Annotated in this window: 45 protein-coding genes and 1 pseudogene (1 of these 46 running past the window's edge); 31 read left to right on the top strand and 15 right to left on the bottom strand. The window is 37.7% G+C overall.

Features of this window, described 5'->3' with window-relative positions:
- Positions 1 to 359: 359 nt before the first annotated feature.
- Both tagU and GPDM_RS02840 read right to left on the bottom strand, forming a co-directional pair.
- Positions 360 to 1,283 (bottom strand): polyisoprenyl-teichoic acid--peptidoglycan teichoic acid transferase TagU, encoded by a 924-nt coding sequence (gene tagU, locus GPDM_RS02835; protein WP_008428770.1) that lies wholly within the window; start codon positions 1,281 to 1,283, stop codon positions 360 to 362.
- 15 nt (positions 1,284 to 1,298) lie between these two features.
- Positions 1,299 to 2,084: an SGNH/GDSL hydrolase family protein gene (locus tag GPDM_RS02840; RefSeq protein ID WP_008428773.1), complete on the bottom strand. Its 786-nt coding sequence runs from the start codon at positions 2,082 to 2,084 to the stop codon at positions 1,299 to 1,301.
- 182 nt (positions 2,085 to 2,266) lie between these two features.
- On the opposite strand from GPDM_RS02840, the gene GPDM_RS02845 reads away from it, so the two are divergent.
- The 18 genes from GPDM_RS02845 to galU all read left to right on the top strand — a co-directional run bounded on the left by GPDM_RS02845 (position 2,267) and on the right by galU (position 21,751).
- Positions 2,267 to 2,989 (top strand): YveK family protein, encoded by a 723-nt coding sequence (locus tag GPDM_RS02845; protein ID WP_008428775.1) that lies wholly within the window; start codon positions 2,267 to 2,269, stop codon positions 2,987 to 2,989.
- A gap of 4 nt (positions 2,990 to 2,993) precedes the next feature.
- A complete protein-coding gene (locus GPDM_RS02850) occupies positions 2,994 to 3,695 on the top strand; it encodes a CpsD/CapB family tyrosine-protein kinase (RefSeq protein WP_008428778.1) in 702 nt (233 codons plus the stop codon).
- Between the two features lie 51 nt (positions 3,696 to 3,746).
- On the top strand, positions 3,747 to 4,514 hold the full coding sequence (locus tag GPDM_RS02855) for a tyrosine-protein phosphatase (protein WP_008428780.1): 768 nt from the start codon (positions 3,747 to 3,749) through the stop codon (positions 4,512 to 4,514).
- Positions 4,515 to 4,640: 126 nt separating this feature from the next.
- Complete coding sequence (locus GPDM_RS02860; RefSeq protein ID WP_008428782.1) at positions 4,641 to 6,476, top strand: polysaccharide biosynthesis protein; 1,836 nt, start codon at positions 4,641 to 4,643, stop codon at positions 6,474 to 6,476.
- Positions 6,477 to 6,534: 58 nt separating this feature from the next.
- Entirely contained in the window at positions 6,535 to 7,746 is a 1,212-nt protein-coding gene (locus GPDM_RS02865; protein ID WP_008428784.1) for a DegT/DnrJ/EryC1/StrS family aminotransferase, read from the top strand.
- Between the two features lie 27 nt (positions 7,747 to 7,773).
- A complete protein-coding gene (locus GPDM_RS02870; RefSeq protein ID WP_008428786.1) occupies positions 7,774 to 8,472 on the top strand; it encodes a formyltransferase family protein in 699 nt (232 codons plus the stop codon).
- Positions 8,473 to 8,483: 11 nt separating this feature from the next.
- Positions 8,484 to 9,674 (top strand): ATP-grasp domain-containing protein, encoded by a 1,191-nt coding sequence (locus tag GPDM_RS02875; protein WP_008428787.1) that lies wholly within the window; start codon positions 8,484 to 8,486, stop codon positions 9,672 to 9,674.
- 28 nt (positions 9,675 to 9,702) lie between these two features.
- A complete protein-coding gene (locus GPDM_RS02880; protein WP_008428788.1) occupies positions 9,703 to 10,308 on the top strand; it encodes a sugar transferase in 606 nt (201 codons plus the stop codon).
- A complete protein-coding gene (locus GPDM_RS02885) occupies positions 10,308 to 11,429 on the top strand; it encodes a glycosyltransferase family 4 protein (protein WP_008428791.1) in 1,122 nt (373 codons plus the stop codon). Before GPDM_RS02880 ends, GPDM_RS02885 begins: the two co-directional genes overlap by 1 nt.
- Positions 11,430 to 11,471: 42 nt before the next feature.
- Positions 11,472 to 12,533 (top strand): glycosyltransferase, encoded by a 1,062-nt coding sequence (locus GPDM_RS02890; RefSeq protein ID WP_008428793.1) that lies wholly within the window; start codon positions 11,472 to 11,474, stop codon positions 12,531 to 12,533.
- Positions 12,534 to 13,907 (top strand): O-antigen ligase family protein, encoded by a 1,374-nt coding sequence (locus GPDM_RS02895; protein ID WP_008428794.1) that lies wholly within the window; start codon positions 12,534 to 12,536, stop codon positions 13,905 to 13,907.
- Positions 13,861 to 14,322 (top strand): serine O-acetyltransferase, encoded by a 462-nt coding sequence (locus tag GPDM_RS16925; protein WP_008428796.1) that lies wholly within the window; start codon positions 13,861 to 13,863, stop codon positions 14,320 to 14,322. Before GPDM_RS02895 ends, GPDM_RS16925 begins: the two co-directional genes overlap by 47 nt.
- A gap of 22 nt (positions 14,323 to 14,344) precedes the next feature.
- On the top strand, positions 14,345 to 15,529 hold the full coding sequence (locus GPDM_RS02905) for a glycosyltransferase (RefSeq protein ID WP_008428798.1): 1,185 nt from the start codon (positions 14,345 to 14,347) through the stop codon (positions 15,527 to 15,529).
- A 28-nt stretch (positions 15,530 to 15,557) separates the two neighbouring features.
- Positions 15,558 to 17,066, top strand: coding sequence for a lipopolysaccharide biosynthesis protein (locus GPDM_RS02910; protein WP_008428800.1), 1,509 nt, complete (start codon positions 15,558 to 15,560; stop codon positions 17,064 to 17,066).
- A gap of 39 nt (positions 17,067 to 17,105) precedes the next feature.
- On the top strand, positions 17,106 to 18,482 hold the full coding sequence (locus GPDM_RS02915) for a UDP-glucose dehydrogenase family protein (protein WP_008428801.1): 1,377 nt from the start codon (positions 17,106 to 17,108) through the stop codon (positions 18,480 to 18,482).
- Positions 18,457 to 19,491, top strand: a complete 1,035-nt coding sequence (locus tag GPDM_RS02920; RefSeq protein WP_008428802.1) for a GDP-mannose 4,6-dehydratase — start codon at positions 18,457 to 18,459, stop codon at positions 19,489 to 19,491. Before GPDM_RS02915 ends, GPDM_RS02920 begins: the two co-directional genes overlap by 26 nt.
- Before the next feature lie 246 nt (positions 19,492 to 19,737).
- On the top strand, positions 19,738 to 20,769 hold the full coding sequence (locus tag GPDM_RS02925; protein WP_008428803.1) for an acyltransferase family protein: 1,032 nt from the start codon (positions 19,738 to 19,740) through the stop codon (positions 20,767 to 20,769).
- Between the two features lie 106 nt (positions 20,770 to 20,875).
- Complete coding sequence (gene galU / locus GPDM_RS02930; RefSeq protein ID WP_008428804.1) at positions 20,876 to 21,751, top strand: UTP--glucose-1-phosphate uridylyltransferase GalU; 876 nt, start codon at positions 20,876 to 20,878, stop codon at positions 21,749 to 21,751.
- Positions 21,752 to 21,837: 86 nt separating this feature from the next.
- On the opposite strand, the gene GPDM_RS02935 is transcribed toward galU, so the two are convergent.
- The 8 genes from GPDM_RS02935 to GPDM_RS02970 all read right to left on the bottom strand — a co-directional run bounded on the left by GPDM_RS02935 (position 21,838) and on the right by GPDM_RS02970 (position 30,624).
- Positions 21,838 to 23,013, bottom strand: coding sequence for an O-antigen ligase family protein (locus GPDM_RS02935; protein WP_008428805.1), 1,176 nt, complete (start codon positions 23,011 to 23,013; stop codon positions 21,838 to 21,840).
- 228 nt (positions 23,014 to 23,241) lie between these two features.
- The gene (locus tag GPDM_RS02940) at positions 23,242 to 23,901 is read right to left on the bottom strand and encodes an L-fuculose-phosphate aldolase (protein WP_008428806.1); all 660 of its coding nucleotides are present in this window, start codon (positions 23,899 to 23,901) and stop codon (positions 23,242 to 23,244) included.
- A gap of 10 nt (positions 23,902 to 23,911) precedes the next feature.
- Entirely contained in the window at positions 23,912 to 24,694 is a 783-nt protein-coding gene (locus tag GPDM_RS02945) for a DeoR/GlpR family DNA-binding transcription regulator (protein WP_008428807.1), read from the bottom strand.
- 16 nt (positions 24,695 to 24,710) lie between these two features.
- Entirely contained in the window at positions 24,711 to 25,751 is a 1,041-nt protein-coding gene (mtnA, locus tag GPDM_RS02950) for an S-methyl-5-thioribose-1-phosphate isomerase (protein ID WP_008428808.1), read from the bottom strand.
- A complete protein-coding gene (mtnK, locus tag GPDM_RS02955) occupies positions 25,748 to 26,959 on the bottom strand; it encodes an S-methyl-5-thioribose kinase (protein ID WP_008428809.1) in 1,212 nt (403 codons plus the stop codon). Before mtnK ends, mtnA begins: the two co-directional genes overlap by 4 nt.
- A 15-nt stretch (positions 26,960 to 26,974) precedes the next feature.
- Positions 26,975 to 27,988, bottom strand: a complete 1,014-nt coding sequence (locus tag GPDM_RS02960; RefSeq protein WP_008428810.1) for an ABC transporter permease — start codon at positions 27,986 to 27,988, stop codon at positions 26,975 to 26,977.
- Positions 27,989 to 27,990: 2 nt separating this feature from the next.
- Positions 27,991 to 29,496, bottom strand: a complete 1,506-nt coding sequence (locus tag GPDM_RS02965; protein WP_008428811.1) for a sugar ABC transporter ATP-binding protein — start codon at positions 29,494 to 29,496, stop codon at positions 27,991 to 27,993.
- A 48-nt stretch (positions 29,497 to 29,544) separates the two neighbouring features.
- Positions 29,545 to 30,624, bottom strand: a complete 1,080-nt coding sequence (locus tag GPDM_RS02970; protein WP_008428812.1) for a sugar ABC transporter substrate-binding protein — start codon at positions 30,622 to 30,624, stop codon at positions 29,545 to 29,547.
- 910 nt (positions 30,625 to 31,534) lie between these two features.
- On the opposite strand from GPDM_RS02970, the gene GPDM_RS02975 reads away from it, so the two are divergent.
- The 3 genes from GPDM_RS02975 (at position 31,535) to GPDM_RS02985 (ending at position 34,529) form a co-directional block, all read left to right on the top strand.
- Complete coding sequence (locus tag GPDM_RS02975) at positions 31,535 to 31,942, top strand: hypothetical protein (protein WP_008428815.1); 408 nt, start codon at positions 31,535 to 31,537, stop codon at positions 31,940 to 31,942.
- Positions 31,943 to 32,050: 108 nt separating this feature from the next.
- A complete protein-coding gene (locus GPDM_RS02980) occupies positions 32,051 to 33,280 on the top strand; it encodes a hypothetical protein (protein ID WP_008428817.1) in 1,230 nt (409 codons plus the stop codon).
- A gap of 385 nt (positions 33,281 to 33,665) precedes the next feature.
- On the top strand, positions 33,666 to 34,529 hold the full coding sequence (locus tag GPDM_RS02985; protein WP_237704127.1) for a glycerophosphodiester phosphodiesterase: 864 nt from the start codon (positions 33,666 to 33,668) through the stop codon (positions 34,527 to 34,529).
- A gap of 201 nt (positions 34,530 to 34,730) precedes the next feature.
- Here the strand turns inward: GPDM_RS02985 and GPDM_RS16290 are convergent, their stop codons facing one another.
- The 4 genes from GPDM_RS16290 to GPDM_RS03005 form a co-directional block, all read right to left on the bottom strand.
- Positions 34,731 to 35,696: a hypothetical protein gene (locus GPDM_RS16290; RefSeq protein WP_008428821.1), complete on the bottom strand. Its 966-nt coding sequence runs from the start codon at positions 35,694 to 35,696 to the stop codon at positions 34,731 to 34,733.
- 719 nt (positions 35,697 to 36,415) lie between these two features.
- Positions 36,416 to 37,117, bottom strand: coding sequence for a transposase (locus GPDM_RS02995; RefSeq protein WP_008428824.1), 702 nt, complete (start codon positions 37,115 to 37,117; stop codon positions 36,416 to 36,418).
- Positions 37,118 to 37,381: 264 nt separating this feature from the next.
- Entirely contained in the window at positions 37,382 to 38,527 is a 1,146-nt protein-coding gene (locus GPDM_RS03000) for a response regulator (RefSeq protein ID WP_008428825.1), read from the bottom strand.
- A complete protein-coding gene (locus GPDM_RS03005; RefSeq protein WP_158004626.1) occupies positions 38,520 to 40,175 on the bottom strand; it encodes a cache domain-containing sensor histidine kinase in 1,656 nt (551 codons plus the stop codon). The genes GPDM_RS03000 and GPDM_RS03005 overlap by 8 nt, the downstream gene beginning before the upstream one ends.
- A 254-nt stretch (positions 40,176 to 40,429) precedes the next feature.
- Here GPDM_RS03005 and GPDM_RS03010 point away from each other — a divergent pair, with 254 nt between their 5' ends.
- The 8 genes and pseudogenes from GPDM_RS03010 to GPDM_RS03045 all read left to right on the top strand — a co-directional run bounded on the left by GPDM_RS03010 (position 40,430) and on the right by GPDM_RS03045 (position 54,374).
- Complete coding sequence (locus GPDM_RS03010; protein ID WP_008428829.1) at positions 40,430 to 41,449, top strand: ABC transporter substrate-binding protein; 1,020 nt, start codon at positions 40,430 to 40,432, stop codon at positions 41,447 to 41,449.
- 65 nt (positions 41,450 to 41,514) lie between these two features.
- Positions 41,515 to 42,645, top strand: coding sequence for an ABC transporter ATP-binding protein (locus GPDM_RS03015; RefSeq protein ID WP_008428830.1), 1,131 nt, complete (start codon positions 41,515 to 41,517; stop codon positions 42,643 to 42,645).
- On the top strand, positions 42,602 to 44,278 hold the full coding sequence (locus GPDM_RS03020; RefSeq protein WP_008428832.1) for an ABC transporter permease: 1,677 nt from the start codon (positions 42,602 to 42,604) through the stop codon (positions 44,276 to 44,278). Before GPDM_RS03015 ends, GPDM_RS03020 begins: the two co-directional genes overlap by 44 nt.
- A gap of 27 nt (positions 44,279 to 44,305) precedes the next feature.
- Positions 44,306 to 45,430 (top strand): extracellular solute-binding protein, encoded by a 1,125-nt coding sequence (locus tag GPDM_RS03025; protein ID WP_008428834.1) that lies wholly within the window; start codon positions 44,306 to 44,308, stop codon positions 45,428 to 45,430.
- Between the two features lie 12 nt (positions 45,431 to 45,442).
- The gene (locus GPDM_RS03030) at positions 45,443 to 46,270 is read left to right on the top strand and encodes a hypothetical protein (protein ID WP_008428836.1); all 828 of its coding nucleotides are present in this window, start codon (positions 45,443 to 45,445) and stop codon (positions 46,268 to 46,270) included.
- A gap of 628 nt (positions 46,271 to 46,898) precedes the next feature.
- Entirely contained in the window at positions 46,899 to 51,320 is a 4,422-nt protein-coding gene (locus GPDM_RS16295; protein WP_008428838.1) for an Ig-like domain-containing protein, read from the top strand.
- A gap of 158 nt (positions 51,321 to 51,478) precedes the next feature.
- Positions 51,479 to 52,621: an SH3 domain-containing protein gene (locus GPDM_RS03040; RefSeq protein ID WP_008428840.1), complete on the top strand. Its 1,143-nt coding sequence runs from the start codon at positions 51,479 to 51,481 to the stop codon at positions 52,619 to 52,621.
- Positions 52,622 to 52,976: 355 nt separating this feature from the next.
- Positions 52,977 to 54,374 (top strand): annotated as a pseudogene (locus GPDM_RS03045) (alanine/glycine:cation symporter family protein).
- A 285-nt stretch (positions 54,375 to 54,659) separates the two neighbouring features.
- Here the strand turns inward: GPDM_RS03045 and GPDM_RS03050 are convergent.
- Positions 54,660 to 55,610 (bottom strand): ATP-grasp domain-containing protein, encoded by a 951-nt coding sequence (locus GPDM_RS03050; RefSeq protein WP_008428841.1) that lies wholly within the window; start codon positions 55,608 to 55,610, stop codon positions 54,660 to 54,662.
- A gap of 690 nt (positions 55,611 to 56,300) precedes the next feature.
- On the opposite strand from GPDM_RS03050, the gene proB reads away from it, so the two are divergent.
- Together proB and GPDM_RS03065 are read left to right on the top strand one after the other, a co-directional pair.
- Entirely contained in the window at positions 56,301 to 57,086 is a 786-nt protein-coding gene (gene proB / locus GPDM_RS03060) for a glutamate 5-kinase (protein ID WP_008428844.1), read from the top strand.
- 18 nt (positions 57,087 to 57,104) lie between these two features.
- Positions 57,105 to 57,671, top strand: the start of a protein-coding gene (locus GPDM_RS03065; protein ID WP_008428847.1) for a glutamate-5-semialdehyde dehydrogenase. 711 nt of this gene lie beyond the right edge of the window; only the first 567 of its 1,278 coding nucleotides appear in the window; the start codon lies at positions 57,105 to 57,107; its stop codon lies beyond the right edge, outside the window.

Raw genomic sequence — 57,671 nt, forward strand, 5'->3', positions numbered from 1 at the left:
GTTGAACTATCCACTCGAAATTTTAAGCACTCTACATATCCAAACCCCAAGCTGAGGAGCGCCAAGGGCTAGGCGAAGCAATGAGACGAGTGCTTTTCTCGGCTCAGTGCGAAAGCCACGCCCAAAGCGAGCGAAGCGCCTCCAGAATCCCGCAATTACTACTCACAAAAAGAATAAGCTTGCTAACTATCTAGCCCCCTAAAAAAGCTGAGGAGCGCCAAGGGCTAGGCGAAGCAATGAGACGAGTGTTCTTCTCGGCTCAGTGCGAAAGCCACGCCCAAAGCGAGCGAAGCGACTCTAGAACCCACAAATCCTAAACAAACAAAAAAGCACAACCCTCACAGGCTGTGCTCTCCATCTTACATATTCAAATGCGTCTTCAACGTCGACTGGATCTCCGCTAACTCCGCATCATTCATCATATAATACCAAATCCCGTTAATCGTCTCTCCGGTACCATCTTCAACCATCAACTGATCAACCGTACCAATCGCATCACGGTAATTCGACTGCACATCCATCATTTCATCAAACGTCATATTCGTCCGCACATTATCACCAAGTGCGTTGAAAATATCTTTATAATTCAACAAACTATTAACCGATGCACCTTTTTTCATAATCCCTTGAATCACTTGCTTCTGACGATTTTGACGACCAAAGTCACCTTCAGGATCTTGCTTACGCATACGTACATACGCTAACGCTTCTTCGCCGTCTAACTCGATCTTACCTTCTTTAAACTCATCAAATGCTAACGAGTTGTTCACTTCAACACCACCAACAGCATCAACAATATCTTGGAAGCCTTCCATGTTCACTTGCAACACATAGTCAATCGGAATATCTAACAAGTTCTCAACCGTTGCCATCGACATTTCAATGCCGCCAAATGCATATGCATGGTTAATCTTATCAGTCGTACCGCGTCCAACAATCTCCGTATACGTATCACGAGGAATCGATACCATCTTAGTCGACTCATCAGCCGGATTAACCGTCATCACAACCATTGTATCTGAACGTCCTCGATCGTCTTCACGCTCATCCACACCAAGCAACAATACTGAAAACGGATCTTTTTCATTTAACACAACTTCTTGATCAATCGTCCGTTTCTCTGATACTTCACGTTCAATCGGTTCGTGAATTTCGTCTAATGTATTCGTAAAGCTATTATAAATCGTAAATAGATAAATCCCGAGACCGACAACGATGACTCCGAGTATTCCAAGAATCCAAGGCCATTTCTTCTTTTTAAATTTCTTGTCTTTTCTGCCCATTAGAGGATTCTCCTTTTAGTTAGCGATAAAATACGCTTCTAGTTCTTCTGCCCATAATTCTGCGCCTTTGCTGTTTGGAAGACCATCTTCCGTTAAGTGATCTTTTAAGACCTCATTGTCTGTATCTGGCCAAGAGCTCCAGTGATTAATATAAGCATAATCATACAGTTGTGCAAATTCTTTTAAAGCAGCAATTTGAGCTAAATAATAACCAGCACCAAATATCGGTTGAGAAGGGTGAAGAACCACTAGGGCATCTTCTACTTCCTCAGTCAATCTAGCTTCAAACTCGTTAATATGCTCCCGTTCTACTTCAATAGTAACACGATCATTATTCATCAAAGTCATTGGCTCAAGAAGGACTAAGTCATAACCTGAAGAAAGATCCACATCAAGCAAAGATTCAGAAGTACCTTCTATAGGAAGAATGTCTACTTCGATAAAGTCCGCATACGCTTCTTCTAATGAAGCTTCTAAACGTTCTGCGTACCCAGGATCACCTGATTCTAACGCTGCAGAACCTGCAATTAGCATTTTTAAACTCTTACCATTTTCATTTCGCTCGATGAACAAGTCTTGGACTTTCGGATCCATATTCGAGATAAGATTATCGATGTTCACACTTTTGTCACTTTTTACCTCTTTTGGTTTATCCTTTTTCTGATCCTCACTCTTAGCGCTTACAGCTTCCGGTGGAGCTAACACATTTTCGAGCTTGTCTTGCCACGTTAAATAGCTAAAAACTAGGGCAATAACACAAATAATAACAGCAACGACAGCTCCAATTTTATACAAATTCATCAACTTACCCCTTTCAAAAATCACCTATACTTACAAATAAAGATAGCATAAATCATTCTAATAGCCTACTAAACTTTTCAAATTTGGAAGTTCTTTTGACTCTCTCCTATGCTATACTAATTTAAGTTGTTTATGGATCAAAAAATGATAAGAATATGAAATAAAAGGAGATAATTATTAAAATGGAAGAAACCATCAGTTTACAAGACCTTTTTAAGACCCTGAAAAAACGGGCTGGATTAATCGCACTTATGACGATTTTAGCTATTACCATTGCAGGCGTAGTATCATTCTTAGTTCTAACGCCAATGTATCAGACTTCCACACAAATCTTGGTAAACCAAGAACAATCGGAAGCTGCCCAATTAACAAACCAAAACATTCAAACCGATCTTCAATTGATCAATACATATTCAGTTATTATTAAAAGCCCAGCGATATTAGATGAAGTAGCTAGCCAACTGGACCTTGATATGTCTGTAGAACAACTGAACAGCAAAATTACCGTTGCGACTGCTCAAAATTCTCAAGTAGTGGATATTACGGTACAAGATGAAAACCCAGCACAAGCAGTAGACATTGCTAACACAACTGCGAAAGTATTTGAAGGCGAGATTCAAAACTTGATGAATGTCGATAACGTATCGATTTTGTCTCCGGCTGTATTAAAAGATAATCCATCACCGTTTGCACCAAATCCCAAGTTGAATATGGCTATAGCGGCTGTAATTGGGATGATGCTTGGAGTCGGAATCGCATTCCTACTTGAATACTTAGATACAACGATTAAAGACCAACAAGATATTGAAGAAATTTTAGACATTCCGTTACTCGGTGTTATTTCTCCGATTAAAGAAGAAGCAAAATTAGAACAAACTACATCATCGAAGAGAAGGGCGGGATAACGCAATGGCTAGAAAGAAAAAAGTCTTGCAGGAAACTGCACGTAAACTCATTGCATTTACAACACCTCGTTCAGTAGTAACTGAGCAATTTCGCACATTGCGCACGAATATCAATTTTTCATCACCAGATTCTGAAATCCGTACAATGGTTGTTACGTCAGCTGCACCTTCAGAAGGGAAGTCAACAACGGCAGCAAACTTAGCTGTTGTATTTGCACAAGAAGGTAAGAAGGTATTATTAATTGATGGTGATATGCGTAAACCGACTACGCATTATACATTCCGTATGGGGAACACGATTGGTTTATCAAGTGTTTTGACGCGCCAAAGTTCAATTCAAGAAGTTATTCGTGCAACAGCGGTAGAACGTTTAGACTTAATGACGTGTGGTCCAATTCCACCAAATCCGGCAGAATTACTGGCTTCTAAATCGATGGACACATTGATTGCTCAGCTTAAAAATACGTATGACCTAATCATTTTTGACGCCCCGCCTGTTTTATCTGTAACGGATGGACAGATTTTGGCGAACAAATGCGAAGGGACGATTCTTGTTGTCAGCTCTGGAAATACGGAAAAAGACAAAGCTTTAAAAGCAAAAGAAGCAATCGAATCTTCCAATAGTCGCTTAATCGGTGCGGTATTGAATAATTTTGAGTTGCCAAAAGATAGCTACTACTATCAATATTACGGAAACGCAGAGTAAAAAGGGCACGCCCTTTTTACTTTTTTTCAAGCACCAAAGGAGGACGAAACGATGATCGACACACATGCTCATATTTTGCCTGGACTTGACGATGGTGCAGAAACAATGGAGCAAACAAAACGCCTATTAGAAAAAGCAATAGAGGAACAATTAACGGGAATTATTGCCACTCCACATGCTTTTCATCCAAACTTTCAAACGAATCTTGCGGCATTAAATAGACAGTTAGAACTTGTAAATAGCTATATCGCAGAAGAGCAGCTTCCGCTTACGATCTACAGCGGACAAGAATGCCGTCTAAGTGAGAAATTGCCAGGAAAACTAGCTGCACAAGAAGCCTTAACATTAGCGGGTTCGCGCTATGTGCTTTTAGAATTGCCTTCATCAGGTATTCCCGCGTATACCGTACCAATTATTCAGCAATTAATTACGAAAAACTATGTACCAATCATTGCCCACGCAGAACGCAACCAAGGCATTATCGAAAAACCAGAACGCTTGAAAAAACTTTTGCTTCACGGCGCGATGGCACAAGTCACTGCAGGGTCAATTTCAGGTCACTTTGGCAAATCGATTCAGCGTACGGCCATGAACTTAATTGATGCAAACTTAATTCATGTTTATGGTTCAGATGTCCATAGTATAGACAAACGTCCATTCCTGTTTAACAAAGGACTCGATTACTTAGAGAAAAAGAACCGACACGACATGGTCGACATCTTCCTTGAAAACAACGAGCGCATTATACTGGATGAACATTTCCACGTATTAGAGCCAGAAGACATCCCCAAGGGAAAATGGTGGAATATTTTTACTTGATTAATAATAAAAAAGTATTATTTTGTTTAAAAAATCCTTTCATTTCCAGTTAGTAGTATGTTAGAATGAGGGAAGATTTTTGCCCAGTTAAGTCAAAAGTACTGGATAACGAAAGGACTGACCCTCTTGTCATTAAAAAACCGCGTTTCATTATTACTAGCTGTCGATTCACTCATCGTATTCTTCTCTATTTTTGTCGGCTATTATGTGCTCTACCCGTATAACGATGTGATGCAGAACCAGTTTCTCCTAGCAAGTGCGCTAACTATTTTTATCGCACACCATGCGCTAGCAATGTACTACGGCTTGTACCGTAAAGTTTGGGAGTATGCCTCAATCGGTGAATTAACGTCGATTTTTAAAGCAGTTACTTGGTCGATCGTTGTCATTGGTATCGTGCAATACGCTTATAGAGGCGATGTATTGTTCCGCGCATTAATCATTACGTGGATGCTTCACCTTCTATTAATCGGTGGCTCGCGTCTGTCATGGCGCATGTTACGAGATAAAAGAAATAGCCACAAGGATTCTGAACTAAAACGCACGCTCATCATTGGTGCAGGTAAAGCCGGCAGCCTCGTAGCGCGTCAATTGTTATCAAATCCTGAAAATGGCTTATTACCAGTATTATATGTAGACGATGACAAAAACAAACAAGGCCTCGATATTTACGGCGTTCGAGTTGTCCATGGCAGCACACAAGATGTGGCTACTATCGCTAAAGACAATCGGATCGACACAATCATCATTGCCATCCCCTCACTCGGCAAGCAAGAAACGGCTGAGCTCATCAAAACTTGTATGGACTCTGGCATCCGGACGCAGACCATTCCACTTATCGAAGACATTATGACCGGTAAAGTATCGGTAACAGACATTCAAGATGTCAAAATTGAAGATTTGTTAGGTCGCGACGAAGTCAAACTCGATATGAATAAGATTGCCAATCAGTTGACGAGTAAAACAATTCTCGTAACAGGAGCTGGTGGATCAATCGGTTCAGAAATCGCACGTCAAATCGCACGCTTTGGTCCAAAAAAACTCTTACTTTTAGGACATGGTGAAAACTCGATTTACTTGATCGATATGGAGCTACGTCAAAAAATCGCACCAGACACTGAAATCATTCCAATTATCGCCGATGTACAAGACCGTGAGCGAATGATGGATATTATGAATACATATAAACCCGATGTTGTTTACCATGCAGCGGCGCATAAACATGTACCCCTTATGGAAAGCAATCCAATGGAAGCTGTTAAAAACAATGTATATGGAACGAAAAACGTTGCAGAAGCAGCACATATGAACGGTGTAGGCAACTTTGTTATGGTATCTACTGATAAAGCAGTAAACCCGCCGAACGTAATGGGGGCAACAAAACGATTTGCTGAAATGATTGTTCAAAACTTAGCAAAACGAAGTGACACTAAATTCGCTGCAGTACGCTTTGGGAATGTACTAGGATCACGTGGTTCGGTAATCCCTCTATTTAAAAAACAAATCGCTGCAGGTGGTCCGATTACAGTAACAGACCCGCGCATGACTCGTTATTTCATGACCATTCCAGAAGCTTCGCGTTTAGTTATTCAAGCTGGAACATTAGCTGAAGGTGGGGAAGTGTTTGTCTTGGATATGGGTGAACCTGTTAAAATTGTTGATTTGGCACAGAACTTGATTCGACTTTCTGGGTACGCTGAAGGGGAAATTGGTATTAACTTCTCTGGTATTCGTCCAGGTGAAAAGTTGTTTGAAGAATTGCTTAATGATAACGAAATTCAGACAGATCAAGTATTCCCTAAGATTTATATTGGAAAGGCGAATCCAGTTAGTGAGGGTGAGTTAACTTATCTTTTAAAGAAGTTGCCTGAAATGCCGAATGAAGAAGTCAAAGAAGTTTTGATCAGGTTGGCTAATCGGAAGAATGTAGATGTAGAAAATATGCGAGTAGAGAGTATTTGAGCTGAAAGGTTATAGAAGCGTTTAATGAAAATCGAATATATAAAGTGAGGTTATTTCAATGAAAACAGATCAAATAAGAAATATTCCATTCTCTCCTCCTGATATTACAGATGAAGAAATTGCAGAAGTTGTAGATACATTAAAATCAGGATGGATTACTACTGGACCAAAAACTAAAGAATTTGAAAGAAGATTGGCAAACTATATTGGTACTACAAAAGTGGCTTGTTTAAACTCTGCAACAGCAGCTATGGAAATGACTTTACGTATGTTAGGGGTTGGAGAAGGTGATGAGGTAATCACAACTGCATATACTTACACCGCTACGGCTTCTGTTATTCATCATGTCGGCGCTAAAATAATATTAGTAGATGTAGCACCTGATTCGTACGAAATGGATTATATTAAAATGGGAAAAGTTATTACTGAGAGAACTAAGGCTATTATTGCTGTGGATATTGCTGGGGTTATGTGTGATTATAATATGATTTATAAAGTCATAGATAATAAAAAAGAGATTTTTAAAGCTAATAACCCAGTTCAAGAATTAATTGGACGGCCAGTTGTAATTGCTGACTCTGCACACGGGTTTGGAGCATCAAGGAATGGACGAAATAGTGGTCAAGCGGCGGACTTCACTTGTTTTTCCTTCCATGCAGTGAAAAACTTAACTACTGCTGAGGGAGGTGCTGTTACATGGAGAAGCGATCTTGGCTTAGATACTGAATATGTTTATAAGCAATATATGCTACTTTCACTCCATGGACAATCGAAAGATGCTTTGGCTAAAACTCAGAAGGGTTCATGGGAATATGATGTGCTTTTACCTGCTTTCAAATGTAATATGACTGATATTATGGCTAGTATTGGTCTTAAGCAACTAAACAGGTATGAAGAGCTGAAAATCAAAAGACGTGAGCTTATCGAAATGTATGAACATGGACTTAAAAACACAGGGCTAGAAACTCTTTCGCATTTCTGTTCAGAATACATCTCTTCCGGTCATTTATATTTAGTAAGAATTCCGGGTATTAATGCGATGAAAAGAAATGAAATTATGACTGAAATGGCTGAAATGGGTATCTCTTGTAATGTACATTACAAACCATTACCGATGTTGACGGCGTACAAAAATCTTGGATTTGATATTAAAGATTTTCCGAATTCTTTAAGTATGTACGAAAATGAAATCACACTACCGTTGCATACTTTATTAAATGAGAAGGATATAAACTATATAATTGATTGTTTTAAAAAAGCCATATTGTAAATAAAACAGAATAAATGAGGTGAAATAGTGAAAAAGATAGCAATACTTGGCTCTGCCAACGCTTTAAAACCTAAAATAATTCTTGAAACATTGCTTAATATGAATATTTTTCAAAAGACTCAATTAGTTTTATTTACTGAAAAAGATGAAGGAGTATGTTATGAATACTCTAAAAATATGGGAATTGAAATAGTTATATTTACTAATAAAAAATTAAATGATGAAGATAGTTTAACTATTGCTCAAAATCATAAAGTTGATTTACTAATTAGTTGTGGCTGGCCACATAAAATTCCTTTAGAATTTCTCAATCTATTTAAATATCCTTCAATTAATTGTCATGGTTCTATTCTGCCGGATTATAGAGGAAGCAGAGCATATATGCATTATTGGGCTAATTGTGAGAGCTTTTATGGTGCTACCATTCATTTTATGAATGAGAAGTTTGATGATGGTAATATCATTGTTCAAGGTAGACACCAACTATTTTTAGAAGAAACACCCTCTGTGATACATAGAAGAACTGCAGAATTATGTGCTCATTTGATACCTACAGCTATATTTCTAATTGAAAATGGATATCAAGGTAAACAAATAAATGGTCTTAAGAGATATTTTAAGAAATTATCTCCTGAAGAATTCAGAAATTATAGAAGAATAAATGAAAAAGCTCATTCTTCAGATTATCTGATCACACCGCATAAAGTAATTAGCGATGGAAAGTAGGGTTTAGTTTAATGAAAAAAATTTTAGTATTAGGATCAGGATTTTTACAATCTTTTTTAATAAAAAAAGCGAAAGAGTTGGGATACTATGTTCTTACAATAGATAGGAATCCCAATGCAGTGGGGTTCAAATATGCAGATTATTATGATGTTATAGATATTGTAGATCAAGAAGCATGTTTAAAATTCGCACTAGAGCATGATGTAGATGGGGTAGTTACTGCAGCTACTGATTACGGTGTGCTTTCTGCTGCTTATATTGCACAAGAAATGAATCTCCCAGGAATTAATTACGAAGTAGCAAAATTAATAAAAAATAAATACGAGGTTAGACGGGTTCTCAATAAATATAAAATCGATGATGTAAAACAGTTTTTCGAAATCTCTAATACTACTGATTTATACAAAATAAGTGCTGAAATAAGGTTTCCAGTTATGGTTAAGCCTTGTGATGGGTCGGGTAGTAAAGCGGCAAAAAGAGTAGATACGATATTGGATCTAAAAAAAGCATGTACAGATGCAATAAGTTCATCATTAATTGGCAAGGCATTAATAGAAGATTTTATTAGCGGTAAAGAGTATGGTATAGAAACTTTTATATATAATAAGGAAGTATATATATTGGGAATTTTAGATAAATATATGACTGAACCTCCAATTTATGCAGAATTAGGTCATTCTATGCCTAGCCAACTTAATAGTAAGCAAAAAGTTGAAGATGTTGTAAAAAAAGCAATTGAGGTTTTAGGGATAGATTGTGGAGCAGTAAATATGGATGTATTAATAACTGAAGATAATCATGTTTGTATAGTTGATATAGGAGTTCGTATGGGTGGTAATTTAATTGGCTCTCATATTATTCCAAAAGCTAGAGAGTTTGACTATATAGGGAACTTAATTCACTCATCCGTAGGTAATCCGGTGGATATGAAAATGAAGGCAACAAAAGTAGTTGTTACAAGATTGCTAGCATTGAAACCAGGTCTAGTTTTAAGTTTACCAAGTTTTAATAAAATAGAAGAAAGGGAGAAAGTTAAAATATACCATAATTTAGAAGAAGGAAGCGTTATAAAAGAGTATAGAAATAATTTAGACGGACACGGTTACATAGTAGCAGAAGGTGATGACCTAGAAGAAGTTAAAAATCGTTGTGATAGTGTTAAGAGAATTATTGATTTGAATATCGAGAGGGTTATTTCTTAATAAAATACTAGTTTGTGAGGAGAAATTAATGTATCAGATATTTACAAAAAGATTTATTGATGTTGCTTTCAGTATATTAGTACTGCCACTTTTTTTGTTTTTATATATTATTTTTGGGTTATTAATAAAACTAGATGATAAAGGTCGTATTCTATACCAAGCTGATCGGATAGGGAAAAATAAAAAGCTATTCAAGATGTATAAATTTCGTTCAATGAAAGAAAATGCTCCTGTCTTATTTAATGACGATGGAAGTACATATAATGATAGAAACGATAATAGAGTTACTAAAGTAGGGAAATTCATGAGAGAAACAAGTATTGATGAAATACCTCAAATATTAAATGTATTAAAAGGGGATATGAGCCTCATTGGCCCTAGAGCTAGCTTATCAGAAGTTATCGAGACCTTTAAGCATGACGAATTAGATAAAATGAAAGTAAAGCCAGGAATTACAGGTTTTACACAGGCTTATTACAGAAATGGACTTTCAAACAGAGAAAAAAGATTAAAAGATGCATGGTATGCAAATAATATGAATTTCTGGTTAGATATTAAGATATTTTTTAAAACAATTAGAACTGTTTTGCTCAAGGATGGTTTATATACAAATTCAAGTACGAGGTCTAAATAATGAAAAAAATTTTATTTGTAAGTAATATTAGTAACAAAATTACCAATTTTTCTATTCCTTCAATTGAAGCTGCTAAAGCACAGGGGTATGATTTCCATATGGCAGCAAATTATTCAGGATATCAAGAGTCGAGTTCATCATATCAAGTAACTTTGCATCATATAGATATGATTAGAAATCCACTGAATTTAAAGAATATAAAAGCTTTTAAGCAAATGAATGACTTAATTAAAACTGAAAAATTTGATGTAATACACTGCAATACACCCTTAGGTGGCATTTTGGGTCGAATATGTGGAAGAAAAGCGAATGTGTCAAAAATAATATATACTGCTCACGGATTTCATTTTTATAAAGGCGCGCCTTTAATCAATCGTATATTGTATAGGAATATTGAAAAATGGCTAGCCCATCATACTGATTCAATAATTACTATTAATGAAGAAGATTACTTTGCAGCAAAAAAATTTAAACTGAAAAATGAAGGAAGTGTTTATTCTATACCAGGTGTAGGAATAAATACAAATGAATATCAAGATATTACAATTGATAAAGATAAATTAAGAAAGTCACTCGGACTCGAGAAAGACAATGTTATTTTAATATCGATGGGAGACTTGATAAAGAGAAAAAACTATACTTTATCAATTGAAGCTCTTGCTATGACCAAAAATTCTAATGTGTATTATTTAATCTGCGGTCAAGGACCGGAATTAGAAAATTTAAAAAAACTGGCTAAAGAAAAAGGCGTGGAACAACAAGTTCGATTTCTTGGACACAGATCAGATATTAAAGAATTACTTACTATTTCGGATATCTTCTTATTTACTACGTTACAAGAAGGGTTGCCTAGATCTATGATGGAAGCAATGGCATCAGGCTTACCTTGTATAGCATCGAAAATAAGAGGTAATACTGATTTAATAGAAAGTGGTAATGGAGGATTTTTAGTTAACTTAAATGATACTCATGGTTTTACAAATGCTATAGAAGTTCTTTCAAAAGATAGATTGAAACGCGAAATTATGGGAAAGAAAAATTTGGAGAAAATTAGGGAATATGATGTGGAAAATATCAAAGCTCTGATGCTAGATATATATATAAAAGAACTACCCCAATAAAGTAACTGAGTTATTTAAAAGTTGAGTGAACGGAGAGAAAAAATGGCTAAAATTAGAGTCTTACATGTATTGCAAAGTAGTCAGTTCTCTGGGGCTGAAAATGTTGCATGTAAGATTATCGAAATGTTTAAAGAAAATAAAAATATTGAAATGGCTTATTGTAGTAGAGAAGGGTCTATATCGAACATTTTGAACAAAAAAAACATATTATATTTCCCCATGAAAAAATTAACTTTTATAGAGCTAAATAAAGTAATACGCAATTTTAAACCTGACATTATTCACGCTCATGATGCGAATGCTAGTGTAATAAGTACTTTCGCAACTCGGAAGGTTCCTATTGTAAGTCATTTGCACAGTAATCCACCATGGATGAAAAGAATTAATATAAAATCGTTAATGTATGCTACAAGTACATTCTTTTTTAGTAATATATTAACTGTATCTTCAGCAATATCTAATGAATTTTTCTTTAAGGATATAATTGATAAGAAATCTAAAGTTATCAATAATCCTGTTGATTTAAAACACATTATTTCAAGTGCGAATTCGACAGAAAAACAAAATGGAATTTATGATATAGCATATTTAGGTAGGTTAGCACAACCTAAAAATCCTTTGAAATTTATTAAATTAATCCGAGACATAAAATTAGTTGTTCCCGAAATTTCGGTCGTAATGATTGGGGATGGGGTTTTAAGAGAAGAGTGTGAAGATCTCATAAAAGAATTTTCTTTAACTACTAATATAAAACTTGAAGGATTTATAGAGAATCCTTATAAAATATTGAGTAATTCGAAAATTTTATGTATGACATCCAAATGGGAAGGCTACGGTTTAGCAGCAATTGAAGCATTAGCTTTAGGTCTTCCAGTACTGTGTCCAAATGTAGGGGGATTGCCTAATATTGTAAATGAAAGTTGTGGTAAAATATGTAATAACGATATTGATTATATTAAAGAAATAGAAAAATTGCTGGTTAATAATGATTATCTTCTAGAAAAGTCTAATGGGGCTTTAATAAGGTCTAGGTTTCTAGATAATTATGATTATTATAAAGAGAGTATGCTCCGGATGTATTGTGAAATGGTTGGAGAGGGTTAAATGACGATAAATGGAATTAGGCATAGGTATGAAAAGAGAAAAATTGATAAAATCGAACTTTTTATGATTTTTATTTTGAATTTTATCTTTTTGTTTCATGAAATGATGAATAATCTAATAATATTTTCATTTGGAATAACATGGTTTTTTTGGTTTTTGATAAGAAATAAAAGAAAATACACGTATATACAAATTTTTTCTTTTCTACTATGTATATACGTGCCGTCTTCTTTTGTGTCGATTCTCGGTACAAGCTACTCGAGTCTGCCAATAACTTGGTTTAACTTAATTCTATTTTGTATTGTTATTATTATTTTAACCAAAGGATTCAAACCAAACTTTTATTTTTATTCTATTATAATATTTTTCCTTTTTGGATTTTCTACTTTATTTCAAAGTATAGATGTTACTGATACTTTGAAACAGCTTTTTACTATTATATTATTTTTAACTTCTTTTTTTATCGGAGACAACTTAATACGTTTTTCAGATGATCACTTCCTTTTAAAACTGAAAAGATACTATATAATAAGTGTTGTTTCTTTCTCTACAGTGGTATTTATACAAAGAGGCGTTTATGAAGTTTTTTCTTTGTCTTTAGGTAATCTAGAGGTTATCGGCCAAAGTAGAATAGTAAGTGCGGGAACAATGGGGGATTATAGTTTTGCGACTTTATATATAGCCACAGGCTTAATGATAATTCTATTAGACTATTTTAATGGTAAGAAAGTCGGTTTTCTATCATTTATCTTTTTAGAAGTCTATTTAATTTTATCTATATTAGCAGTAAATTCAAGAACTGGATTATTTGCTTTTCTTTTAGTAAGTGCAATATATTTACTCCTAAAGTTATTAAAAGGTAATTTAAAGGCCATTTTTATATTAGCAAGTGCACTTTTAGTAATCCCTTCCATCTTCCAGTATATTATTGCGAGTAGAGGAGGACAACCAATATTTGAGGGATCGGGGCGCTTTGACTTAATAATAATATCTTACAAAATATTTGCTGAAAATCCTTTTTTTGGAGTTGGATTAGGCATTGCAAATTGGACTAATATAACAGGCATGGTCCTACCTCATAATATGATTGCGCAGTATCTAGTACAGTTAGGTATATTTGGTTCAATCTTATTCTACTCAAATTTCTTATATCTATTAAAAAGGTATCTTAAGTACAAGAGTGAACTCTTTTGGGTTCTTATAGTGATTTTGATTGGAGCAATGGTAATACCTGATATAGTAAGTTCAAGATTTTTAACAGTGATAGTAATAATTACTATTTTGTCTTCAGATAGTAATAGACAATTAATTAATAGGAGGCAAGACAATGAGGAAAGCCGAAAAAATATTACAGTTAAGCATAAAGTCGTATAATGATAAGAAAATAAAAAAAGCTAAATTTTATAATATGATTCTTAGAACAGTATTTGGTTGTGATATATTATATTCTTCTAAAATAAATGAAACGGTAGAACTCGTTCATAACGGTTTAGGGTGTGTTTTTCATCCTGATGTAAAAATAGAGGAAAATTGCAAAATATATCAAAATGTCACTTTGGGCGGAAACGGTAAAAAGGTAGGAGGTAAAACTATTAATCGTGGAGGACCTATATTGAGAAAAAATGTAGTAGTATTCGCAGGCGCTTGCGTACTAGGACCAATTACTATTGGAGAAAATTCTATAATTGGAGCAAATGCTGTTGTAACTAAAGATGTTCCTCCCAATAGCTTAGCTGTTGGCGTACCAGCTGTCATAAAAACAAAGAACTCTGAATATAATTCCGATTAGTAATTAAAAGAAGGATGATCTTATGAAAAAAAAGTTAGTGCTATTAAATACAGGTTTAAATTATGGTGGTATGGAAAGGGTAGTTTTTATTGCTCAAAAATTATTAGAAAAGAATTTTGAGGTAATATTGGTGACTTTATATGCTAATAACCCTGATTATAAATTGTCCTCGGAATATATCGATTTAAAATGCCCTCCTTTAAAAGGGAAAATTCCGAAAATATTGAACGTTTTTAAACGAACTATAGCTGTAAAAAAAATGAAGAAAATGATTAAACCTGATATAGTAATGTCTTTTGGAACTGCAGCAAATTTCTCTAACGTGGCATCAAAAAATAAAGAAAAAGTTATAGTAGGAATAAGGTCATATGATTGGTTAACTAATTTCTTTGCAAATTATTCAATTGATAAATGGACATATAATAAAGCAGATAAAGTGGTATCTGTAAGTAAGTTGATTAAAAAAGATGCGGACAAAATATTCTGTTTGAAAAACCAAAAAAGTGAATATCTATATAATCCTTACGATATTAATCTTATAATAAAAAAAGCAGATGAACCAATTAAGGATTTTGAAATGAAAAAAAACGGAAAAAATATTATTTCAGTTGGCAGACTAGCTAATCAAAAAGGCTTTAATCATCTTATCAAATCTTTCTCACTTATATTGAAAGATTTTCCAAACTCTAATTTAGTCATAATTGGTAAAGGTGAAAAAGAAGATTTACTGAAAAAATTAATCCGTGAACTTGGAATAGAGTCACATGTGACATTATTAGGTGGTAAAGATAATCCTTATAAATACATGAAAGAAGCAGATTTATACGTTTTATCCTCTGTTTCAGAAGGATTCCCAAATGCGATGGTTGAAGCTATGGCAGTTGGGTTACCAATATTAGCTGTGGATTGTAAGTCAGGCCCAAGAGAAATTTTATCGATTTCTGGTTTACATGAAAATAACCCCAAAAATGAAAATAGTATCGAAAAATGTGATTATGGTTTAATTGCTCCAGAAGTTAGTGGGAATTTGAATTATAGTGCTGACGTAATCGGAGATTCAGAGAGAATATTAGCTGAAGGTATGAAATTATTCTTGGGAAATGCCAGTTTAAGAGAATATTATTCCAGTAAGTCAATAGAAAGAGCCAAAGAATTCACATATGAAAAATTCGAAAATAAACTCACTGAAATTCTAAATAATAATTAAATAAATCGATTTAAATATAGGTGATGTAATGAAAAATAATAATTTAACAACAAATACTGGGCAAGCAGTAAAGTGGTCTACTATAACAGAATTCGGAGCAAAAATAATAATTCCAATAACTAATATGATTTTAGCTCGTTTACTAGCTCCTGAAGCTTTCGGGGTTTTAGCAACTGTAATTTTAGTAACGAGTTTTGCAGATATGTTATCGGATTCAGGTTTCCAAAAATATTTAATACAGAAAGAATTTAGGAATATAGAAGAAAGAATTCAGAGCACAAACGTTGCTTTTTGGACTAATTTCATAATTTCTATATTTCTGTGGTTAGGAATAGTATTCTTTAAAGATCAAATTGCAATAATGGTAGGAAATAGTGAATTGGGTTGGGTTATAGCAATAGCAAGCATTTCGATTCCATTAACTTCTTTGTCCAGTATTCAAATGGCGGTTTACAGAAGAGATTTAAATTATAAGCCGTTATTTTATGTCCGGATAATAGGGGTGCTAATTCCATTTTTTGTAACTATACCGCTTGCGTTATTAGAGTTTAGTTATTGGTCGCTTATTGTTGGCATGATTATTGGGAACTTGTTTAATGCTATTTTACTAACTTATAAATCTGATTGGAAACCTCAAATTTATTATAGTTTTGGTTTGTTAAAGAATATGTTCTCCTTTAGTATGTGGTCATTATTGGAATCCTTTTCTATTTGGTTAACCACGTATATTGGAGTTTTTATAGTAGCTAATACATTAAACAGTTATTATTTAGGATTATATCAGACTACTATAACAACTATTAGTGGTATTTTGGCTATTATAACTACTGCCACTACTTCAGTGTTATTTTCATCACTATCACGGTTACAAAATGATGACAAAGAGTTCTATGAAGTTTTTATGAAATTTATGCGTCTTATATCGATGGTCATGTTACCTATGGGGGTAGGTATATATGTGTATAGAAATTTAATCACTGAATTGTTACTTGGTAGTCAGTGGGTAGAAGCAAGTCTCTTTGTGGGACTGTGGGGGTTAACAAGTGCAATCACCATAGTTTTTGGACAGTTCTTTAGTGAGATTTATCGAGCCAAAGGTAAACCGAAATTGTCGGTGCTTGTACAATTATTACATTTAGTATTTTTAATACCTACTTTAATGATAACTGTTAACTATAGTTTTGAAGCTTTAGTTTATGGAAGATCTATAATAAAATTACAATTAATTGCTGCTAATTTAATTATAATGCATGTAGTTTTTAAATTTTCTTCACTAATTTTTATCAAAAATACCCTTCCAGCAATTTATTCCTCTTTTATAATGTTTGGAATAGCTAAATTATTAATGATGGTGAATAGCAGTTACTGGTGGGAAATTAGTTCAATAATTCTTTGCATAGGTACATATATAGCACTTATTATACAATACGATCAACCTCGGAAAGAAATTATAGCCATATTTAAAGTTGTCAACAATAAATACTTAAACAAAGTTGTACATATTTTAGAAGGTAAGAAACTTTTCAAATTACTATAAAACTATAGATAGAAGAATACAACAAAAGGTGGGGTTAGGGTGTTTAAAATAGCAGTGGCAGGAACAGGATACGTGGGTCTAGTAGCAGGGGTATGTTTTGCTGAAAGAGGACATCAAGTAGTCTGTGTTGATATAGATGAAGCAAAAGTGAACTTGATGAGATCAGGCACATCACCGATATATGAGGCTGGACTAGAAGAACTTATGATGAAAAATTATGAGGCAGGTAGAATAGAGTACACAACTGATTATAAATCAGCTTATAAAGATGCAGATGCAGTATTTATCGGTGTAGGTACTCCGGAAAATGAAGATGGCTCTGCAAATCTCTCATATATAGCAACGGTCGCTCGTCAAATTGCTGAGACTATTGAAAAAGATTGTTTAGTTACAGTAAAATCTACTGTGCCAGTCGGAACGAATGATAAAGTAGAGCAATTTATTCACGATTTCTTGATTAATGATGTAAGAGTAGAAGTAGCTTCAAACCCTGAATTTTTAGCACAAGGATCTGCTGTGCATGATACGTTGAATGCAAAACGAATTATTATAGGTACAGAAAGTGAATGGGCAGAGAATCTTTTGCAAAAAATTTATGAGCCATTTAACTTACCAGTTGTCTCAGTAAATAGAAAGTCGGCAGAAATGATTAAATATGCTTCTAATGATTTTCTAGCATTGAAAATTTCTTACATGAATGATATTGCGAACCTTTGTGAATTGGTTGGGGCAGATGTTGAAGATGTTGCTAAAGGTATGAGTTTTGATAATCGTATTGGCGGTGAATTTTTAAATGCTGGCATTGGTTATGGTGGATCTTGTTTCCCTAAAGATACTAAGGCACTTGAGTATTTAGCTACACAAAATGGTTATGATTTGAAGACTGTAAAAGCTGCCATTGATGTTAATAAAGCACAAAAAACATTAATGTATAAAAAAGCAAGTAAACGACTAATTACATTTAATGGACTAAAAGTAGCTGTACTTGGGTTGACTTTTAAGCCAGGAACCGATGATTTAAGAGAAGCCCCCTCATTAGAAAATGTACCTTTATTATTAAAACAAGGTGCGGATATATTTGCATATGATCCAATAGGGACTCAGAATTTTGCTAAAGTCTTTCCAGAAGGCAAAATTGGCAATGGAAGTATAAAGTATGTTTCAAACCCAGAAGAAGCTTTAGAGGGTGCGAATGTATGTTTCATTTTTACTGAATGGAACGAAATCAAAGCGATAGCGGTACAATCATACAAAAAAATAATGAGAACACCTCTGGTTTATGATGGTCGTAATCTTAATGATGTCGAAGAGATGCAACAAGCTGGTGTAGAGTATTATTCAGTCGGCAGAGCCTCTGCAAATAAAGATGCGCTTAAGGAGTTGAAAAAGCTTGAATTACAAGCCGTTAAACTCTAAGAAAAGTTACTTGATAACCGGTGCCGCTGGCTTTATTGGTTATTATCTTTCCAAACAGTTATTAGACTCTGGTTGTAAAGTAATGGGAATCGATAATCTTAACGACTACTACGATGTCAAATTAAAATATGATCGTTTAAGTCAATTAGAGTCTTATGAAAAATTCACTTTTATTAAAGGGGATATTGCTGAAAAAGAATTAATAATGAGACTTTTTGAAGAATATAAACCGAATATTGTTGTAAATTTAGCAGCTCAGGCTGGTGTAAGATATTCGATTGAAAACCCAGATGTCTATATTCAAAGCAATATTATTGGTTTCTATAATGTTATAGAAGCTTGCCGTCATTACCCGGTAGATCATTTGTTGTACGCTTCATCTAGTTCAGTATATGGAGCAAACAAGAAAGTTCCTTTTGAAGAAACAGATTTTGTAGATCACCCAGTATCATTGTACGCCTCTACAAAAAAATCGAATGAATTAATGGCTCAAACATATAGCCATCTATATAATATTCCTGCAACGGGACTTCGATTCTTTACCGTTTATGGGCCACTGGGACGACCTGATATGGCTTATTTTGGATTTACAGACAAACTATTTGCAGATGAAGAGATAAAGATTTTTAATAATGGGGATTTTGAAAACGATTTGTACCGCGACTTTACTTATGTAGATGACATTGTGGAAGGTATTCAGCGTCTTTTAATTAATCCGCCGAGTAGTAAAGCTGGTGAAGTTCCGCATAAAATTTTTAATATAGGTAATAGTAGCCCAGAAAAGCTAATGGTATTTATTAAAACACTTGAAAAGTGTTTAAGCAATAGTTTAGACAGAAAAATTGAGTTTAAAAAGAAATTTGAACCAATTAAGCCTGGGGATGTTTCTGCTACTTATGCTTCCACTAAATTATTGGAAGAAGCTATTGGATTTAAGCCGAAAACATCTATAGAAGAAGGACTGCAGAGGTTCACAAACTGGTATTGTGAATATTATGGGAAAATATAAAAAAATCACAAAAATCTTATTTTATACTACTTTAATTATCCAATTAGTTTTAAATATGAATTATTAATTATTAATGAAATTAATTGAAGTGTTTCATATTAAAAAGTCAATTCAGTTTCTTTGAATTATTTCGGAATAAAGAAATTTTATATCATCACTGTACATATGTAACACACCTTATAAGGGGGATGGGGTTTTAAAAAATGGTATTAGAAAAAATTTATTTACAAAAAAGGCTGTGAATTGATGAAATCTAAAGGACGATTAGAAGAACTAGATGCTCTAAGAGGATTAGCAGCCTTGGCAGTAGTATTTTTTCATTATACTACTAGATATGAAGAACTTTTTGGACATGAAAAAAGCTCTTATATTAGTTTTAAATATGGAAGCTTAGGTGTAGATTTGTTTTTTATGATTAGTGGTTTTGTAATCTTTATGACGATGCTACGAACTAAAAGTATTAAAGAATTTGCACAAAAAAGAGCCTTAAGACTGTATCCTGCCTATTTAATAGCAGTTATATTAACGTTTATACTCGTTAAGTTATATGGATTAGAAGGTAGAGAGGTTTCTGTATTCGAGGGCATTTTTAATCTTACAATGTTACAAGGCTTCATTCCAGGAATAAAACATGTCGATGGTGCATATTGGAGCCTGACAATTGAAATTACTTTTTATATATTAATAGGTTGCATAATATTTTTTGGTCTTAAGAAGAAAATATTCGCAGTTTTATCAACCTGGTTAATAGTATCATTTCTAATTCAAGAATTTTATATATTAACAAATGGACAAATTATATTTAAATTCTTATTAATATATTTAATATCATCATACAGTCACCTTTTTATTGCTGGAGTCATGTTTTATTTAATTAGAGAAAAAGCAGAAATTAAATATTACTTAATTTTGATAGGGTGTTTAATAAATCAATATGCATTTAATGACCTTATACCTAGCCTTGTAACTACATCTTTCTTTTTCATCTTTTTCTTAATGATAAATGATAAATTGAATATACTAAAAATCAAACCTCTAGGATTTCTAGGTGCTATCTCATATAGTTTATATTTAATTCATCAAAATTTGGGTTACATAGCAATTAATATAATGGAGAGAAATGGTTTGGTCAGTGAAATTTATTTATTAATTCCAGTGGGTATATCTATTATTATTGCGACATTCTTAACATTCTATATTGAGAGACCTATTATTAAATACTATAGTATAAAAATGAAGAGAAATGTGAAAATAAAAGAAGTGATTTCTAATATTTAGATTTTTCGTTTTATAATAATTTATAAATTAGGTTGTTTTATCAGTGAAGAATCAAAAAGTGTTCCAAAATAAAAGAGAAACATAGAAAACTTAAGTAGGTGCAAAAATGAGAGTAAAAAAAGCAATTATCCCTGCAGCTGGTCTAGGAACACGATTCCTTCCTGCAACTAAAGCTATGCCTAAAGAAATGTTACCAATCGTTGATAAACCAACAATTCAATACATAATTGAAGAAGCCATTGCTTCTGGTATTGAGGATATCATTATCGTTACAGGTAAAGGCAAGCGTGCAATTGAAGATCATTTTGATCATGCATTCGAACTTGAAGACACATTGATGAAAAAAGGTAAGATGGATATGTTGGATTCTGTATTAGAAACGTCTAAAGTAGAAATTCACTTTATTCGTCAAAAACAGCCTCTTGGTTTAGGTCATGCGATTTGGTCAGCTCGTAAGTTTATTGGTGACGAACCATTTGCTGTTTTGCTAGGTGATGATATTGTTGAAAATGATGAGCCATGTTTAGCTCAATTGATGAATCAACATGAAGTAACAGGCAAGAGTGTGATTGGTGTTCAACAAGTGGCTGAAAAAGACACTGACCGTTATGGTATTATTGATCCTGTTTCAATAGACGGCAAATTGATTCAAGTTAACAAGTTTGTTGAGAAACCAACAGCCGGAACAGCCCCATCAAATTATGCAATCATGGGTCGCTATATATTAACCCCGGAAATCTTTGAATACTTAGGTCAACACCAACTAGGAGCAGGTGGAGAAATCCAGTTGACGGATGCAATTCAGAAGTTAAACGAAGTTCAGTCAGTTTATGCTTATGACTTTGATGGGCAACGTTTTGATGTCGGAGAGAAGTTCGGTTTTATCGAGACGACGATTGAGTTTGCTCTAAAACGTCCAGAATTGCGTGAGCAGTTATTGGAGTTGTTTGAGAAAAAGCTTCAAGAGTCTACAGTTAAGTAAATAATATGAAAAATGCCTTTCCAACTTTTTGTCGGAAAGGCATTTTCTTTTGTAATAAACATCATGTTTTTTTAAGACTATTATGTTTATTTACACTGCCTGCTGCTACACTGAAGGGGAGATTTTCTGAGTAGGAAAGCTAGGATGATCCACATTAACAACGAAATGATTTCGAATTTATAAATCAGGTGTCCTTCGAACACTTGCAAAAATAGGATAGCGGTAAAATAGCCTATCAGGATTCTGTACTCAGTATCCATAATATTCGCTTTTCCGGTGGCCCATGCTATTGAAAGAAGCAATGCTGCTACTAAAATGAGTCCAATAAAACCAGCCTGATAAAAAACTTGTACATACAGATTGTGCAAATAGCCACCAAGATCTTGGAATTCATTATTGATGCCTAAACCTGTCCAAAATGCGTTATTCTGTAAAACAGCTTCTACTGCTTCATTCCAGATTCGATCTCGCCCTGAAAAGAAGTTTTTCCCCGTCACCTGAATGCTGAGGTCATTTAAATTTTCACCAATAGATGTATGTTTCAAATAGACATAAATACCAGTGACAACCGGACTTAAGAAGATTAACGCGGCCATTAGTTGGAACGTAAAACGAGATATATATTTGATTGTAAAGAAAACAATGATGACGATAATAAATGCCATCATGGCAGTTCGAGATGTAGCTGTGAACAATGTGACGACCAACAAAACGGTCGTATATAAATTCATCACTTTCAGGATGATATTCTTTTCATGGAGATTGATCAAGTAGAAGAACAATAGCAAAAAAGCGATGATACCGTTTGAATTTGCGGCAATCAATTTATTGATAGACAACAGGGTTGGTAAAAAGAAAATATTGGCGTAGATAAAAGTAAAGACAATCCACATCCGTTTATCTACGATTCTGTTTTTGAAAGATATTATAGCTATAAAAAGTGCAACAATTAAAAGGAAATAGGCTATGTATTCAAGTTTTAATGGTTCGCCACGGTTGATATTTAAGACATAATAAGTGGTGAAAAGGAGCAGTGGGACAATTACAATCCAGTTGATCTTGTAGCTAATTAGCTTTCGGTCTATCAGCATATGGTAAAGCAAGACAATGGATAAAATAATGATTGGGAAGATCAATGATTGCTTACTCATGAAATGGTGTACTGCAAATTGCATTCCCATAAAAAGTAATACAGTAAATATACTAGCCGTTGCAATAACTTGTGCAGCAGTCTTAATTTTTGTCGATTCCAATTTTTTCATCTCAACCTCAATTTTGCAATCAGCAATCCGTTTTCGATTTGAAAGCGGGAATCCTGAATCACATATCTGCTAGTATGTAATAATCTCTCTTATAGCAGAAAGGCCAGATGAAAGTTCTTATATCAGGGGATCCTCATATCATCTATGTACTAGTTTTTTCTTTATATTACAAAAATGCCGCTCCGATTATTATCGGAGCGGCATTTTTGTTTAGAGAATTTTATTGTATCAACTCTCAGCCTTAATTTCCTGCTGCCCATAAGACTTAAACTTCTGAGCCATAAACTCCATTTCTACTTTATCTAATATGACCGGTGTGCCAAGTGACTTCGCTCGGTAATATATCTCGCAGCAATGCTCAATTTCTTCAGCTACGGTAAAAGCATTGACCAGTGAATCTGATCCCGCAAGCAAGCCGTGATTCGCAAGCAATACTGCTCTTCGGTCTTTCATAGCTTTAAATGCATTTTCAGCCAACTCTTTTGTGCCAAAACTCGCATAGTCGGCGCAACGAACGTTTTCACCTGCGTGGGCAACGAGGTAGGAAACGGCGGGCAAATCCCAACGCAGCGATGCTAAAGTTTTCGCGAACGAGCTATGTGTATGGACGACAGCGTTAATGTCTTCACGTTTTTGATAAAAGATGGCGTGCATTGACCATTCGCTTGAAGGTTTGCATGTGCCGTCAATGATGTTGCCGTTGAGGTCAGTGATAACGATGTCTTCTGGGTTTAGTTGGTTATATGGGATGCCGCTCGGGCTAATAGCCATATAGCCGGTTTTTCTGTCAAAGACACTGATGTTGCCACCGGTGCCTTTAGTTAAGCCGCTTGATAGTAGTTTGTTTAAATAGACGATGATGTCGTTTCGTTCTTTTTCGAGTAACATCGGTTCACCCCTAATCTGCTAAATATATGGTTGTGCCGCTTTCTTGAAATCTCTCGATGCAAGTAGTTTCGGCACTTGTCGGGTTTTCGGGTTTGTCGGTAATAATGGTTTGGATAGAGTTTGACGGGCATACTTGGAAAAAGGCGACGGTGTCGAGTTTTGTATGGTCTGCTAAGACGATGACTTGATTTGATTTTCGGATCATCGCTTGTTTGGCTTCGCCTTCATCGATCGTGGCATCGGTCAGCCCTTCTTCAAAGCTAATGGCTTTACTGGAGATAAAGCATTTGTCGATATTAATCGACTGCAAGTATTGCGATAGCGACCCACCAATTGTCGATAGCGATTTGCCTCGAACGTAACCGCCAAGCAAAATCACGGTAATGCCTTTTTCGCTGGCGAGTTCGACCGCAATAGAGATATTATTCGTGACGACTGTAAGTGATTCAAAACCTTTGAGTCGTTTGCTGACTTCAAGGGCAGACGTGCTAGCGTCAAATGCAATGACGTCACCGTTTTCAATGAGTGACACGGCGACAGATGCGATTTGTCGCTTTTCGGTTAAATTGGTGGATAACCGCTCGTCCACTGTCCCTTCGTATACTTTCTTGGTACTCAGTTTCGCACCACCAAGTACGCGTATCAGTTCGCCTTCTTTTTCAAGCTTTTCTAAATCACGGCGAATGGTCATTTCAGATACGTTGAATTTTTGACTAAGATACGACACTTCTGCGTAATCTTTTTTTTCAAGAACGGTTAGGATATTTTTTTGGCGTTCTAGTGGGACTGACATAGGCGAAACCTCTCTTTTAGGCGAACAGTTTTTTGAAATTCTCTTCAAAAGGAGCGTGGACAATTCCTTTTTCAGTGACGATGGCAGTGATTAAGTTAGCAGGTGTCACGTCAAACGCCGGGTTATAGGCTTGAACGTCTTTCGGCGCTGTCCATTTTCCTAAACTATTAATAATTTCTTCGATATGGCGTTCTTCAATGGGAATCGCCGAACCGTCTGGCGTGTCCATATCAATAGTTGGTGTTGGTGCTGCGATATAAAACGGCACGTTATAATGTTTCGCGAGTATCGCGACACCAAGTGTGCCGATTTTATTGGCGGTGTCGCCATTCGCTGCGACTCGGTCACAGCCGACAATGGCCGCTTGAATCTTGCCTTGCGACATGACCATCGCAGCCATACTATCGGTAATAACCGTGACATCAATGCCCGCTCGGTGCAATTCAAGTGCCGTAAGAGTCGATCCTTGCAAGCGAGGGCGCGTTTCATCTGCGAATACTTTTAAGTCCCAGCCTTTTTCTTTTGCTAAGTAAAACGGGGAAGTGGCAGTACCGTATTTTGATGTCGCAAGTGCGCCTGCGTTGCAATGGGTTAATACGCCATTGCCATCTTCTAATAGCGTAAGTAAATGTTCGCCGATTTGACGGTTAATTTCTTCGTCTTCTCGGTGAATTTTTTTTGCTTCTTCGAGTAAGATTTCTTTAATCGTTTCGATGTTATCGCTATCTAGACTTAGAGCGCACGTCATCATGCGGTCAATGGCCCAAAACAAGTTAACGGCTGTCGGTCTAGACGTTGCTAAATAGTCACGGCTTTTTTGAAGCTGTTGTTTGAGTTCTTCAGGCGTGCCTTCAAAATCACGAATGCTGAGATATATGCCATATGCAGCTGTAACCCCAATTGCCGGTGCGCCTCGAACTTTCATTGTGACAATGGCATCCCACACGCTTTCAATTGTGGTGTAGCGATCATAGGCTATTTCATTTGGTAAAATGGTTTGGTCTAACAAGACCAGTTCATCATCTTTCCATTCGATTGAGACTAACGCTTCAGTCATGAAAAATCCTCCTTTAAGTCGTGCAACACTCGGACAAAATCTTCACCCGTTTGCAAGGTGTCGCGTTCTAGTATGAAACGGTTGGCGATCTGAATGCATAGTTTTTCAGCTTGTACGTGTTTTGTGTGTTCAAGTTCTGTAATGTCTTTTACTTGAGCGAGTCCAACAATGCGACGGTTCATTTCTAAACCGGCCATACCTGCGGAATCACTCAAGATATCTTGTAAGTAAAAGTCCATAAAGGCATCAGATTTCACAGCGAACAATTCGAGTGCTTCGCGTTTCCAAACCTCTTTGAATTTCGCTCCGAACAAGTCGATCGTGTCGCGAATGGTGTCTTCGATCCACCGGGTAAATTCATCTTGTTGTTGCGCTTGGCCGTTGACCCACGAAAAGCTTAAGTTGGCGATTACGTTGCCAACGTCGTATCCAATCGGACCGTAAAAAGCGAACTCAGGGTCGATGACTTTTGTTTCGTTTTCGGTAATGAAAATCGATCCGGTATGCAAGTCGCCGTGAAGTAAACTTTGTGCTTTTGTTAGGAATAAATATTTTAATTTGGCCACTTCGAGGTGGAGTGGTTTATTGTCATAAAGCTGCTCTTGGACAAATTGGGCGTTTTCGCTTTGTACGATATTGCGGTTATTTTGATTAAAATAAGGTTCTGTAAAAACGAGGTCTTCCGAGATTTCGCATAGTTCGGGATTGATAAAGTTTTTGACAGTAGCTTTTTTCACTTTATGTTCCATGACGACGTCTGTTGAAGGCAGTAAGTTTTCCGCCATATAGGTTGAGATGTGTTCAGCGAAGTGGGGGAAAATGCGATGCTCCATTAGCGCGGCACGCATAATGGTAAAGTCGCCTAAATCTTCCATCGCGCAACAACTCATGACTTCGTCAAACAAGTAAATTTCCGGTACAAGTTCAGGTGTTCTCTCAGCTGCAAGTTGCAAGGCTCTCGTTTCAATTCGAATGCGATCGGTAGACAGTTTAAAGTCTTCTGAAATACGCGCTGTGTGACCAGCCTGTTTAATAATAACAGATTTACCGCTATCCATATCTTTCACGCGAAAGACGTAGTTTAAATTGCCATCGCCAATTTCTGTAGCTTCTAACTGGGTGGCATCTCGCATAAAGGAAATGTTTTCTTTAACGTACGATTTGATTTCTTCTGTATCCATTAAAAAGTAAGTTGAAAACAATGTCATCTGATTCCCCTCCGATTAATTTTTACGGCGTGTGTAGTAAGTGGAAGCAAGTGCGAGTGCCAGTACCGCGCCTTTAATGATGTTAAGCGAGTAATAAGGCACTGACATCATCACCAGGCCGTTTTCCAATACTCCGATTAACGTAGCTCCAACGAGTGTGCCAATAGCATTGGGTTTGCCTTGACCGGCAAAAGAAGAACCGATAAATGCGGCCGCAACTGCAGGCATTAAGTAACCACCACCAGCATTAATCTGCGCGGAACCAATTTGAGAAGCGAGTACGACACCGCCAAGTGCTGCTAACAACGCGGAAATGATGTAAGCGAGTGTCCGGTAGCGGTTGACGGGAATTCCGGACAAGCGAGAAGCTTCAATATTGCCGCCTATCATATACAAATAACGGCCATGTTTTGTGTGTTTTAAGAAAAAGTAAACAGAAGCAACAACGATCAACATCAAAATAATGATGTAAGGCGTTTGACTAAGAAGCGAAAACACTGCAGGAATCGTTCCCGTCGTAGGTGTTCCGTCTAGTCTCGGCATCCCAACACTGATCGAGCCACCACCCGTATACGTCATTGCGACGCCTTCAATAATAAACATCGTGGCGAGTGTGGCGAAAAGATCCGGAATTTTAATTTTCACGATTAAAAAGGCATTAAATAAGGCAACACCAAGGGCTAACAGTAAAGCGAGCGCAATCGAGACACCGGTCGGCAAGCTATACCAAACGAAAAAAGAAACGACTAGTGAGTTTGCTAGTGTGGCAGTGGATCCAATCGATAAGTCAAAGCCGTTAACGGTTAGGGATACTGTCAAGCCAATGGCGATGATGGTCACGATGGAAATGCTTCGCATAATGTTAATGATGTTCGAGCTGGTCATAAACTGGGGGACAGCGAGTGCAAAAAACACAATAAGGGCAATAATTGCGATCACAGTTCCCCAATTGTTGATAAACGTTAATGGCTTTTGCCAAGGCGATTCTTTTTTTAAGGGACTGTCCATTTTCATCGCGCGTTCTTCCATGGTTATCGACCTCCTGTTGAGTAAAACAAGATTTCTTCTTCATTTGTATTTTGGGTTTTGAGTTCTTTGACGATTTTGCCGTCGTACATAACGTATATGCGGTCAGTAATGTTTAAGATTTCGTTTAGTTCGCTGCTGGCGTAAATGATGCCTTTGCCTTCTTCTGCAAGAGAGGTGATTAAGTCGAAAATATCGCCTTTTGCCCCCACATCGACGCCTTTTGTTGGTTCGTCGAAAATCAAAATTTCCGCATCGGTAAGCAGCCATTTGCCAACAGCGACTTTTTGCTGATTGCCCCCACTTAACAACGCAACTTTCTGGTTTTCAGAAGGGGTTTTAATGCCAAGAGAAGCGATAATCTTGCGTGCGCGCTCGCGTTCTCGTTCTGGTTTTAAGACAGAAAAGGGCAGTGTGAACTTTCTCAAGCTCGCCGCTGTTAAGTTGGCGTAAACCGGTTCATCTACAAGCACGCCTTCTTTTCTCCGTTCTTCGGGCACTAAAGCAAAGCCGTTTTTCACGGCATGCGTGGGTGACTGGTTACGAACCTGTTTATCTTTTAAATAAATAGTTCCGCTTTGGAGAGGATTCTCACCGAAAATTGCTTTGCACAATTCGGTTTTCCCTGCTCCGACAAGTCCTGCAATGCCAACAATGTCATGTTCGCGTACTTCTAAGGAAACATTTTTTAAAAACTGAGCTTCGTCAGTTAAGTTATCGATTTTAAGATACGTATTACCAATAGGTACTTGGTGCTTTTGGTGTTCTTCGTTAAAGCTTTTGCCAAGCATCAGTTCAATGACTTTTTTCTGCGTTAAGTCTGAAACTGTTTCGGTAGTGATCATTTTTCCATCTTTCATAATAGAGATGGTCTCGCAAATTTCAAATAGCTCGGGCAAGCGGTGAGAGATAAAGATAATGCCTAATCCTTGATTGACACTCAACTCGCGAACGATTCGGAACAACTCAGCGGTTTCACGGTTGCTGAGAGGAGCGGTTGGTTCGTCGAGAATAAGAAACTTGCGTTCGTGAACAATGGCTCTAGCAATCAACACCAATTGTTTTTCAGCAAGTGACAGTTGGTTGACTCGTTTTCTCGTGTCGATATTAACGTTGAGTCGTGCGAGTGTTTCACCTGCTTTTTTATGGAGGTTTTTCCAGGACACTAACGCTTTTCCTGACATTTCATTGACCATTTCATCAAGCATGATGTTTTCTGCCACATCTAAATAAGGAATCAACGCCGTATCGACTTCTTGGTAGACAATGTCGATGCCGTATTTTTTAGCGTCTCGTGGTGACTGAATGTCGAGTAGTTGGCCGTCTAGAAAAACTTGACCGGTGTAATGCGTATATGCACCGGATAACACTTTCATCAATGTCGATTTGCCAGCGCCATTGGCTCCGATTAATGCGCGGATTTCGCCAGACTTCATCGAAAAATCAACATGTTGCAGCGCTTTAACGCCAGGAAATTCAATTGAGATGTCTTGCATATCTAAAGTCGTCATCATATCCCTCCAATCAAAAAGAGAGGGGGAGAGCCCTCTCTTTATGGATTACTTTTTAAACTCAGTTCGCAATTCATCCATCCAAGGCTCGTTGTGCTCATCTGAAACGCCCCAGCCTTCAACGATTTCATCTAAGTTGAACATCGTTGTATCGTCTTGTAGATCAGATTGTTTGATCAAGCGCGCTTCGAGGTTATAGCTTTCAGGTGTTTCGTCACCCGCTAGTTTTTTCGCAAGCAAACGCATATTCATTTGACCGATTAAGAATGGATCCACAGCAGCTGTTGCGATCCAGTTGCTGTTTTCTTCACGCATTAAGTTAATGTCTTGGTTTGACACGTCAATTGAAATCAGTTTGATGTCGTCTCGATTATTGTCTTTCATCGCTTTGTAAGCGCCTTTCGCCATTTCATCCCATGATCCCCAAACCGCATCTACTGTTCCTTCTGGGTACTTCGCTAAAATCGCGTTCATTTTACTCGAGATATCGCCTTGAACGTCTTGCATGTTTGTCGGTCCAACTGTTTCAAGTGTTTCAATTTTTCCTGCGTCTTCATATTGTTTGTAAATTTCTTGGCGGCGGTCTAACGGGGGAACCCCAGGACCGAACCACAATTTGATGACGCGTTGTTTGTCACCAAGTGCTGCAATTTCCCCAAGAGATAACTCAGCTAATTTGTGGTCGTCTTGAAAAGTTGATGTGACGCCTTCTAGTGTTTTCCCATCTTTTTCAGCAACGGTATCAAACGTTACGACTTTCATGCCTTTATCTAAAGCGGGTTGGATCATGTCATACGAATAATCAGCTTTCCCGTGAGAAATGATCAAGCCATCGTAATCTTGTTGAATCGCTTGAGCCACTAACTCTTGGAATTTTGCATCGTTGTTTTCAGAAATCATGGTATCGACTTCAAAACCAAAGCTTTCACCTTCTTGGCGGGCCCCATCTAAAAATTGTTTGGTGTGATCGTCCGAAGGCAAGTTTCGAATAATAGCAATTTTGATACCGCCTTGAACTCCTTCAGGAACATTCTCTAACTTTGTAGCCGTAGCTGTATTCGTATCTTCAGAGTTACAAGCACTTAACACCAACACCAGTGACAAAAGCAAAAAGATCAGTTTCTTCACGTAAATCCCCCTCTTTTTGTAATTTTTGAACACTTAATGTTCAAAATAAACATCTTATGTTTGATTATAAACATTATGAAAGCGTTGTCAATAAGTTATCTGAATATTTATTTTTTTATTAAATTAGAGAATACTTAGCTGTAACAGAGCAAAAAAAGAAGGATTGAAGTATGCATTAGTGACTGGTTTAAAGCATCTTCCAATAAGCGAAACGATTTATTTGATCTTAAGTCGCGTACCTGGAAAGGAACAATTTTACATACTCACTACAGTTCCATGGCAAAGAAACGCCATTCTTGTGAACAAAAGGTACCAAGGCATGGAGTTTTGCTGTTTATGCAAGAAGTGGAGTAGTTATAAATGGTGTGGTCCCCTAAAAGTAGGGGATATTTTATATCTAGATGGTTGCTTCAACAATTTAAAAGTTAAAGAAATGATAAAATATAAATATCTGAATTTTCTGTATTTTTTAAAACTGTCATGATAAAATTTATTAAAGGTTGCTGATATTGAAGAAGAAAACTTAAAAAATCTGCACATAACTAAGAAAGAAAGTTTTGACGGATGATTAGCTCGTGAAGATGCACTTAGCGAATTATAAAGTCACTAAATTTAGTGAAAGGTAAGAGGAAATATCATTATATTCTTTCGCTGTACCTTGAAGAAAAATACTTGCAAATTTTAAAGGTAAAATTTTTGTTTACAGTCTAAGTGATAAGGAGGCGTAAAAGGATAGCTATAGGGTACCGCATATGCACTTGAAAAAGAATAACGGGACCGTTCGTATCGAAAATCGTGGATTAACCGTTTCAGCGAGTAATTTGCAGAGAGCCATTTCTTACATGTCACCCGAACGTTGAAACAATGAAAGTTCGCTTGCAGAATATTCTAATGGAAAAGAGGGAGCAGCATGGACAACTGGTTTACCGATTTATACGGTAAGGATGCTTTTAAGAAAATGTTGGAAGAGTTCACAGAAAAGGAACTGTGGGATATTAATATTGATGGAAAAGAGTTAAGAGTACGGATTAGTCAGCAAGAAGGAACACTGAGATGCGACATTTACGACCAAGTTACAGGGGAAGTAAGCGACCGTATCATACCCGTCGGCGGGTTCTCGCTAGAACAGCGAGAAAAAATTTGTCAGCAAGCTATGGAAGCGGCAGAAGCTGGTTTACCCATAATGTGGAAAGAAATCATCTCGCCGATGATTCAGGGATACTGGGATGATGAGGGATGGGACGTCATTAAGGTACATGACATAGACCGTAGCAAGATCGACCCGAACTATCGCAACTATCTTAAGGAAGAGAATTAAAAATTTGCCACCCTGGGAAAGAAGATATTCTATAGAATTCTGAAATTCTTTAGAGGTTGGCTGAAAATATGACATTGAGTAATTTCGTCCAAAGGAGTGATACTTTAAATGATTCTTAATGAATATGTTATTGAAAAACAACTCGTAAATAAGTTTATTGAACATACTTTTGATTATCCTCTTCTTATAAATGGAAAGGCTAGAAAGATTTTTATTTGGGGTCACGAAATCTTATTGCCAGATGGGAAGGGAAGCTCCAAGTCCGGAATTCTCGACTTGATCGGAACAGATGAGTTGGGAGAGGTTTGGTTGATAGAAGCCAAATTGAGCAGCAATACCGAATGGCATTCGAATATTTGGCAAAACCAACTCGGTTTGTACGCGATCTCTTTAAAGAAGAGATCGGAACAAGAAATTGTACTAGGTTCTAGGAGATATATTAAAAAGAGAAGTACCGGAACTGTTTTTCCGCCTTATATTATAAGTGAAACGAGTAGTTTATCAGATGCCTTTTGTCAGTGGGCCTCACATTTAAATTATGAGGGTAAGAAAGGGCTTGAACTTTATGACATAACAATGGATAAAATAAGAAATGGAAGTTTTATTCAGTGTGTATTGTCAAATGAGCCAGGTCATGAAATATGGAAGAATCGACCGAAAGATATTACCAATGCAATGTCTTATATTACTTTTAACAAAGATGAAACAGATGTCTTGTTAGAGCAGAACAGAGTAGCAATAGCCTCTACAGGAACTGGGCATTGGAGCCATGAGACATGGGAAACGTTTATGAAAAAAAAGAATGAAATAAAACCAACTACTGATAAAATTCCGTTGCTCCTTGCTGACAGTGTGGTTCCGATATATGAGAAAATCATAGATTTTTTTACAGAGCTTGGTTGGTCTGGTGAATTTCATACAAACAAAAAAGCTTTTCGTTTTGATTTGCAAACAATTTATAATATTCCTCTGCGAATCCATATTGGATGGATTGATGCAGACGGACAGCAAGACATAAAATATAGAACACCTTACCAATTTGGATTAAAGTTTAATATCGATTTCCGCCATTTTAAAAAGGATACAGATATAGAAGTATGGGAAGTGGGTTATGTGCTCGCAAAAGAACTTGCAGAGAAAGCACGTTACAATATTAGAGGAGGGGAATTTTCGATTACAGATAATTATTGGACTGCGGAAAAAGTAAAAGATTTTAAATGGGATGGTGAAATGTACAGGTTTATTACAAAAAGTAATAAGGATTACATTGGTTTGGAAGAAGAATATATGGATTTGAAAGAAGTATTTCAGTTTTTAAATAGAGTCATTAAAACTTAAACAAAGCTGAACTCATCTCTAGAATTATGAGGAAAATCGCGCCATTGTGTCAAAGACAATTCCGTCTATACACAACAATTACATACCAAAAAAGCCGCATCGAGGAACCCCAACGGTTTCGAGTTGCGGCTTTGGCATGTTTATGGGAAGTGCTAAATATTCATAACTGTTTCACACACATGGACTATTTGGGAACTGTTAGGAAATCTGGTCTTCTGAACAACACCCCGCTTTTTACATTACGGGTGGCTCCATATACTCGACATGCGAGTCTTCTTTCGCATTCTGTGCATACGTCAGGCTATGTGTCACTTTGAGATTCATCTCTTATTGCTTTTCAAGTTTCAATTCTGTAATGTGAAGGATGGTGATAATATTGAAAAAAATGTTAATTGTTCTAGTGGTAGTGATAATCTGTGCCGCTGTTTATATGTTAAAGGATACTAGTAAAAATGATCAGCATTCTGCTTTACTGGATGAAGATTCCTTTGTTTTGATTGCTCATCGGGGGGCAAGCGCAATTGCGCCTGAGCATACTTTGGCATCTTATCAAATGGCGATGGATATGGATGCAGATTTTATTGAAATTGATTTACAGATGACAAAAGATGGTGTTCTAGTTGCGTTCCATGATGATACTGTTGACCGGACGACCGATGGCAGTGGAAAAGTAGCGGAAATGGACTTAGCGGATATTAAAAAACTGGATGCGGGTTCTTGGTTTAATAACGGAAAACCGGACAGAGCAAAAGAGGAGTACGTGGGCATTCAAGTGCCGACCCTTGAGGAAATCTTTACAGCTTTCGGTGACACAACCAATTATTACATTGAAACCAAGCAGCCGGATAAAAGTGAAGGAATGGAAGAGGCCTTGCTGGAATTGCTCGATCAATATGGATTGTTGGAAGCGTCTCTCCCGAAAGGTCATGTAATTGTACAGTCTTTTAGCACAGACAGTTTAAAAAAGATTCACGAATTGGACGACGATATACCACTCATACAATTGATAGACAACTTGGAGCAGGAAATCCCTTCCTCTGAGACTTTCAAGTTATATAAGGAATATGCCGTCGGTATTGGAGTCAGTTATAAGAATGCGGACGACGCATATATTGCTGCTGCAAGAAGAGCAGGCTTATTGGTCCACCTTTTTGCTGTCGACAAACTGGCAGAAGGAGAAGAGCTGAAATCCTGGGGAGCAAATGGGATCTTCACGAACGATATTGAAGCTGTTAGCAGTTTAAAATGATGAGTTCTGTGATAGAATATCGCTCCTCTGTGAGCGAAACGATTCTTTCTATACAAAGAATGTGGATAAAAAAATGCCATCTTCCATGAAATCAACCGATTTCGAAGATGGCATTTCATGTTTAGTGAGGGGGAATAAATAGTCATAACTGAGCCGTACACAGGAGCCATCTGACGATATATGCAAAAGTGGTTTGTTGCTTCATTGTAACAAATCTTTTACTTGAGTTTCATATTGTTCTTTTGAAATAGCGCCATCTTGTAAAAGATTAAATAAACTTCTAATTTCTTTTGCTATACCGATCTGGTTCACATTAGTTGTATTTGGATCAGTGTCTTGTTCAGTATTTTCCGTCTCTGAAGATTCTGCTTCAGTTGAAGGAGTATCAACATTAATTGGTGAAGTTGTAAGATAGCCAAGATTAGTTATTCCCAAAGCTAAACTAATTAGCCCATCCTCTCTCTTGTTAGTATTTTTAACTTTTGAAACCAAATAATTTGTTAGATAAAAATGGTGTGTGTTGACGAATCTGTTATGAAATTCATTTGCAGACTTAACAATATCAGCATGCATTTTGATATAAACAGTAGCAATGAAGTCAGTTAAGATTACACTCAATGCTCCAATCGATGCAATTATAAGATTCACAGATGCAGGTCTGTCTATGTTTAGATAAAGCATATAAAATGTTAAAATTATAAAAACAAAGCTTGCTAGAATACTAACTACACCCAATTTAAATATTTTATTACTTTGCATAAGGTTTCCATCATAATACCTTGATAACTCTTTATGATGGTGATCAAATAATTCTTCAGCTTTTTCTTCCGGATTCCAGTCCGTTGTGTCACTTAACTCTAAATCATGACAAACAGAATTAAGTTCTGTTAAGTATGAAGATGGACTATACCTTATTGAAAAAAAAAGTAATAGTATCCCAAATAAAATAATAATCACTCTTGTTAAGCGAGGCTCAGCAAAAATACCGGAAACCAAATCGGTATTATGGATAAAAGCAGCATAAAAAAGAATAAGCAACCCAGCAAATATAAATTTGTTTTGTGTTATTTTATAATCTTCTACTTTTCTTTCTAATTCCTCTTTCTTCTCTTCCAACTCCTTTCTCTTAGTGAGAATTTTGTCTTCTCGACTTACTTTGCTAGCCATAAAAATCCCTCCATATATTTTTTGGAAATATAATTGTAGGAAGTATGCAAAGTAACATATATATTTGAAGTCAATTAACTTTTTCTTCCATTATACTACTAATTTCCTGTTCTTGCTAATGTTTTTTTGACTTTTTTTAGGTTTTTGTATCACAAATCGCGCTTCTACTATTTTAAATAGATAGATAGCAAATAATAAAAACGCGCCCTTGTGAGCGAAACAATTCAATTTATACAAACAGATTGAATAGAGAAAATACCATCTCAAGTGAAATCAATAGATTTCGAAGGTGGTATTTGTATATTTGGTGAGATTAATAAATAGTCATAATTGATCCGTACACAGTGGTTAACCCCTTCAAAAAATCGCGCCCCTGTGAGCGGAACAATTCAACCTATACAAAGAATTTGCATAAAGAAAAGGTCATCTTTAATGAAATCAATAGATTTAGAAGATAGCATTTGCATATTTATTGAGGTTGGTAAATAGTCATAATTGAACCGTACACAGGGGCCATCTGGGAACTGCTAGAAAATTCTTTCATATTGCTCCGTTCTGTTTTAAAAAGGATAAGCTCGAGAACCACCCATGCCATGAAACAGAACCAAAACAAAAACGCGCCTCTGTGAGCGAAACAATTCCACCTATACAAAGAATTTGGATAAAGAAAAGGCCATCTTCCATGAAATCAATGGATTTCTAAGATGGCCATTGTGTATTTATGGAGAGGGATAAATAGTTATAACTGAGCCATACACAGGGAACAACTGGATAATGTTTCCCAGTAAAGCCATCAGAAGAGCAAATGATAAACGTTGCATCACCGGCGGTTCCATATCTTCCACATGCGAATCTTCTTCTGCGTTCTGCGCATAAGTCAGGCAATACATACAATAGGCTATGTTGTTCTCCTCAAACGGCTCTGGCAGCAAGTCCCGAAGCAACTCCCTATCCAGAAAAGCCAGAGCGGGGAGAGTATCGTCCCAGTAGAGTGGAAACGAACTATACGGATACAGCTCCAATCGCTCCACCATCGGCTTTTGGGTTTGAATCGGATTGCGGTGGATATAACTACTGGCAGTGAGCAGACCAAGACGCGAATCGACTTCTTTCGCGAAATAACGCTTTTGGTAGATTCGTTCAATGTGGCGATAACGCTTGGCATAAGACATGGAATACCGGCGATTGACCAGACCCATGATTTTATGAAGGGGATCACGCTCGGCGTTGATCAAAGTGTGATAATGGTTGGTCATAAAACAATAAGCCAAAATTTTAAACGGGTAATCTACATAAATATGTTGAAAGGCCCGCTTGAGCTCAAACATATCTTCTTTTGTTTTAAAAATCGGTTGCCGATGATTGCCGCGCATGATGACATGATAATAAGAATGATGGTGAAACGCTTGTTTTCGTGTCATTCTGCTCTACCTCATTAGCAAACGATACGTTTGAGACGCACTGATTTTCCAACATACGAAACTAGAGGCTCAAGATCAGTCTAGTGCTTAAAAGAGAATTGCTGACTTGTAAGTTTAGGGGGCACTATTTTTGCTCGTTTACGCAATGAACCATCAAGAGTAGGGAGGGATTCTTAATAAAAGATTCGTATCAAAAACCTTGAATTTTCTAGAGGGAACTCAAGACTTTCTTCGATATCAAGATTATTTTATAAAAGCTGAGAATCAAACATCTTCACTAGCTGACTTAGAGTATGTCTCCTCCCTGAATCCTCCTGGAGAACAGCCGACTCTTTTCTTGAACACTTGATGGAAATACCTAACTTCCGGATAGCCTATCTGCTGGGCAATTTCGGTGGTTTTTAAATTGGTGTAAGTAAGCAACTCCTTGGCTTTGGCGATTCGCTTTTCAGTGATGAAGTCGACAAAGTTCATGCCGGTGTATTGTTTGAAGACTTTGCTGAAATTGCTGTTGCTCATATGCAATTCTTTCGCGAATTCGGTTTGGTTTAAGGGCATTTCCAAGTTATCAGAAACAAATTGAATAATGTTCAGAATAGAAGGATCTCTTTTGTTCTCATTGTATAGGTATACTTCCAGACACTGGTCTTGATAAAGAGGAAGGGAAGCAGCGGTGGCCTGCAGATACAGACTATAGAGCTGCTCAATCTCTTCAGAGAATGAGCCGGTTTTTATGATTCCTTTAAAACCACTTTGTTGTAGAAAATTTGTTTGATCGGAAATCAACTGTTTCCAGTGTTCTTCATTTTCGAGCTGATAAAAGAAAAGAATAGTTGCTGATTCTTTGGTTTTAATAGATAAGAAATTCTCAAATTCAATTTTGGGTAAGTTGCCTTCTTTATGGTAGATAATCATCGTGCCGTATCCACTTTTAAATTCAGGTTGTTGTTTCAGCTGTTCAAATTTATCGGTGCTTGGACTGGCGATCAGCGATTCGAGAAGAAGAGGAAGACCGCTATCAAATGTTTCTTTGGCCATCATCAATTCCTGCGAAGCTGTTAGCATCACTCGTTTCAACTCATGGAAGTCAGTCGGTTTCAACAAGTAATCGGAAACGCCCAACCGCAAAGCTTTTTGGGCGTAGCTGAATTCATCGTGTCCGCTCAGAAGGACAATTCTCATGGATGGATACTGCTGTTTGCAGACTTCAATCAGTTCTAACCCATTCATTTTTGGCATCCGGATGTCCGTCAGAAGAATATCAACTGTAAGCTTCTTCAAGATTTCCAATGCTTCATAGCCGTTTTTAGCGGTACCCACAACTTCAATGTTCCATTCATTCCACGGAACCGTCTTCTCCAATCCTTCGCGAATCATCCATTCATCGTCCACAATCAATAGTTTATGCATAGCTATTCCCTTCCTTAACATGATCAGGTATGAATATTTCGATACGTGTTCCTTTACCCGGTTCGGTACTGAGTGACCAAGTAAAATGCTCGCCGTAGCTTAAGTATAGACGTCGCCGTACATTTTCAATGCCGATTCCCAATGTTTCAAAGGAAGTTGCTTCAACCATATCAGCAGAGATCAATGCAAACGTTTCCGGGTCGACGCCAACGCCGTCGTCCTCAATCAAAATCTGCATGCCTGAAGCTTCGGCGCGAAGTCGGATGTGGATTGTTCCTTCTTCTGTTTTCGATTCCATGCCATGGACGATGGCATTTTCCACCAGTGGCTGAATAATCAACGCGGGAATCAGCCGTTCCATGACCTCTTCATCAATATCGACTTGGCTGGTGAATTTGTCTCGATAGCGAAATTCCTGGATGGTCAAATAATTTTGTAGCTGCTTTAAGTCTTCTTTGACAGTGACCATATTGTTTCCTTTCCGAATGGAATAGCGCAGGATATCGCCGAGAGAAACGACAATTTTGCTGATGTCGGAAGAGCCATTCAAACGGGCTAGCCAATTGACTGTTTCGAGCGTATTGTAAAGGAAATGAGGGTTAATTTGGGCACGTAAAGCTTTTATTTCGGATTCTTGCAGACGCAATTGTTTTTCGTAGCTGTCTTGAAGCAGACTTTTTAGCCGACTTAACATGCGGTTGAAGCGTAGTCCGAAAATGCCGATGTCATCATTGTATTTAGAAGAGAACCGGATATTAAGATTTCCTTTTTCGACTTCATTCATTAAAAACATCAATTTGTACAACGGCCGTGTAACGGTCTTTGACAAGTAATAGGCGAGCCAGGCAGAAATGATGATGCCAATCAAGGCGAAATTCCATGTCAGGTTAAAGATTAAGTTGTCTTGTTGCTCGACTGTCTTTAATGGGATGATGCTTAAAAGCTTGAACTCGGCGTCATCCGATGTGTAATAGCTGAGGATAGAAGGCTTGTCTTTCCAAGTGATATCCATAAATCCACTGTCTCCAGACAAAGTTCTATCGAGCGCGGCAAGGTCCACTGCATCAGCTGATTCGTTGACAGAAGGGACGCTTGTGACTAAATAGCCCTGCTTATCCAGTAGGTAGAATTGTTCCTTCGCGTTGACCTCACTCGGTTTATAAAGAGAAGCGAAAGACATATCTTTTACGTCAATCATGACATATCCGAGCTTTTCATTGGTTTTCGGATCAATGATGCTGCGTCCGGCCGTTAAGACGACGTCCTTTTTTTCAAATGAACTGACGGAGTAGTTCGTGTCCCATGCTAAAGAGCCTTTGGCTTGCTGCGCCTTTCTGAAAATTCCCCAATTTTCTCGTATGTCATTATAAGCAGAAGGTAAGTACTCGTCGGAAAAATAGCGGTCTCCGTTTAGGCCAATCAAATAGATGTTAACGTCCCACTTCTTCACACTCAGGACTATATCGAATAGGTCGTTGACGGTTTCATAGTCTGCGTTCTTTTTTAAGGGCGTCTTATCATCAATCGAAAGGATCTCTCTAACTTGGTCGTCCTTCGTAAAGAACAGGGACATTTGTTCAATGTCCTGTAAAAAATACATCAATTGATTATTTACAGAAGACAGCCGTTCCTGCTCTTTTTGGCTCAACTCTTCCTGAAGTATTCCAGATATATATTGATACGAAAAAAACCCCAATAATAATAAAGGGATTAGGGAAGTGAGCAAAATGACAATAATCAGTTTTGAACGGAGGTTTACACTTAAGATTTTTTTGTAAATCGAAGCCACCCACTATTGGAAAAAATTTATACAGCATTGGAAAAAATACGTATTGTATCCGTTTACACTGCTTGCTATTGTCATAAGTGTATCATATTTAATTAATCCAAAGGGGGATTCACATGAAGAAAGTTCTTACTATTCTGTTATTTTTTTCATTGTTATTTACAATTGCAGCGTGCGGTTCCGATGAAAACGAAAGTGAAGCGACAGATTCGAAAACACTGTCTGTCTATTCTCCGCATCAAAGTGAAATCATTAATCCAATCGTAAAGGAATTTCAGGATAGAACCGGTATTAAAGTAGAATTGGTGCAAGGAGGGACCGGCGAATTATTAAGTCGTGTTTCTGCTGAAGCCAAAAATCCAGGAGCGGATATTTTCTGGGGTGGAGGGGCCGAGTCGTTGGAAGCATTCGGTGAAAATTTCGAACCCTATATTACAAAAGAAGACGAGATGATCCCGGATGTATTCAAAAGTGAAACGGGTGTCTGGACCGGGTTCTCTGCTTTGCCAATGGTCATCATGTACAACGAGGATATGGTTGAGGAATCAGATGTGCCGGCAAGTTGGGAAGCCTTGATAGACGAAAAATGGAAAGGCAAAATTGCTTTTACTGATCCAAACAAATCCGGTTCATCTTATACACAGTTGGTTACAATGCTGACAGCTTATGAAGATGATGGAGATAATGGCTGGAACTTTGTCAATGACTTTGTCGCAAACCTGGACGGGACCATCCTTTCGGGCTCCAGTATGGTGCCGAAGGGCGTAGCAGATGGGGAATTTCCAGTGGGCATCACACTTGAAGAAGCCGCTTACCGTTATATTGCGGGAGGCGCACCGGTGAATGTTACGTACCCGGAAGAAGGGACTTCTGCAGTACCTGATGGTGTGGCTTTAGTGAAGGAAGCGAAAAACACAGAAAACGCTCAAGAATTCATCGACTTTTTAGTCAGTAAAGAAGTTCAAGAAATGATCGTAGAGGACTTCAGCAGACGCGCAATCCGCGATGACGTAGATCCACCGGAAGGTTTGAGGGCTTTTGATGAAATTCCGTTAGTGGAATATGATTTCCAGTGGTCTGCAGACAACAAAGAAAAAGTGATGGATAAATTTCATCAAATCATGATTTCTCAATAAGTAAAAAATTAACAAGGAATTAAGATGAATTGATCTTAATTCCTTTCCTGTAAGGAGGGACTTCTATGCAACATATCAAAATACAGAATGTAAGCAAATTGTTCGGCGAAGCAAGAGCAATCGATCATGTGGACATTGTCATTGAGCAAGGGGAATTCTTTACATTGCTGGGTCCAAGCGGATGCGGCAAAACAACCTTGCTCCGGACTTTAGCCGGGTTTTACCAGCAGGATGAAGGCGATCTATACTTCGACAAAGTCAATATCAACCGGACACCCGCCCACAAACGGAATATCGGTATGGTGTTTCAGAATTATGCCATCTTTCCCCATATGACTGTATTTGAGAATGTAGCTTATGGACTAAAAGCCAGGAAAGTGAAAAAAGATCAGATCGACATTCGGGTGACCGAAGCTCTGGACATGGTGGAATTGACCCATTTGAAAGACCGCTCACCTTCACAATTGAGTGGTGGGCAACAACAACGGGTTGCGTTGGCAAGAGCCATTGTCATTCATCCAGGCTTGTTGCTGATGGATGAGCCACTTTCGAACTTGGACGCTAAACTTCGTGTCAAAATGCGCGAAGATATTCGGCGGCTTCAAAAGGATTTGGATATCACCACGATTTACGTTACTCATGATCAGGAAGAGGCTTTAGCGGTATCAGACCGGATTGCGGTGATGAAAGACGGGAAAGTGCAGCAGATCGGAAGACCGTATGAAATCTATTTGACCCCCAGCAATAAATTCGTCGCCAGTTTCATTGGCAGTACGAATTTCCTGACTGGCCATGTATCGGATGGAAAAGAGCTTAAAAACACAGAAATCCAGGTTGAAGGGATTCAGTTGTCGCGTGTTTTCAACCGTGATTATGCGGGTGAAGTCATTTACTCAATCCGCCCGGAGCAAGTCCGTTTAAGCGATTTAAAACATGTGCGCACGTCGAAAACAATTACTGGCAAAATCAAGGAAGCGAGTTTTCTCGGTCAGACCGTCACATATAAAGTTGAACTAGCTACAGGCACAGTCATTGATGTCCATGAGTATTCCGTTAGTTTTCATAACTTGAGAAGAGAAGGTGACATCGTAGCAGTCGATTTGAACCCAGAGCAATCTGTTGTATTCGATGTGAGTGGGGAGGAAGTGCTGAATGAGTGTGATAACAGAGAAAAAGCAGAAGTCCTCCCTGTTTAGCATCCGACTTGATTTTTGGAATTTCGTCACCATTATGGCATTTATTTTAATCGGGTTTTTCCTGGTATATCCATTGTTCAATATTTTCATCAATAGTTTTTGGGTAGATGGCAGCTTGACCTTCGAAAACTATAAAGAATTCTTTTCATACAAATATTATTACTCGGCGTTGCTGAACAGTTTTATCGTTTCTACTGCTGCGACATTTTTTGCCTGCTGTATCGGAATTCCTATAGCTTATATCATGTCGCGCTTTAACATTCCCTTTAAAGGCATCTTTAATATGTTGATTATTCTCACGTTATTGTCTCCGCCGTTTATCGGCGCTTATTCATGGATCATCATGCTTGGAAACAACGGATTTATCACCAATCTGTTTGCGAATATTGGAATTGATATTCCCTCCATCTATGGACTTCACGGAATGGTATGGGTGTTCAGCCTTCAATTTTATCCGCATATTTATTTGTATGTATCAGGTGCATTGAAGACTATTGACACTTCATTGGAAGAAGCATCCGAAAGTTTGGGCATATCCGGCTGGAGACGGATCCGTAAAGTTACTTTGCCATTAATTTTTCCGACAGTTTCCACTGGGGCACTGATGGTCTTCATGGCATCTTTTGCAGACTTTGGGACACCGTTGTTGATCGGTCAAGGAATCAACGTTCTGCCTGTTTTAGCATATGAGCAGTTCATCAGTGAATTGGGATCGAACCCAGCCATGGCCAGCACATTGAGTATGATTTTGCTCACAGTGACAACGTTGGTGCTATTCTTTCAACGGCACATCGTCTCGAAAAAAACGTATACGATGAGCGCGTTGAGACCACCGACCGTGATCAAGTTAAGTCCGGTCAAGCGGCTGTTAGCTACATTGCTGGTGTTGGGTATTGTGACATTGTCAATCATTCCACAAGCGACCGTCATTGTGACGTCCTTCATTAAACGCAACGGGCCGGTTTTTGTAGGTGAATTTAGTTTGGACAGTTATCGGGAAGTTCTTTACAAGGTGCCGGAAGCGATTACGAATACATTTTTATATGCCAGCATCGCTATTGTATTCATGGTAATTGCAGGTTTATTATTATCATATGTAGTCGTTCGCAGAAAATCCAAATTAACTTCGCTGCTCGATACCTTGATTATGATTCCGTATGTGGTGCCTGGAACCGTACTCGGCATTAGTCTGGTTATCGCCTTTAACGAACCGCCGATTGAGCTTACGGGAACATGGATCATTTTGGTCATTTCTTATATTATCAGGAAGTTACCTTATACGATGCGTTCCAGTACCGCAATCCTTTACCAAATTGACCGAAGTGTAGAAGAAGCTTCAATCAGTCTCGGAGTTCCACCAATGAAGACGTTCTTCAAAACGACAGCTATATTGATGATACCGGGTGTCATTTCGGGGGCAATCCTTAGCTGGGTGACGACAATCAATGAGCTTAGTTCCACCATTATTCTGTATTACGGAGCAACGGCGACAATTACCGTATCCATCTACAGTGAAGTATTCACTGCAAACTTTGGGACTGCAGCCGCACTGGCTTCGATTTTGTCTTTGGCTACCATCATTTCCTTGATAATCATCAAACTCCTGTCAGGAGGAAAAGAAATCAATATTTAAAAAACCGATGAAATAGGAGCGGTTGTCATGAAGTTAAAGGTATTCTTAATTGTTTCGATCCTCATTATGGTCCTTAGTGTCTCGTATATTATCAGCATGCTGAACCAGGATTTTGTATTGAGTCAAGAAACAAAATACGAAGCAACACTCAATGTCTGGACAACCACTCCTGAATTATCGGTGATTCTTAAACAATTCCAAGGAGAAACGAATATACAAATGAACATCAAGCAGTTTCAGAATTCAGAATTACTTATGGAAGAATTGGAATTAACGAAATTGAACAATAAATTTCCTGAATTGGTGGAAATTCCAGCAAATTATGGCATTGCCAACATGAAGAGTGATTACAACATTCAACCAATTGATGGATTTATGGAAAAAGATCTATTCCACACTGCTGCCCGTGAACTCTTCAGTGAAAAAGCTGAATTGTATGCATTTCCATTGGGTATTGAAATTCCAGTTTTGTATTACAACAAAACCCTGTTGACGGACGAGATCAAAAAAGAAGCATTTCCCTTTCAAGAAAAACAAACAGTAGAACAGTTCAAAGCCTTCCAAGACAAGAAAAATAAGGGGAATTCAAACAAGCAGTTTTGGATGTTCCATTTTGATGAACAGGTTTCTTGGTACTGGGATTCTTATAGCCTTTCGCGCGGAGCAAGTAATACGCTGCAATTAGAAGATTCGTGGAGCATGCTGTATGATCAATACGAACTGGTGCCACCGTTTGACAGTCCAATGGCAATCACTCGATTTGTCAATTCGCAAGTTGGCGCACTGATTAGTAATTCCAAACACATCTACACTATCCAGCAATTGATCGGTAACCGTTTTGAATTTGAAGCACAACCTTTTCGTAAAGAGTCCAACGATCGAATTTTGATATCTGGAAAAGGGCTTGCGGTTACAGGTAACCCCGAAACGGATCCTGCTGACCTCGAACAATTATTCCGATTTCTGGATTCGCAGGAAATTCAGCTGCAGTTGTTAAGTGCCACGGGAATATTACCAGCCCAAAAAGAGTTATTAGAGAACGCGGCTTTTATTCGGAAGTTGCCTATGGCGAAGTATTTATTGCCTTTAGCTAAAGAAAATCCATATTTTACCGGCACTACAGATGAAAGAAAGCTGCAGCGTGAGAGTTGAGGAGGCGGAATGATGAAGATTATTGAACAGCATCTCCAATCCAAGACAGGAAACAACGAATTATGTGAAGATATCTATATTTGCAATGACAAGTTTGCGGCCGTCATCGATGGAGCAAGCAACGTCTCTGGTGAATTGTTCGCTGGCAAAACGCCAGGACAGTGGGCGGCGATCACTATAAAAGAGGCAATTTCGAAACTGTCAGGTGAAGAACAGATTGATGACATCGTTCTTGCAATCAATCAAAAATACGAAACCTTGTATAAAAATTTGGAGATTGAAGAAAGAATTTTAATCGAACCTTATATCCGGCCGAGCGCATCGATGATTGTATTCAGCAAGCACCACCGGAAAGTTTGGATAATTGGAGATTGCCAATGTTATTTCAATGGGGTCTTGCACCAAAATTTGAAACACGTCGATAAAGTATTTGAAGAAGTCCGAAGCATCGTTCTCCAAGCAGAATTGGTAAATGGAGGCATAGTTGAGGATTTTCTCGACAAAGATGTGGGCTTCGAATTGATTAAACCTTTAATCCAAAAACAATACAATTTCCAGAATGGAAATCCAGAGAGCCACCTTAGTTACGCTGTAGTAAACGGATTTCCGATTCCAAATGCTTTGATTAAAATTATAGATGTTCCTGAAGATGTAGAATATATTTCTTTAGCTACAGACGGCTACCCCAAGATCTTTTCCACCCTGGCAGAAACGGAAGCAGAGCTACAGCGACTACTTGAAATTGATCCCTTGTGCATTAAAGAGAATATTGGGACCAAAGCGAAGTTGAAGGGAAATTGTTCTTATGATGACCGGACTTATATTAAAGTGGAGATATGAGGAGTTCTGATTGCATAGTAGAGTAACTGCCATTTAAACGAAGAAAATAATTGGATAAAAGCATTAAACTCCAATGATAGTGAGTTTGATGCTTTTTGCTGTTATTCTATGTATCTTCTATTCGTCAGACGTAAGTCTATATTTTTTTTATTATTGCTTTATTTGAAGAATGTTTAGAAGTGGCAGCTAAGAGATATTTTGAGCTAATGTCTTTAAATGATCTATACAGGATGAATAGAGAATATCCTGATAGATTGACTCAATTGTTAAATGATTAAAATAAGCAAAAAAGCGTTCCGTGGAAAAATACTACACAATTTCGACAATTGCATGACAAAGAAACTCCATTCCTGTGAACACAAGGTTCCAGAGGATGGGGTTTTATTATTTATGCAGGAAGTGGAATTGTGAAGTCCTATGGGAGTAAGAATAAACTGTGGTTTACTAAGAAAAAGATATTCAAGTAGGGGGGAAATGCTTCTATACGGGATGTTGCAATTTTTTACTGAATAGAAAAATATGTTAATTAGGTTCTATTACCTATTCTTATTAATTAGGCATAAAGTATAATATAAAAGGAAATATAGAACATTTCGATAAGGTCCATTAATCCGAGGGAGATAAACCAATGAAAAAGACAATGAAGGCTGTATCTGCATTAACAATTGCTGCATTACTATCCAGTACGATAGGACAGAATGTATATGCAGAAAAGGGATCGGAGCCACCTGCTACACAAGAGGTAGAGACAGACCAAGTGATTGTTACATTTAAAGAAGACGTAACTGTTGAAGAGACTGGATTAGACATAGTCGGCGTAGATACAGTTGAAACTGAAGAAATTGCGACGTTAAAAGTTCCAGAAGGAGAAACTTTAGATACATATATAGAAGAGTTAGAAGCACGACCGGATATTGAACGTGTAGAGCCGGATCACCTAGTACAACTCACCTACACGCCAAATGATCCTTATTTTCATTACTATCAATACCATCACAAAAATATAGAGGTTGAAAGAGCTTGGGACAAAACGAAGGGGTCTTCCGATGTTGTGGTAGCAGTATTGGATCAAGGTTTTGATGTTAACCATTCAGATTTGGTAAATCAAATTGTTTCGCCTTCATTTACTTCAAATACAGGACTTAGTATCGATAATCACGGAACACACGTTGCGGGTATTATTGGAAGTTCAATGGATAATGGAGTGTTTGGTACCGGAGTTGCACCTCGTACGAGCATTATGCCAATTGATGTTTTTGAAGGAGAATTTGCCTATACATCTGACATAGTAGAAGGTATCTACCAAGCGGTATCAGCAGGGGCTGACATTATCAATATGAGCATTGGAAGTTATTATTACGATTATTATTTCAACAATGCAGTTCAATACGCTTATCAAAGCGGGGTTGTAATTATTGCCGCTGCTGGAAATGGTTCAACGACTAGTAGTCATTATCCATCTTCTTACGAAAATGTAATTTCTGTTGGATCTACAGATTCTTATGATCAGCTATCCTATTTCTCTAATTACGGAAATGATATTGATATCGTAGCACCTGGCAGTTCCATCTATTCAACTATGCCATATAACAATATTGGTATTATGAGTGGGACTTCGATGGCATCACCAGTCGTGGCAGGGGTAGCAGCATTAATCTTAGCAAATGAGCCAAACTTAACAAATGAAGAAGTAGCTAATCGCCTATTTAGTACAGCAAAAGATATCGGCTCGTATGGAAAAGATTACTATTTTGGTAATGGATTAGTAAATGCTAAACAGGCATTAGAGATTATAGATTACGCTGCGCCGGTAGTTAATCCTATTCAAGATTATTCAACTAGTGTTCGAGGTTATTTACCTTACAGAATCGACTACGCTACAATTCTAGTGCGCAATCAATCGGGAACTGTTATTGGTTCATCAGGCTATTATCATAGTTACGATTGGAGCTATACTAATTTTGATGTGGACATTCCCAAACAAGCCGCTGGAACTGTATTATATGTTTCTGTAATCGATCACCTTAATAATGAAAGTCAAGCAGTAGAAATGGTCGTTACAGATAATACAGCTCCAGAAAAGCCAATAGTTTACGAAGTTACCGATCAATCTACGTCGATTTCAGGAACTGGAGAGCCAGGAGCATTAGTTTCGGTTTATGTGAACGACACAATCTATTACACATACTGGATCGACAAAAATGGGGATTTCACCATTCCAATTAATCTTTTAACAGCAGGAGTAAAGTTAAAGCTCAATGTTACGGATCATGCAGGAAATGTAGGCAAGTTTACAGACATCACTGTAAAAGATGCGACTGCTCCTGCAAAACCTTTAGTAAATGAAGTAAATGAAAACACCATAAAAGTTACGGGTAATGCAGAAGCGGGTTCGCTTGTAACAGTAAAAGCAAAGGATGTTGTATTAGGTGAAGCTATTGCAGATGGCAATAGACAGTATTCAATTAGCATGGCGAAACAAAAAGCAGGGACAATCCTATTTGTATATTCTACTGACGAGGCAGGAAATGTTAGTGAATATACAGAGCTAAAAGTGAAAGATACAGAAGCTCCAGCGATGCCAACTGTAGAGAAAGTAACAGACAAGTCGACAAGTGTTAAAGGAACTGCAGAAGCCAAGTCATTTGTTTCAGTAAAAGTTGGGGGGACCGAGGTTGGGAAATCAACTGCTAGCACTACTGGTAGTTTTGATGTCGCGATTACTAAACAAAAAGCGGGAACAAAATTGAGTGTGACTGCAACTGATAACGATGGGAACGTTAGTGCAGCAAAAGATATAACAGTTTTGGATGTAACACCGCCTGCTACACCAACTGTGAATAAAGTAACCGACAAATCAACAGAAGTTGCGGGTACCAGTGAAATAAATGCAACCATTGTCGTTAAATCCAATGCGGAAGAATTAGGAACTGCGAAAGTTTCTGCGGATGGCAAATATAAAGTAATGATTGATACGCAAAAAGCTGGAGCGAAAATTCAAGTGACAGCAACAGACACAGCTGGAAATTCAAGCATTACAAAAGAAGTAATCGTTATAGATGCGACAGCTCCAATGGCACCATCTGTCAATGATGTAACAGACAAATCAACAGCCATTACAGGGACAGCAGAAATAGCATCACTCGTTTCTGTAAAAGCAGGAGAAAGTGAATTAGGCATAGCAACAGCTGATGCTGATGGCAAATTTTCAATTGCTATTGCGAAACAAAAAGCTGATACGAAACTTGAAATAACTGCTACGGATGCTGCAGGTAACAGTAGTGTAGTGAAGGAAATCATAGTATTAGATGCAACGGCACCAAACGCGCCAACAGTTAACAAAATAACAGACAAGACGACAATTGTAACTGGAACTGGAGAAGTAAATTCAGTAATTACTATTAAGTCTGGTAGTACGAAATTAAGATCAGCAATTGTGTCTGCCAGTGGTGAATATCAGGCAACTATTGCTACACAAAAAGCAGGAACAAAAATTCAAGTGACCGCGACAGACGATGCTGGAAATACAAGTGCAATAAAAGAAGTAACGGTATTAGATGCAACAGCGCCACTAGTGCCAATGGTAGACAAAGTTACAGATGTATCGACAGCAATTACAGGAACTGCTGAGGCGGAATCCTTAGTTACAGTCAAAGTAGGAGAAGCTGAATTAGGAAAAACCACAGCGGATCCTAATGGCAAATTTTCAATTGCTATTGCGAAGCAAAAAGCTGATACAAAACTCACAATAACGGCAAAAGATGCGACAGGGAATAGTAGTGAAGTGAAAGAGATAATCGTTTTAGATGTAACGCCACCAGCTACGCCGACAACCGATAAAGTATCAGACAGAGACACTAGTGTACATGGAATCGGAGAAGTTGGCTCTAGAATCTCAATCATAGTAGGAACGAATGAAATAGGGACAGCGATAGTAGATAAAGCAGGAAACTACGAAGTTAGCATTCCGAAACAAAAAGCGAATACAAAGCTTAAAGTAATGGCTACGGATAAAGCAGGAAATATCAGTGGTATAGAAGAAATAATCGTAATTGATGAAACTGCACCATTATTGCTGAATGTACGAGAAGTAACCGATCAATCAATAACAGTAAGTGGAGTTACCGAAGCAGGTTCATTAATTAGCGTGAAAGTTTCGGACAAAGAAATCGGGAAAATCATTGCGAACAGCAACGGTGAGTTTTCAGTAACGATTCCGAAACAAAAAGTTGGAACAAAGCTAAGTTTGACTGCAACCGATGAAGTCGGGAATGTCAGTGAAGTGAAAGTTCTAACAGTTCTAGATGGAACAGCTCCATCATCTCCAGTCGTTAACGAAGTAACCGATAAAACGGCAGTGATTACGGGAACTGCAGAAGCAGAATCAACTGTAACGGTAACAGCGAACAAAGTGTTATTAGGTAAAGCAACAGCTGCCTTAAATGGCAGTTACTCGGTCAAAATTGTGATGCAAAAAGCAGGGACTAGCCTCTCTGTAATTGCTACAGATACAGCTGGAAACAAGAGCGGGATTAAGACTGTGAAAGTAATAGATAAAACGCCACCTGCCACTCCAAGCGTCAATGCTGTTGGAGACAACGCGACTATTGTAAGTGGGAAAGTGGAAACAGGTGCAAAAGTCTATGCGTACGTCGGAAGTAAGAAACTGGGAGAAGCAACATCGAAAAATGGCGCGTATTCGATCAAAATAGCTAAGCAAAAGGCTGGAACTGTGATTACTGTCTACGCAATTGATCTCGCTAAAAACAAAAGTGCTATCAGAACGACAAAAGTGGTTGATAAAACAGCACCGAGTGTTCCGACAGTCAACAATGTAACTAGCAAATCGACTACTGTTTCCGGAAAAGGCGAGAAAGCGGCGACCGTCTTAATCTATAATGGGAAAAAGAAAGTCGGTCAAGGAACTGTTGACAGTAAAGGAAACTTTAAAGTTAAAATTAGTGCACAGAAAAAAGGTTCTTCTTTAAACATACAGCTTCAAGATAAGGCTGGTAATAAGAGTGGGAGTAAGATTGTGAAAGTGGGGTAAAGGGTAGTTTGTTTTCAAGATTACAGTGGTGGCTATAAAACTGCTGCATTGCTTGCTGATTTAAATTACAATAATAAAAATTATGAATTTAAGGATTACTGATGCTATAAATTCAGTAATAGGTTTAAATACTTAATTAGAATCGAGGAATAATCAAATTGAAAAAAACATTAAGTTTTATCGTCATATTATTTATGTTACTCCCTTTATTTTCAACCATCACAGAAGCCGCAACTGTTCGTGAAGTAAAGAAAACACAGGTTACGGCACAACTTCGAGTCTCGGCAAGTCCGAAGGCGAGTGTTACAAGTACTTTGCCAAAAGGAACTTTAGTAACTCAGCTTCATACGGTTAAAGGCGGATGGTCTTACGTTCAAACAAGCAATAAAAAAGGATATGTAGCGACAAGTTCCCTTATTGTTCCGAGTAGCAAAACTAAAGTTGTGAGTTCGAAAAATGGGGTAGCCATAAAAGAAATCAAGTCAGCAACTTCTAAAACCATATCTACTCTTAAACAAAATGTAATTATAGAAGATTTTGGGTCAGTTGGCGGTGGCTGGTCGCTTGTAAAGTCTGGCAATGTGACAGGTTATGCTAACTCCAAATCATTTACCGTCACAAAGCCGGTTAAAAAGTATACGAATACTAACGTGACACTCCGAGACGCTGCGACTACAAATGGAAAGAAAATAGGTTCTCTAAGCAAGAACAAAGAAGTCTATGTTCATTCACAAAAATCGAACTGGTCTTATGTAACAAGTGGTTCGATGAAAGGCTATGCACCTTCTAGTCAATTTTCAGCAAAAAAACAAGAAACAACAGCACAAACAGTAAACTCGTTTACTGACTTACGACCGTCAAAAATCAAATGGATGAAATACTATTTTGATGGAGATGTTTTACAAGGTAATGTTCAGGCTTACGTTGAAAATAAAGAGTATAGCTATATAGTACCTTCTATTTACATGTCATTTTCACCAAAAAGTTTTCAGATGGGAGCTCCAGAAACTGATTTTATATGGACAAATATTCCTGCACCATTAACTCAAAATAAAGCTGTTGCACTCTATGATTTTGACTGGAATACGTATAAAGATGTTCGAATTGGAAATGCCTACTTACGCAGTACTAAGGAAACAGTTACGACGCCTGCAGGAACATTTAAAAATGTTGTGCATATTGAAGAAAAAATTAATGATATATCTTTTACGATTCACTCTTATTTTGCACCAGGTTATGGATTGATTAAAGTAAAAGATTCTAAAAACCGACTCTTCTATGAATTACGTAGTTATAAATAGTAAAGGGTAAAAAGTTTGATCTATACAAAGAGATTGCATAAAGAAAATGCCACCTTCGAAATCAACCGATTTCGAAGGTGGCATTTGTCTATTTAGGAAGTGTCTTACTCAACGCCTACCGTTATGCTTCGACTTTCAAATCTTTCAACATGGGGAGTTAATTGAAAGCAAGAAAAGGTCTCTTTCTTATTATTGTAGTTATTTTAATATTTAGATATATTTAAATTATGAAGCCTTGAAATAATAATATATAAATTTCCTTGATTTTCTTATATATTTTTCAATATTTAGGTTTACTTCCCTTTTAAATAGGGGAAAAATCTATATCTTGAAATAGTATTGAGGGGGAAGTTCGTTGGAGCAATTTTTGCAGGGGATTGCTGATTTTTCAGCTTGGTTATGGGGGATTCCACTCATTGCCGTGTTGCTTGTATCAGGTCTTTACATGACAGTTAAACTTGGCTTTTTTCAATTTCGTTATTTTGGTTACATTGTTGGACAAACTTTCGGCAGTGTCTTTAAAAAGCCAAAAGGAGAAGGGACAGTTACTCCTTTTCAGGCGCTGACATCGGCTTTATCTTCGACGATCGGAGCGGCTAATATTGTTGGTGTACCGGCGGCGATTATGTTTGGTGGACCTGGCGCTGTTTTTTGGATGTGGGTCATTGCGTTAATTGGGATGGCGCTTAAGTTTTCGGAGAGCGTTCTCGCTGTGGAGTACCGTGAGAAAAATAGCGTGGGCGAATTTGTTGGTGGCCCCATGTATTACATGACTAAAGGCTTGAACATGAAATGGTTAGGGATTTGGTTTTCATTTGCGTTAATGATTGAATTGGTACCAAGTATCATGGTGCAAGGAAATTCTATCGCAATGACAGTTGAAGAAACATTTGCAATTCCGGCGTTATGGACGGGAATTACGACGGCGATCTTAGTGTCGGTCGTGGTCTTTGGTGGCATTAAGCGCATTGGGAAAGTAACGGAAATTCTTGTGCCATTTATGGCCTTGTTTTATGTCGGTGGGGCTTTAGTTATTCTGCTGATGAATGTTAAAGCTGTTCCAGAGTTTTTCATGCTGATTTTTAACAATGCCTTTTCTCCTGTACCGGTTATGGGTGGGTTTGCAGGTGCAGCGATTGTAGAAGTTATTCGCTGGGGATTTGCGCGTGGTCTTTATTCGAACTAAGCGGGGCTGGGTACAGCACCTATTGCTCACGCAGCTGCAATGACGGATCACCCTGTACGACAAGGGTTTTGGGCAGTCATTGGTGTGGTTGTTGATACGCTAATTGTTTGTACAGCTACGGCTTTTGTTGTGTTGTCCTCAGGCGTTTGGACAGAAGAAGGCGCTATGGAAAACTCCTCGGCGTTAACGAGTTTAGCTTTTGAATCGTATTTCGGTCAATTTGGCGCGATTCTCGTAACGATTTGTTTGGTTTTCTTTGTGCTATCAACGATTTTTGTCGTTGTGTTTTATGGTGCAAAGCAAGCTGAGTTCTTGTTCGGCACAAAGGCTTCTTACGGTATGCAAGTGGTTTACATTTTGGCGGTTGTGTTAGGAGCTGTTGGGGCAGCAGAAATCATCTGGGGCTTCCTAGACATTATGCTGGCGCTAATTCTAATCCCGAACGTCATTGCCATTTTGCTGTTAAGTAAGAAAGTCAAAGCGTTAACGGTCGAGTTTTTCACATCGGATCAGTATTACAAGAAAGACCAACGTGAGAAAAAAGAGAAAAAGATGGCAGGTTCGTAAGACAAGTTTTAGGAAAGAACTTTTTGGGTTTGATAACAGGACGCTATTGCTGAGAACATGAGGTTCTTGGTGATGGCGTTTTTTTGTTTCCTTTATGGTTTAATCATTTCTGTCAGTATGGTTTCTTCCGTTGATATTACTAGATTTAAAAGCGAAGGCAAATCATAGTTTATCGTAGAAACATTACATGAAAGAAAAACCGGTACCACAATTCAACGTGATTCATGGTACCGGTTTTGGTATCAAAATTCTTGTGAAACTGTTTCGGTGCCTGGCACTCAAAAACTAAACGGAAACACTCGATTTTTTCAATTCTTTCCCTAGTAACTGCGCCAGCTCAAGCATCCCATATTTACCGGCAACCGCTTCAGCATCCGCATTGTAATTCGTATTGGTATTAACGTCGTATGTGAAAATGTCTCCATCGCTATTGCGGATAAATTCAATTCCCGCCACAGCAATTTCGTTGTCGCGAAGAAATTCTTCATATTTTTCAATGATTGAATCATTGAATCCTTCCACGATTTGAAACTTTGGTTTTTCTTCCGTTTGTTCGCCGTCCGGGCACATTAACTCATCAATTCGGCAAGCATCTGCTGGGCATAGTTCAAATCCTTCCGATGTATCCACTTGTACCGCATAGACGAATTTCCCACCGACAAATTCACAGCGCGTGATCAACGGTTCGGGGGCTTGGATGTATTCTTGGATGAGCGTGATGCCGTCAATAGATGGCTCAAAATCTTCGCTGTCTAGGTATTCCTTTAGTGCATCAATAGAATGGAACAAGCGAACCCCAAGTCCTTTACCGGCGCGATTGTGTTTGGTGATAAACGACGGCACATCTAATTTTTCAGCTGCTTTAATAATTTGCGCGCGACCATTTGCGGCAATTGTTTTCGGTGTCCGAATGCCAGCAGCGTTTAGCGCCATATATTGGTTAACTTTGCTGACTTCTAGGCGCAGCGCGCGCGTGCCGTTAAAGACTTTTCTGCCGTGATGCTCGAGCCAAGTGAGCAAAGAGTCAGCCATTTCGGGTGCAAAGCGATGGCCTCGTGTGTGAGAAGATGCACTCATGCGACTGTAAAAGACGCCTTCAGGAGGTGTCTCGTTTAAGTCCACTAATCCTTCATTGATAAACCAATCTTCGTACGGCAATTCTAGTTCGTCTAATCGTTTGAATAAGTGCGTTGTCCATTCTTCGTTTTCATGTATCACATAAATTTTTTCAGTCATAAGTATCCTCCTTCAAGCGTTCCGTTTGTTTAACTAATGGTTTTGAATAGTCATTAGTGATTGGCATCTTTAATCCGTACCTTTTACTAGAAAATTAGACTGTTATAAAATTCACTTAATTTGCGAATAAACCCATTATACAATAAAACCTTTAATTCTTACCAGTAAACTTGGTTTTAATGTTTGTGAGTAAAATATTCTTTAAATAGCGTGCTCAATATGCATTCAAACTATGCTAAATAAGAAAAAATTAAAAAAACCTAGAGACCCTAGTTACATAAGGCTTTGGCCACTAATAAAGCTGTTTAAAAACTGGATGTAATTTGGAAAGAGGCAAAATGTATGTTAACCTTGCTACTTACTCTTTTGTTTAAAGATCATCGAGTATGGATCGTTAAACAATGCCGAACGTTGCGAAACACTGGTGGGGAAATGCATAGATTTAAAGGGAAAACCTCAAATTTGGTTTTAAAATCTATGCAAGCTTATGGGCTCATCACATTTTTAAAATTTGTAAACACGTTTTCACCAGGTCTATTTGGTCTATCACGTTAAATAGAAAATCGTAACAGCGTATCTAATTCGGTAGATTGATAACAATCTTTAATTGGAAACATGCTTAAAATCGACGTTTTCCGTCTTTAGAAAAAAGAGGAGAAATTTTTTATTTAAAATAGGAGATGATAGTTAGTGGAGAAAAAACGAATCGTTGTGAAAATCGGAAGTAGCTCGTTGACGGATTTGAATGGGAAATTGTCAATTAGCAAACTGCGTGGCCATGTAGAAGCATTGGCGCGTTTGAAACAACAAGGCCATGAAGTGGTGTTGATTTCATCTGGTGCAGTTGCTGCAGGATTTAAAAGCATTGGTTATTTATCACGTCCGGACAAAGTGGTTGATAAGCAATCAGCTGCAGCTGTTGGACAAGGATTGTTGTTGCAGGCTTATGCAGACGAATGCAAAAAACACGGCATCGTTGCGGCACAATTGCTACTGACAAAAGATCTATATAAAAATGCAAATGCGACAATTTCGAACTTGCTAGAGCGAGACGTCTTGCCGATCATCAACGAAAATGACTCGGTGTCTGTAAAAGAATTGACCTTTGGAGACAACGACATGTTGTCCGCTTTAGTCAGTAAACTTGTTCATGCCGATTTCTTAATGATTTTGACAGACATAAATGGCATTTACCAAGACAACCCGATGAAAAATCCAGATGCTGAGAAATATACATTCCTCACAGAAGTTCATCAAGAAATGGAAAACGCCGCAACAGCAGAAGGCGCTTCAGGCGTTGGCACTGGCGGAATGAAATCAAAAGTAGAAGCTGCTAAAACCGCATCGGCTTCAGATATCCAAGTGTTTATCGGATCTGGAGAAGGCAGTGAAAAACTAGTCGATATTTTCGAAGGTAAAGGCGACGGCACGTATATCGGGTCACTCGTCGAACCAAAAATATTAGTAACTTTATAAATCGAAAGGGGACAAAGGATGACTGAAACTCTAACTGAAGAACGCATGACAGAAACCGAATTGGTCGATAAAGCACAAAAAGCGAAAAAAGCAGCTTTTCAACTAGCGAAAGCGACAACAGCTGAAAAAGACGAGGCGTTAGAAGCCATTTCCACGCAATTACTAAAAGAGCAAACTTATATATTGGAAGAAAACGCGAAAGACGTAACGGCCGGACGCCAAGCAGGGATGGACGAGTCGTTAGTAGATCGTTTAACGCTAGACGCAGCCCGCTTGAAAGATATGGCAGATGCACTTATCCAATTAACCAAGTTAAATGACCCCATCGGAGAAACCCTCGAAAGCTGGGAGCAGCCCAATGGACTGTCGATGACAAAAATCCGAGTACCGATCGGTGTCGTCGGAATGATCTATGAAGCGCGTCCTAACGTAACCGTTGATGCCTCGAGCCTGTGCTTAAAAACAGGAAATGCAATTGTTTTGCGTGGTAGTTCAACAGCAATCAACTCTAATAAAGCAATTGTTAAAGTTATTCGCCGGGCACTAGAAAACACCCAACTGCCGGTAGAAGCGGTTCAATTGCTA

Source organism: Planococcus donghaensis MPA1U2, assembly GCF_000189395.1.
Lineage (GTDB): Bacteria > Bacillota > Bacilli > Bacillales_A > Planococcaceae > Planococcus > Planococcus donghaensis_B.

Coding starts and splice junctions, on each gene's coding strand:
- GPDM_RS02885 (WP_008428791.1), top strand. CDS start 10,308: ATGAAAAAAATTTTATTTGTAAGTAATATTAGTAACAAAATTACCAAT.
- GPDM_RS03030 (WP_008428836.1), top strand. CDS start 45,443: ATGAAGATTATTGAACAGCATCTCCAATCCAAGACAGGAAACAACGAA.
- GPDM_RS02895 (WP_008428794.1), top strand. CDS start 12,534: ATGACGATAAATGGAATTAGGCATAGGTATGAAAAGAGAAAAATTGAT.
- GPDM_RS02975 (WP_008428815.1), top strand. CDS start 31,535: ATGGACAACTGGTTTACCGATTTATACGGTAAGGATGCTTTTAAGAAA.
- mtnA (WP_008428808.1), bottom strand. CDS start 25,751: ATGACTGAAGCGTTAGTCTCAATCGAATGGAAAGATGATGAACTGGTC.
- GPDM_RS02945 (WP_008428807.1), bottom strand. CDS start 24,694: ATGTCAGTCCCACTAGAACGCCAAAAAAATATCCTAACCGTTCTTGAA.
- tagU (WP_008428770.1), bottom strand. CDS start 1,283: ATGGGCAGAAAAGACAAGAAATTTAAAAAGAAGAAATGGCCTTGGATT.
- GPDM_RS02910 (WP_008428800.1), top strand. CDS start 15,558: ATGAAAAATAATAATTTAACAACAAATACTGGGCAAGCAGTAAAGTGG.
- GPDM_RS03010 (WP_008428829.1), top strand. CDS start 40,430: ATGAAGAAAGTTCTTACTATTCTGTTATTTTTTTCATTGTTATTTACA.
- GPDM_RS02980 (WP_008428817.1), top strand. CDS start 32,051: ATGATTCTTAATGAATATGTTATTGAAAAACAACTCGTAAATAAGTTT.
- GPDM_RS02855 (WP_008428780.1), top strand. CDS start 3,747: ATGATCGACACACATGCTCATATTTTGCCTGGACTTGACGATGGTGCA.
- GPDM_RS02965 (WP_008428811.1), bottom strand. CDS start 29,496: ATGACGACTTTAGATATGCAAGACATCTCAATTGAATTTCCTGGCGTT.
- GPDM_RS16295 (WP_008428838.1), top strand. CDS start 46,899: ATGAAAAAGACAATGAAGGCTGTATCTGCATTAACAATTGCTGCATTA.
- GPDM_RS03050 (WP_008428841.1), bottom strand. CDS start 55,610: ATGACTGAAAAAATTTATGTGATACATGAAAACGAAGAATGGACAACG.
- GPDM_RS02935 (WP_008428805.1), bottom strand. CDS start 23,013: ATGAAAAAATTGGAATCGACAAAAATTAAGACTGCTGCACAAGTTATT.
- GPDM_RS02865 (WP_008428784.1), top strand. CDS start 6,535: ATGAAAACAGATCAAATAAGAAATATTCCATTCTCTCCTCCTGATATT.
- GPDM_RS02940 (WP_008428806.1), bottom strand. CDS start 23,901: ATGTTACTCGAAAAAGAACGAAACGACATCATCGTCTATTTAAACAAA.
- GPDM_RS02995 (WP_008428824.1), bottom strand. CDS start 37,117: ATGACACGAAAACAAGCGTTTCACCATCATTCTTATTATCATGTCATC.
- GPDM_RS02960 (WP_008428810.1), bottom strand. CDS start 27,988: ATGGAAGAACGCGCGATGAAAATGGACAGTCCCTTAAAAAAAGAATCG.
- GPDM_RS02905 (WP_008428798.1), top strand. CDS start 14,345: ATGAAAAAAAAGTTAGTGCTATTAAATACAGGTTTAAATTATGGTGGT.
- GPDM_RS03020 (WP_008428832.1), top strand. CDS start 42,602: ATGAGTGTGATAACAGAGAAAAAGCAGAAGTCCTCCCTGTTTAGCATC.
- GPDM_RS02875 (WP_008428787.1), top strand. CDS start 8,484: ATGAAAAAAATTTTAGTATTAGGATCAGGATTTTTACAATCTTTTTTA.
- GPDM_RS16290 (WP_008428821.1), bottom strand. CDS start 35,696: ATGGCTAGCAAAGTAAGTCGAGAAGACAAAATTCTCACTAAGAGAAAG.
- GPDM_RS03015 (WP_008428830.1), top strand. CDS start 41,515: ATGCAACATATCAAAATACAGAATGTAAGCAAATTGTTCGGCGAAGCA.
- mtnK (WP_008428809.1), bottom strand. CDS start 26,959: ATGACATTGTTTTCAACTTACTTTTTAATGGATACAGAAGAAATCAAA.
- GPDM_RS02850 (WP_008428778.1), top strand. CDS start 2,994: ATGGCTAGAAAGAAAAAAGTCTTGCAGGAAACTGCACGTAAACTCATT.
- GPDM_RS03025 (WP_008428834.1), top strand. CDS start 44,306: ATGAAGTTAAAGGTATTCTTAATTGTTTCGATCCTCATTATGGTCCTT.
- GPDM_RS02925 (WP_008428803.1), top strand. CDS start 19,738: ATGAAATCTAAAGGACGATTAGAAGAACTAGATGCTCTAAGAGGATTA.
- GPDM_RS02985 (WP_237704127.1), top strand. CDS start 33,666: ATGTTAATTGTTCTAGTGGTAGTGATAATCTGTGCCGCTGTTTATATG.
- GPDM_RS16925 (WP_008428796.1), top strand. CDS start 13,861: ATGAGGAAAGCCGAAAAAATATTACAGTTAAGCATAAAGTCGTATAAT.
- GPDM_RS02845 (WP_008428775.1), top strand. CDS start 2,267: ATGGAAGAAACCATCAGTTTACAAGACCTTTTTAAGACCCTGAAAAAA.
- GPDM_RS03000 (WP_008428825.1), bottom strand. CDS start 38,527: ATGCATAAACTATTGATTGTGGACGATGAATGGATGATTCGCGAAGGA.
- GPDM_RS02880 (WP_008428788.1), top strand. CDS start 9,703: ATGTATCAGATATTTACAAAAAGATTTATTGATGTTGCTTTCAGTATA.
- galU (WP_008428804.1), top strand. CDS start 20,876: ATGAGAGTAAAAAAAGCAATTATCCCTGCAGCTGGTCTAGGAACACGA.
- GPDM_RS02890 (WP_008428793.1), top strand. CDS start 11,472: ATGGCTAAAATTAGAGTCTTACATGTATTGCAAAGTAGTCAGTTCTCT.
- GPDM_RS02840 (WP_008428773.1), bottom strand. CDS start 2,084: ATGAATTTGTATAAAATTGGAGCTGTCGTTGCTGTTATTATTTGTGTT.